This window comes from Sporocytophaga myxococcoides DSM 11118 (assembly GCF_000426725.1).
GTDB classification, from domain to species: domain Bacteria; phylum Bacteroidota; class Bacteroidia; order Cytophagales; family Cytophagaceae; genus Sporocytophaga; species Sporocytophaga myxococcoides.
In genome coordinates this window covers 57,672-115,342 of record NZ_AUFX01000012.1, presented here as the reverse complement: position 1 = coordinate 115,342, position 57,671 = coordinate 57,672, and the positions used below count along the sequence as shown (strand labels likewise).

Annotated in this window: 46 protein-coding genes and 1 tRNA gene (2 of these 47 cut by a window edge); 21 read left to right on the top strand and 26 right to left on the bottom strand. The window is 36.2% G+C overall.

Annotation, left to right across the window (positions count from 1 at the left end; genetic code table 11):
* Both K350_RS0115820 and K350_RS0115815 read left to right on the top strand, forming a co-directional pair.
* A protein-coding gene (locus K350_RS0115820; RefSeq protein WP_028980737.1) for an MBOAT family O-acyltransferase crosses the window boundary here: on the top strand, positions 1-590 show its 3' end. 820 nt of this gene lie to the left of the window's left edge; the window shows 590 of its 1,410 coding nt (coding positions 821-1,410); its start codon lies off the left edge, out of view; its stop codon occupies positions 588-590.
* 7 nt (positions 591-597) lie between these two features.
* Positions 598-1,650, top strand: a complete 1,053-nt coding sequence (locus K350_RS0115815; RefSeq protein WP_156027060.1) for an alginate O-acetyltransferase AlgX-related protein — start codon at positions 598-600, stop codon at positions 1,648-1,650.
* A 190-nt stretch (positions 1,651-1,840) separates the two neighbouring features.
* Here the strand turns inward: K350_RS0115815 and K350_RS29095 are convergent, their stop codons facing one another.
* The 12 genes from K350_RS29095 to K350_RS0115750 all read right to left on the bottom strand — a co-directional run bounded on the left by K350_RS29095 (position 1,841) and on the right by K350_RS0115750 (position 16,555).
* The gene (locus tag K350_RS29095; protein WP_081671033.1) at positions 1,841-3,946 is read right to left on the bottom strand and encodes an OmpA family protein; all 2,106 of its coding nucleotides are present in this window, start codon (positions 3,944-3,946) and stop codon (positions 1,841-1,843) included.
* Positions 3,947-3,991: 45 nt separating this feature from the next.
* Entirely contained in the window at positions 3,992-5,356 is a 1,365-nt protein-coding gene (locus tag K350_RS0115800) for a hypothetical protein (protein ID WP_028980735.1), read from the bottom strand.
* 81 nt (positions 5,357-5,437) lie between these two features.
* Complete coding sequence (locus tag K350_RS0115795) at positions 5,438-5,851, bottom strand: hypothetical protein (protein WP_028980734.1); 414 nt, start codon at positions 5,849-5,851, stop codon at positions 5,438-5,440.
* Positions 5,852-5,877: 26 nt separating this feature from the next.
* Positions 5,878-6,771: a hypothetical protein gene (locus K350_RS0115790; RefSeq protein WP_028980733.1), complete on the bottom strand. Its 894-nt coding sequence runs from the start codon at positions 6,769-6,771 to the stop codon at positions 5,878-5,880.
* A gap of 4 nt (positions 6,772-6,775) precedes the next feature.
* Positions 6,776-9,796 carry an ATP-binding cassette domain-containing protein gene (locus K350_RS0115785; protein WP_028980732.1) on the bottom strand — a complete coding sequence of 1,007 codons (3,021 nt, stop codon included), beginning with the start codon at positions 9,794-9,796 and terminating at the stop codon, positions 6,776-6,778.
* Between the two features lie 21 nt (positions 9,797-9,817).
* Complete coding sequence (locus tag K350_RS0115780) at positions 9,818-10,180, bottom strand: DUF1987 domain-containing protein (protein ID WP_028980731.1); 363 nt, start codon at positions 10,178-10,180, stop codon at positions 9,818-9,820.
* A 21-nt stretch (positions 10,181-10,201) separates the two neighbouring features.
* Entirely contained in the window at positions 10,202-10,744 is a 543-nt protein-coding gene (locus tag K350_RS0115775) for a SiaB family protein kinase (RefSeq protein ID WP_028980730.1), read from the bottom strand.
* 490 nt (positions 10,745-11,234) lie between these two features.
* Positions 11,235-12,065 carry a CheR family methyltransferase gene (locus K350_RS0115770; RefSeq protein WP_028980729.1) on the bottom strand — a complete coding sequence of 277 codons (831 nt, stop codon included), beginning with the start codon at positions 12,063-12,065 and terminating at the stop codon, positions 11,235-11,237.
* Between the two features lie 3 nt (positions 12,066-12,068).
* The gene (locus K350_RS0115765; RefSeq protein ID WP_028980728.1) at positions 12,069-12,254 is read right to left on the bottom strand and encodes a hypothetical protein; all 186 of its coding nucleotides are present in this window, start codon (positions 12,252-12,254) and stop codon (positions 12,069-12,071) included.
* Between the two features lie 524 nt (positions 12,255-12,778).
* On the bottom strand, positions 12,779-13,597 hold the full coding sequence (locus K350_RS0115760) for a DUF4249 domain-containing protein (protein ID WP_037575968.1): 819 nt from the start codon (positions 13,595-13,597) through the stop codon (positions 12,779-12,781).
* 7 nt (positions 13,598-13,604) lie between these two features.
* Positions 13,605-15,962, bottom strand: a complete 2,358-nt coding sequence (locus K350_RS0115755) for a TonB-dependent receptor (protein WP_051313194.1) — start codon at positions 15,960-15,962, stop codon at positions 13,605-13,607.
* A gap of 104 nt (positions 15,963-16,066) precedes the next feature.
* A complete protein-coding gene (locus tag K350_RS0115750; RefSeq protein ID WP_028980725.1) occupies positions 16,067-16,555 on the bottom strand; it encodes a GbsR/MarR family transcriptional regulator in 489 nt (162 codons plus the stop codon).
* Positions 16,556-16,754: 199 nt separating this feature from the next.
* Between K350_RS0115750 and K350_RS31365 the strand changes: the two genes are divergently transcribed.
* A complete protein-coding gene (locus K350_RS31365) occupies positions 16,755-18,440 on the top strand; it encodes a PAS domain-containing protein (protein WP_051313193.1) in 1,686 nt (561 codons plus the stop codon).
* Between the two features lie 49 nt (positions 18,441-18,489).
* Here the strand turns inward: K350_RS31365 and K350_RS0115740 are convergent, their stop codons facing one another.
* From K350_RS0115740 to K350_RS0115710, 5 genes are all read right to left on the bottom strand, one after another.
* Complete coding sequence (locus K350_RS0115740; protein WP_028980724.1) at positions 18,490-19,284, bottom strand: T9SS type A sorting domain-containing protein; 795 nt, start codon at positions 19,282-19,284, stop codon at positions 18,490-18,492.
* 112 nt (positions 19,285-19,396) lie between these two features.
* Positions 19,397-22,207 (bottom strand): LamG-like jellyroll fold domain-containing protein, encoded by a 2,811-nt coding sequence (locus K350_RS0115735; protein ID WP_162144184.1) that lies wholly within the window; start codon positions 22,205-22,207, stop codon positions 19,397-19,399.
* A 129-nt stretch (positions 22,208-22,336) separates the two neighbouring features.
* Positions 22,337-25,135, bottom strand: a complete 2,799-nt coding sequence (locus K350_RS0115725) for a LamG-like jellyroll fold domain-containing protein (protein ID WP_081671031.1) — start codon at positions 25,133-25,135, stop codon at positions 22,337-22,339.
* Between the two features lie 468 nt (positions 25,136-25,603).
* Positions 25,604-26,224 (bottom strand): response regulator, encoded by a 621-nt coding sequence (locus tag K350_RS0115715; protein ID WP_028980720.1) that lies wholly within the window; start codon positions 26,222-26,224, stop codon positions 25,604-25,606.
* 34 nt (positions 26,225-26,258) lie between these two features.
* Positions 26,259-27,512, bottom strand: a complete 1,254-nt coding sequence (locus K350_RS0115710; RefSeq protein ID WP_028980719.1) for a sensor histidine kinase — start codon at positions 27,510-27,512, stop codon at positions 26,259-26,261.
* A gap of 360 nt (positions 27,513-27,872) precedes the next feature.
* On the opposite strand from K350_RS0115710, the gene K350_RS29085 reads away from it, so the two are divergent.
* The 4 genes from K350_RS29085 to K350_RS0115690 all read left to right on the top strand — a co-directional run bounded on the left by K350_RS29085 (position 27,873) and on the right by K350_RS0115690 (position 34,063).
* On the top strand, positions 27,873-29,474 hold the full coding sequence (locus K350_RS29085) for a sulfatase-like hydrolase/transferase (RefSeq protein WP_051313192.1): 1,602 nt from the start codon (positions 27,873-27,875) through the stop codon (positions 29,472-29,474).
* Positions 29,475-29,608: 134 nt separating this feature from the next.
* Positions 29,609-30,640: an LLM class flavin-dependent oxidoreductase gene (locus K350_RS0115700; protein WP_028980718.1), complete on the top strand. Its 1,032-nt coding sequence runs from the start codon at positions 29,609-29,611 to the stop codon at positions 30,638-30,640.
* Positions 30,641-31,081: 441 nt separating this feature from the next.
* Positions 31,082-33,196: a PAS domain S-box protein gene (locus K350_RS31360; protein ID WP_051313191.1), complete on the top strand. Its 2,115-nt coding sequence runs from the start codon at positions 31,082-31,084 to the stop codon at positions 33,194-33,196.
* A 57-nt stretch (positions 33,197-33,253) separates the two neighbouring features.
* Positions 33,254-34,063 carry a bestrophin-like domain gene (locus tag K350_RS0115690; RefSeq protein WP_028980717.1) on the top strand — a complete coding sequence of 270 codons (810 nt, stop codon included), beginning with the start codon at positions 33,254-33,256 and terminating at the stop codon, positions 34,061-34,063.
* A gap of 75 nt (positions 34,064-34,138) precedes the next feature.
* On the opposite strand, the gene K350_RS32035 is transcribed toward K350_RS0115690, so the two are convergent.
* Entirely contained in the window at positions 34,139-35,707 is a 1,569-nt protein-coding gene (locus K350_RS32035; RefSeq protein ID WP_211236757.1) for an eCIS core domain-containing protein, read from the bottom strand.
* Between the two features lie 570 nt (positions 35,708-36,277).
* Entirely contained in the window at positions 36,278-36,955 is a 678-nt protein-coding gene (locus tag K350_RS0115675) for a carbonic anhydrase family protein (RefSeq protein ID WP_028980716.1), read from the bottom strand.
* A 525-nt stretch (positions 36,956-37,480) separates the two neighbouring features.
* Here K350_RS0115675 and K350_RS0115670 point away from each other — a divergent pair.
* On the top strand, positions 37,481-39,055 hold the full coding sequence (locus K350_RS0115670; RefSeq protein WP_211236756.1) for a PP2C family protein-serine/threonine phosphatase: 1,575 nt from the start codon (positions 37,481-37,483) through the stop codon (positions 39,053-39,055).
* Between the two features lie 106 nt (positions 39,056-39,161).
* On the opposite strand, the gene K350_RS0115665 is transcribed toward K350_RS0115670, so the two are convergent.
* Positions 39,162-39,554, bottom strand: coding sequence for a hypothetical protein (locus K350_RS0115665; RefSeq protein WP_028980714.1), 393 nt, complete (start codon positions 39,552-39,554; stop codon positions 39,162-39,164).
* 153 nt (positions 39,555-39,707) lie between these two features.
* Here K350_RS0115665 and K350_RS29070 point away from each other — a divergent pair, with 153 nt between their 5' ends.
* A complete protein-coding gene (locus tag K350_RS29070) occupies positions 39,708-40,166 on the top strand; it encodes a VOC family protein (RefSeq protein ID WP_051313207.1) in 459 nt (152 codons plus the stop codon).
* Positions 40,167-40,265: 99 nt separating this feature from the next.
* Here the strand turns inward: K350_RS29070 and K350_RS0115655 are convergent, their stop codons facing one another.
* From K350_RS0115655 to K350_RS0115645, 3 genes are all read right to left on the bottom strand, one after another.
* Positions 40,266-40,817, bottom strand: coding sequence for a dihydrofolate reductase family protein (locus K350_RS0115655; RefSeq protein WP_028980713.1), 552 nt, complete (start codon positions 40,815-40,817; stop codon positions 40,266-40,268).
* Positions 40,818-40,882: 65 nt separating this feature from the next.
* A complete protein-coding gene (locus K350_RS0115650; RefSeq protein WP_028980712.1) occupies positions 40,883-41,617 on the bottom strand; it encodes a helix-turn-helix domain-containing protein in 735 nt (244 codons plus the stop codon).
* A 142-nt stretch (positions 41,618-41,759) separates the two neighbouring features.
* On the bottom strand, positions 41,760-42,119 hold the full coding sequence (locus K350_RS0115645; RefSeq protein WP_028980711.1) for a winged helix-turn-helix transcriptional regulator: 360 nt from the start codon (positions 42,117-42,119) through the stop codon (positions 41,760-41,762).
* Between the two features lie 100 nt (positions 42,120-42,219).
* Between K350_RS0115645 and K350_RS31355 the strand changes: the two genes are divergently transcribed.
* Positions 42,220-43,128, top strand: a complete 909-nt coding sequence (locus K350_RS31355) for an alpha/beta hydrolase (RefSeq protein ID WP_081671030.1) — start codon at positions 42,220-42,222, stop codon at positions 43,126-43,128.
* A 98-nt stretch (positions 43,129-43,226) separates the two neighbouring features.
* Here K350_RS31355 and K350_RS0115635 read toward each other — a convergent pair.
* The 3 genes from K350_RS0115635 to K350_RS29060 all read right to left on the bottom strand — a co-directional run bounded on the left by K350_RS0115635 (position 43,227) and on the right by K350_RS29060 (position 45,266).
* Positions 43,227-43,298: transfer RNA gene (locus K350_RS0115635), tRNA-Arg, on the bottom strand.
* Positions 43,299-43,331: 33 nt separating this feature from the next.
* A complete protein-coding gene (hflX, locus tag K350_RS0115630; protein ID WP_211236755.1) occupies positions 43,332-44,543 on the bottom strand; it encodes a GTPase HflX in 1,212 nt (403 codons plus the stop codon).
* A 51-nt stretch (positions 44,544-44,594) separates the two neighbouring features.
* On the bottom strand, positions 44,595-45,266 hold the full coding sequence (locus K350_RS29060; protein ID WP_037575966.1) for a SirB2 family protein: 672 nt from the start codon (positions 45,264-45,266) through the stop codon (positions 44,595-44,597).
* A gap of 73 nt (positions 45,267-45,339) precedes the next feature.
* Between K350_RS29060 and K350_RS0115620 the strand changes: the two genes are divergently transcribed.
* The 11 genes from K350_RS0115620 to uvrB form a co-directional block, all read left to right on the top strand.
* The gene (locus K350_RS0115620) at positions 45,340-46,473 is read left to right on the top strand and encodes a glycosyltransferase family 4 protein (protein ID WP_028980709.1); all 1,134 of its coding nucleotides are present in this window, start codon (positions 45,340-45,342) and stop codon (positions 46,471-46,473) included.
* Positions 46,474-46,565: 92 nt separating this feature from the next.
* Positions 46,566-47,111 carry a dTDP-4-dehydrorhamnose 3,5-epimerase gene (gene rfbC, locus K350_RS0115615; protein WP_028980708.1) on the top strand — a complete coding sequence of 182 codons (546 nt, stop codon included), beginning with the start codon at positions 46,566-46,568 and terminating at the stop codon, positions 47,109-47,111.
* Positions 47,112-47,240: 129 nt separating this feature from the next.
* Positions 47,241-47,936: a polysaccharide biosynthesis/export family protein gene (locus K350_RS0115610; RefSeq protein WP_051313189.1), complete on the top strand. Its 696-nt coding sequence runs from the start codon at positions 47,241-47,243 to the stop codon at positions 47,934-47,936.
* A gap of 15 nt (positions 47,937-47,951) precedes the next feature.
* A complete protein-coding gene (locus tag K350_RS0115605) occupies positions 47,952-50,396 on the top strand; it encodes a polysaccharide biosynthesis tyrosine autokinase (protein ID WP_028980706.1) in 2,445 nt (814 codons plus the stop codon).
* Positions 50,393-51,127, top strand: a complete 735-nt coding sequence (locus K350_RS0115600; protein WP_342665051.1) for a tyrosine-protein phosphatase — start codon at positions 50,393-50,395, stop codon at positions 51,125-51,127. The genes K350_RS0115605 and K350_RS0115600 overlap by 4 nt, the downstream gene beginning before the upstream one ends.
* Positions 51,124-52,104: an SDR family NAD(P)-dependent oxidoreductase gene (locus K350_RS0115595; protein ID WP_028980704.1), complete on the top strand. Its 981-nt coding sequence runs from the start codon at positions 51,124-51,126 to the stop codon at positions 52,102-52,104. Before K350_RS0115600 ends, K350_RS0115595 begins: the two co-directional genes overlap by 4 nt.
* Before the next feature lie 139 nt (positions 52,105-52,243).
* Positions 52,244-53,650 carry a tetratricopeptide repeat protein gene (locus K350_RS0115590; protein ID WP_028980703.1) on the top strand — a complete coding sequence of 469 codons (1,407 nt, stop codon included), beginning with the start codon at positions 52,244-52,246 and terminating at the stop codon, positions 53,648-53,650.
* Positions 53,643-54,413, top strand: a complete 771-nt coding sequence (locus K350_RS0115585; RefSeq protein WP_028980702.1) for a phosphosulfolactate synthase — start codon at positions 53,643-53,645, stop codon at positions 54,411-54,413. Before K350_RS0115590 ends, K350_RS0115585 begins: the two co-directional genes overlap by 8 nt.
* 1 nt (position 54,414) lies before the next feature.
* A complete protein-coding gene (locus tag K350_RS0115580) occupies positions 54,415-55,065 on the top strand; it encodes a DedA family protein (protein ID WP_037575961.1) in 651 nt (216 codons plus the stop codon).
* Positions 55,065-55,808, top strand: coding sequence for a shikimate dehydrogenase family protein (locus K350_RS0115575; RefSeq protein WP_028980700.1), 744 nt, complete (start codon positions 55,065-55,067; stop codon positions 55,806-55,808). Before K350_RS0115580 ends, K350_RS0115575 begins: the two co-directional genes overlap by 1 nt.
* Positions 55,809-55,838: 30 nt before the next feature.
* On the top strand, positions 55,839-57,671 hold the 5' portion of the coding sequence (gene uvrB, locus K350_RS29055; RefSeq protein ID WP_081671028.1) for an excinuclease ABC subunit UvrB. 288 nt of this gene lie beyond the right edge of the window; the window shows 1,833 of its 2,121 coding nt (coding positions 1-1,833); its start codon is at positions 55,839-55,841; its stop codon lies off the right edge, out of view.

The following is a 57,671-nucleotide window of genomic DNA, read 5'->3' as shown; positions in this document are numbered from 1 at the left end:
TATCACTCTCTTCATGGTTCAGAGATTACTTGTATATCCCTATGGGAGGCAATAAAAAAGGAAACTTAAGAACATACTTTAACCTTATCACAGTATTTCTTCTATGTGGTTTGTGGCATGGGCCAAACTGGACATTTATTGTCTGGGGAGGATGGCACGGGGCTTTTCTGATATTGGAAAGAACGCCTTGGGGAAACTTTATAGAAAGATTGCCATCATTGGTAAAACACAGTTATTCTTTAATAGTAATATGTATAGGATGGGTATTTTTCAGATCAGACAGTCTGAGTATTGCATTCGGTTATCTGAAAAATATGCTTTCCCCAGAGCTCTCCCCTGTCAATGAAAACTACTTAATTCCCTTCAGAGATGTTGATTTTATAATTGCATTCATAGCAGGACTTATTTTCTCAACTCCACTGGTTAAAAACCTGCTACAACTAAGGAGAATCAAGGTCTTCAGAGAAAGCGAAAATTTGCGAACAACGGCTGATTTTGCAGGTGTTTCTGTATTGTTAATTTTATTCGTGTTGAGTATGCTCTCACTTATTGCAGGAACCTACAACCCATTTATTTACTTCAGATTCTAATATTGAAATGAAAAACAGACATAAAACAAGTGATATATTTCTTGCAACGATATTCGCCATTTTACTCTTCATTCCCTGTTTATTATTTCTGAATACACTAAATAATCAAAAAACTCCTAACCCGGAGGAAAAGCCACAAACCTTTAAAGCAAAGATTTCTGCTTATGAAAATCTTTTAACAGATTCTTTAACATTAAAGCGAGAGCTCATTAGTTCTTATTATTACATAAAAACAAAAATCTTAAAAGAAACTAATATTACTCCCACGGTAATCCAGGGTTCTGAAGATTGGTTATATTATTCTGGCAATGGAGACGGATATGCACTTGAAAGCTTTACAGGTCAGCAAATAATTGCAGATACATCACTTTTAAAAATCAAGCATAATCTGGAAGCTCAACAAAGATGGCTAAAGAAGAGGAATATTGATTTTTACATCATTATGTGCCCTAACAAACAGACTGTCTATCCTGAATATTTCCCATACAAAAAAGGTGTTACTGTTGCAGATCAGATTTTACCATATTTAAAAAAGAACACCGATTTAAATATAATTGATTTAAGAGAACCTTTGATCAAAGCAAAAGATGGCAAGCATTTTCTTTATTACAAAACAGACTCCCACTGGACATACTATGGAGGCTTTACCGGATATACAGAAATCATTAACCAGTTATCTGTAAAATATCCTGAATTAAAACCAGTACCTATTTCGGATTACAAAGTCGTTATGGAAGAGGTAGAAGGAAAAGATCTAGCTGAAATGGTAAACCTTGAAAAGGATTTTAAAGATTATAAATACAATTTTGAACTGATCAACAACAGAAACCTGGCAAAAAAAAATATTGTCCTCTTTCATGATTCTTATTACAAGTTTTTAAGGCCGTTCTTTACAAATCATTTTAACGTCACAGAAAGACATCATCAATGGAATAGCTTTGATTATAAAGTTATAGAAGAAGTAAAGCCTGAAATTGTAATTTACGAAGTTGTAGAAAGGTATTTAAATGCTTTCTCAAGGGAAAACCCAGCCGAAATAAAAGATACTCTTGCTAATTAACAATCTCCTTATTCGGATCAATAAGAAGGGCATAAACAAAGCTTTTAACTATTCTAGAGATTATCAGCAAACTTAAACCGAGAGTCAACAGCGAAGCAACAGATTCAATATTTTTTATCAAATCGTCCTTTGCATCCCAATAAGTTTTTGATTATTAAATTGGCTAAGATAATCCTTAGGAAAAAATCAACTAAAGTAAAAATACGGCAACATCTTTCAAATAATTGAAAGATGTTGCTGTGCTTGAATTTTCAAGGATAACAAACTCAGTTCTTCTGTTAAGTTCTCTTCCTTCATCTTCATCATCGTTACTTGCAAGCGGCTTGCTTTCACCAAATCCTTTTGCTGATACCCTGTCTCTGGATATTCCTTTTGACACAAGCCAATTAACAACCTCTTCAGATCTCTTCTGAGATAATGAATTGTTATACTGATGAGAGCCTTTGCTATCGGTATGTCCATCTATTCTAACTTTCACACCAGCATTAGCTGCAAGGAATTTATATAAGTTATTCAGTTCTGAATTAGATTCACTTTTTAAAGTAGCCTTATCAAAATCAAAGTATATGTTCCTCAAAATTCTGGAAACACCTTCCTTGATCTTTTCCATATAAAAATTCTTAGTGATAACAGAATCATTTAAGGCTACATTGGCAGTAGAAAATACATAACCTGTATAATCAACAGAAATAGCCAAATTTGAAGATGGTTTTACTTTATATTCTTTAGAAAACTTTCCGGCTACACATTTAGCCTCTATCAATCCGGTATTAGGGTCAGAAAAATTTAACTTAATTGAGGCATTTAAAGGCTCTTTAGAAACTGCATCATATACATTTATGATGATCTTGAATCCTTTAACTACTTCCTTTTTAGCGACAGGAGCAGATTTAAACAACTCATTTTTCGGAGAAAGGGACTGTGTTTTCTTTTCAGACTTTTTCTCTTCAGGTTTCTTCTCTTCAGTCTTTTGAGCTAGCTCTTCTTTTGGCTTTTCTTCAAAAAAAACTTTATAGATATCCATGTTCCCGAAACCTTCTTTTTTTACAGAAGCTATATAACCAATTTTACCTCCATCAGCCACAACTATAGAAAAATCATCATCGGCGGAGTTGATAGGATGTCCAAGGTTCTGTGGTTTACTCCATGTAGAAGAGGTTGAATCAAATTCAGATTTGAAAAGATCATACCCTCCCATGCCCTCATGCCCTTTAGAGCTAAAGTAAAGCGTCTTTCCTGTAATATATGGAGACTCATCATCATATTCAGAATTAATGGCCGCTATATTCTGAGGCTCACTCCAATTGGCATTTTTATTCTTTCTTGTAGAAATAAATAAATCTAAACCTCCTTTTCCACCTTTTCTGTTACTGCTAAAAACAACGGTATTTCCGTCTTCAGAAATTGTAATTGCGTTCTCAATAAATTCAGAATTTACAGGTTTTCCAAAAGGCTTTGGCGATGACCATTCATTGTTTGCATCAATAAAGCAATAGAAGATATCTCCTTTGTTTTTATCGTTATCTACATAAACGAAAAGCTGCTTACCATCATGACTAAGACCAATACTTGATTCATGAAGTTTAGAGTTAATTTTTGTTCCAACGTTTTCAGCTTCATTCCATTTACCATTGCTTCCATGAGAGAAGTAAACGTCTTCAAAGAACTCGTTGTCTTTATCTTTGTTACCACCGATACTACCCTTTCTTCTGGAAGTAAAGAACATGATCTTTTGATCTGCAGAAATAACCGGAGCATAATCAGGGAATTCAGAATTTATTTCTTTTCCAAGGTTCTCAACTTTGACATGAACAGGATTTTTAATCATAACAAGGGCAGTGTTACATTCATCTATCCTTCTATTGGCTTTCTTTAGCTCCTCCATGACCTTGTCATTGTTATAATCCTTGCTATAAACACCAGACTCAAGCTTTTCAATATATTGTTTATAAAATCCTATAGCCTGTTCAAATGAATAATTATAATGATAAGAAAGTCCGATAAGATAGAGAATATTGGCAGCATATTTGTGATCTAGATCATATGCCTTAAGCAAGTAAGGTAAAGACTTTTCTTTACTGATAGTTTCAATATAACACTTACCAGTCATGTAATTAGCCTTTACATGTTGGGAATCAAGCTCCAGAACTTGTTTATAAATCTCCTGGGCATCTTTAATGTCACCGAAGTTATAAACCTCGTCGGCAACCTGAATCAATTGCTCTGTTTGTGAGAATGCTGAGCCGGAAACGCACAACAACACCAATAAGAGATATATTTTATATAAGCGTTTCATACTTACGACAATTCAATAATTAACTTATAGCCATTCTAAGCGATATTAATAAGGTACACATAAAGTTCTTTCCGAAAATTTAACATCAGAAATCGATATATCTACATCATATAAATTCATTCTTACCTCTGTTTGAGTTCCCCCATACAATACTTTAGAAGTAAACTTTTCTGAAGTAGGAACTACAACATTTGCATTACACTGATATTTCGACCATTTTCTGGTAGTTTTTATTAGCATAACATCCTTTGCTTTCGCATTAAAGCTGCTTGTTTGGCCTGCAAGAATAATTCCCTCATTGGTTGTTTTACAGAGAGCCACTCCATGATCTTCTTGCGGACCACCATAGGTCTTCATCCACTTCATTTTTCCATTGTAATCAAGAATACACATAAATGCATCTTCCTGATTCAATCCAAAACTGCTTGTATAGCCTCCTATCGCAAAAGACAGTTCGTCTAATGTGATAAGATCCAGAAGATATTCTGCATTTTGTCCTCCCATTGTCTTCGACCAGAGAAGACCACCATTAGCATCCACGCGCACAAGACCAATTTCCATATCTACATCCTTCCCTGTAACACAAGTTCCGCCCAAGATAAAAGTACCATCAGGGGCCTGCTTGGCTACCCTTCCATAATCAGATGAATCCGTTCCGAATGCTCTGGTCCATTCTATATCTCCGCTTTCCTTAAGCTTTAGGAAATAGAAATCCCAGTCACCCTTTCCAAAACTGTTTGTCTCACCTCCGATAATATAACCATGGTCTATTGTTTCAGAGATACTATATCCATAATCAGTTCTCTCACCCCCTATAATCTTACTCCATAAAATGTTACCGTCCTTATCGGTTTTGGTAACAAGTATATCCGAATGTTTAATTTTACTTGTGTTGTTGATTGTCTCCCCAAGTATTACAAAGCCACCATCTCTGACTACAGTAAGTGTAGTGGCATACACACTTCGATCAAGCCCTATTGTTTTAGACCAAAGAACAGCTCCCTTTGGATCCACTTTGATAAGCAGTATCTGGTTATTATCCTTGTTAAAGCTTTCAGTATAACCTACCATGACGAAATTGTCATCATTTGTTTTTTCAACGAAACCGCCAAATTCATTGTCTTTCCCTCCATATGTTTTGGTCCACATCAACTTTCCGACGCTGTCAATTCTTGACAAATAGAAGTCTCTCTTTCCTGCGCCCACTCCCTGTGTATTACCAGAAAACAAATATCCTTTATCTTTATCTTTTACTTCAAGAATTTTAATACACTCATCTTCTCCATCTCCCCCTATAGAATGCTGAAATTCTTCGTGAGATTTCACAAGCATAGGGTAAACAGTCTGAGCATAAGCAGGTGCCAGAACCAGCAGATAGGATAATACGAGGCTGACAATTAATTTGTTCATTCTGATCCCGTTTGAAGAAATAATAATAAGGCAGATCTTTCAATCTGCCTGACTAATTCTGATTTTTAATCCCCTTTAAAGTTATTTTTTGAATGCTAATACACTTACACAGCAAGGTTGAGCACCTTGAAAAGAATAGCGCAGATAATACATACCTGTAGCTTTGCTGGTATACACAATCGCAGAATAATATTTGTTGTTCTTCTTGTCATAATTCGTTGCTATCTCCTTTCTGTTTGAGTCAAAAAGTGTTACAGTTACATTCTGGCTAGCACCATCTTTTCCGCAAAGCACAAGCATATAACTCGTTTCCTTACTGCTGAATACATAGGAATGTTCTGTTTCCTCGCCCACACTTTCCATCTTGTAGGTTTTAAGAAAGGTATATCCCTCGCCTAGCTTGGCAATACACTCATCCGAACTACATTGAGAAAATGCTTTGATAGAAGTAAAAGCAAAAAATATTAATACCAGGAAGATTGATTTCTTGTTCATAAAACTAATATTTAATACTTTAATAATTATACGGTAATTCTATTTCTAAGATCTGCAACAATAGATCTAATTTGATTTAATTGATCATCAGATATTGTGACTTTACTTGTCGTCTGATCTTCAACCACTAATACTCCATCAACTTCCTTCATTACAGATTCCTGATATGTATAGCTGATTTCTACTTTTTTATAAACTTCGTTCAGCTTCTCAAGATCTGCCAGCAAATCTTTCACTTCTGGCCTTGCCTTATAGTTTGAAAGGAGCAAAACAATTTTTTCAAGAACGATTTTCTGCTCTCCGATCTTTTCTTTCAGATCTTCGTTCTGATTTGCTTCATGCACTTTCAAGGCAATGTGTAGTGCTTCAATCCATCCGCCACTAAGCATAAGAACACTTTGTTCTGATCTCTTTTTTTCCTTAAGAAAACGGTTAATATCTTCGAATGTAGAAGTCGTAATCAGGAGCAGTGAATCATAATTGTTATTGTTCTCTGCAAGTCTCTTGAACGCCTTCAGATCAAAGAACTGACCAATTCCCAGATCATCCGATATTCCTTTTACGCAGGAAATATAACTTAGGGCATCAGAACTTTTACTATATATATTTATATAACCAAGATCCGTGCTAAAAACACCGAGATTGATAGATTTTTTAAAAGTGCTGTTATAATTTGATGCATTAGTCACTTTATTAAGTATTCCCCGATCATAGTCTCCCCCTGATTCTTTGATCATTGTAGAAATTTCAAGTGGAGAAGGTACGGATTGCATGATTCCCTGGATGGTCTTTTCAGATACCTGAACATCAGGTACAACTACTGCAGAGTCTATGGAATTTGTAAGCCTCTCATCTGTGGAAGAGTGAGTGCTGCATGCAGATAAAAGTATAGCTAGTAAAATATAACTTCTGTCTTTCATACAATTAATTTTTCTTTTGTAACATAGTTGAGGATTTATCAATAATAATTCTAAGGATATCAAAGTATAAGAATGCAAAGAACATTCCGGTTATGGTCCACAATACAATCAGGTTAAACCAGAAGGTATCCAACTTAATGCTTCCAAGATATTTAGACGGAGCATAGAAGTGAGCCCTGTATCCAAAATTGCCGTCAGGTTTTGATGCAAAAAACACCAGGTCAACTTTGGGCAATATTTCCTGTTTTGAAATTTTATATCTTTCTACAGAATTCTGATTTCTTACAAGATCGGATAAACTCTCATTGTAATGACTGTTTTTGAGTTCAGAAGAATTGGACAATCCTTTCTTCTCCATCGCTTCAACAGCATGATTAACTGTTTTATTGTAAAAAGAATCAAGTGTTGGGATCATTTCCAAAACTGCTTCAAGAGAAGCTTCTGTTGAACCTGCTTTTTCCAAAGTGCTTATTTGAGCAAGAGATGGAAATCCGGACAATCGTTCATTCTTTTTAATTTCATTAAGAACTATGTTCCACTTAATTTTTCTTTCCTCTTCTGAAATTCCTTTTTCCTGAAGCTTCTTCACTAACTCCTCAACTAAAGGAAGACCATGAGCAAGTTGAAAATCAGATACTGCTTTTATCTGCTCCTCTTTGAAAAACAGACTTTGATACCCATTATCTTTAAATTGACTTACTGCAAGCGCCTCATATCCCCATCTTGAAATCATTAGATCTGCAACAAACGGAACCTTATTTTTATCATTTGTCAGAAAATCGTTCAGCTTGTCAAAACTAAATAAGGCCCCGCTGAGGATCATCTGAGGAATAAGGATCAATGGTATAAGTATGTATACGATAACTGCCGAATTAAAGGCTGAAGAAATAATCAGACCTAAAACATTTGCTGCACAGGATGAAGAGAACAATATCAGCCAGTAAGACATGCCCATTCCCTTGATATCCAGCACAAGTGTACCTATTACGACAAATAGAAGCGTTTGGATTGCTGAAAATGAAAAAAGTATGACAATCTTTGATAACAGATATCCTAATCTACTGAGATTTAAAAGTTTTTCCCGCTTGAGTATCTTCCTGTCACGGATAATTTCTTCTGCACTAAGGCTAAGTCCCATGAAAAGCGCAACAATTACACTCATCAGAATAAACGCAGGAATATTTTCATTGAATCTGAAAAGATATTCGTTTGTTGTATTCTTATATCTTATTACAACACTAAGTATCAAAGCCAGTAGTGGGGCCTCAATAAGGTTGATAAGAAGATACTGCTTATTGGATAATTTTCCCTTTAAATCTCTCAGGAAAAATATCATTGATTGTTTGGTAATAGTAGGAAGATCCAGCCCTTTGGGCAAACTGAAAGTGCTGTCCTTTTGCTTTAGGATATCAAAATTTTTCTTAAAGCTGGTATACCATTCGCTGGTAGAGATTTTTCTTTTCCCTGTGAAATTACCATATTCATCAACAACCTGTTCTTCTACAATATTAAATATCTGTTCAGGGTTTACATTACCACATGAGAAGCATTGACCCTTTTCAGCGTCGGCATGATTTGCAATTTTTTTGAAATAGATAACACCTTCAACAGGGTTACCATAAAATATCGGAAATCCACCTGTATCCAGAATATACATTTTATCAAACATCTTATAGATGTCCGATGAAGGCTGGTGAATTACAACAAAGATCAGTTTTCCCTTTAGAGAAAGCTCTTTCAGAAGGTCAATAACGTTTTCAGAGTCTCTTGAAGAAAGTCCTGAAGTTGGTTCATCCACAAATAGAACCAATGGCTCCCTAATCAGTTCGAGGGCTATGTTCAGTCTTTTTCTCTGACCCCCGCTTATGGTCTTTTCCAGAGGGCTTCCGACTTTAAGATCTTTTACATAAGCCAGCCCGAGGCTTCCCAGAAGGCCTTCGACGTTCTCTCTGATTTCAGCATCAGGAAGCTTGTCAAAGCAAAGCTTTGCACAATAGAATAAATTTTCAAATACTGTGAGGTCTTCAAAGAGAAGATCATCCTGAGAGATATATCCGATTATTCCGGTAGACTTTTCTTTCTCTTTATGTATATCAATTCCATTCAGCATAACCTGACCTTTAGACGGAATTTCAATACCAGACAAAACATTCAACAAAGTGGTTTTGCCCGCACCACTGGCTCCCATGATACCAATAAGAGTGCCTTCTCTTTCGGCGATATTGATATCACGCAAGCCTATGCGGCCAGACTGAAATGTATACTCAAGATCCGTTACGTTAAATGTTACAGGCTTTTTATTTTCTTCCTTTATAAAATACCTGATGATATCACTGTAAAAGAACGTAGCACCTATAGAAGACTTAAGTATACTTCCATAAGGGAATAGCTTAATCTCTTCCGAGTTTACAGGAAGACCATTTAAAGTAAAACCATCCCCTTCTGTTTTTAAGAAGATAAGATCTACTGACTCCAGAAAGAGGAACCTTACAGGAGCAAGGATATGATGATTAAATATAATGTTAGGAGCAGGCTCCAATGCTTCTCCTTCGCTTTTGATAAAAAGGAAAGCACTATCCGTCTTCAGCTCTTCAGATCTTGAAAATACGAACCACTCTATGAGATCATGTTCGTTCTTTTCAATATTAAAGCTTTCTGAGACTGTTTCAATAATTTGTTTTCTCTGAGGTGTATAATTTCCATCTGAACGAACGAGCTCCAGAAGTTCGATAAGCACAATGATTTTCTGCTTCTGAACGAGCGTTTTATTAATCTTTCTGCAGATAGAAAGTGTTCTTACGGAATCTTTTACAGAAGTAAGTTTTTCAGGCTTGTCTTTTTTATCCTGATTATCTATACCGGCAAATTCATCATATAGTGCTACATATTCCTTAAGCCTTACCTGGTCAAGTTTTGAACGGAAGGAATCTATAACATAGTTTCTTTCTTTTTCACTTACACCTGTGTCCTGCTTGGTAATGATAGCATATAACTGTGCCAGTGCCTTAAGTATTTCCTCACTCATAACTTACTTCCGTAGCCTTTATTAAAAGTTTTTTAATTCAAATGGTACTTCTACCAATTCAGAGAATTCTTGTCCGGCTTCTTGCATATCTTCGTCATCCTCATAAGAGTACCAAAGAATTTTAGCATTAGAAATCTTTTCCAGTCTTGTTAAAAGATCAAGAAGAAGCTTAGAAGAAGCTGTATTGAAATACTCAAGCTTAATAGTAAATTCCGTTTTAGGATTTGGATCAGCAGCATATCCTTCAAGCCACTTGAGAATAGGAGCATAAAAACCGGCAGCATCTTCAGGAAGTGATCTGCCCGAAACTTCAAATACACCTATAGTTTTATCAAGACAAACTGCTGGAGTATCTTCTGTACCTTCAATTTTTATTGGATTCATATGAATTGTATATTATTATTTTTAAAGATCTTTACTTCTTGAAATACATGTTTTGAAAGAGAAAAAGGAATAAACGTCGTTGATCGGTTCAAAATCAAATTCAAGTTTCTCTCCTGACTTTCTTGCTATATCTACAAAACCCAGGCCAGCTCCTCCTTTATCTGAAATTTCACTTTTAGAAATCATATCCTTATATAGTACTTTAAGGCCATCCTTGTCCAGAGAATTTATTTTCTCCAACTTACTCTTCAGGTATGGAACGTCTGAATTTATAATATAGTTACCAGATGTAATGATATAATAATCAGCTTCTTTTCCAATCATGAAAATGGCTTCCTTTTCCTTCTCCTGAACGCTGTCTGCATGCTTGCAGATGTTCTGAAGACACTCTACCATAACGTTAAAAACTTTCCTTTTAATGTTACTCTCTTCACCGGTATAGTCCATATTTCTTTCTGCCATCACTAGCACAGACTTGGTTATCTCCTGTGTAAATTCTCCTTCATATACCAGAATCAAACTCTTGTCTGACATTATCCGGTGAATTTCATAGATGTATTTCATAAAAATTATTATTGATTAATTGTTACAATATTATAGGCATTTCCAAGCTCTGGAAGCACGAGTTTCATTTTTCACAAATTCCCCAATACACTACTTTTACTCGAAAAACATATGCCTACGGGAAACATGTATACTTTATCTTGTTGATAAGGGTTTCAATAAATGACCAGTAAATTTGTCTGATTTTCAAACCTTCAGAATCAACCACCACCCTGATAATTGAACAAAGCAGGTGAGATAATCCAACACTCCCGCTATTGAAAATGAAGAATCATATAACGATCTATAATTGACGATATGAATACTTAATCTCTGAATCTGATATCCGGATTGACCAACAGAGTTGAGTCCAAAACAGATAAGCAGCTTTTCCTGGTTGAAAGGGCTGGGATATCTGGGTTCCTTAGCTTGATTTAATTTTGCAGTTTAGAAGGAGCTAAACAGAGAAATTATTAATTTCTGGTATTATTAAATAACACTTATACAATTACTAATCTTTGATTTTCTTATATATCTTTTCTTCATTATTCACTGAGATAAACTTGGGAGCTACCTCCAACGCCGAAGAAATTGTTTCCTTTGTCCCTACTACTAGATAACTATGAATAAATAAACTTTGGTGAAGGAGATTCAATACCTTGGACTGCAAAGACTGATTAAAGTAGATCATAACATTTCTGCAAAATATTATATCATACTTAGATGTACATTCAGCTTTCACAAGATCAATATTTCTAAATGAGACCCTAGATAAAAGGGACTTGTCGAATTTGCAATATTCTCCATCCACTTTAAAATATTTCATCAAATCCTGATAATCGTCATGTACACGAGCGTAGTTCTTGCAATTCAGCTCCATGTTTCTCATTGCTATTGTTCCATCCTTCGCTCTTGCCAAGATCATATTGTCTATATCTGAAGCCACGATTTCGCATTTATCCAGCAAATTCATTTCTTTTAAAAGAATCAACATGGAATACACCTCTTCACCGGAAGAGCAGGCGGCATGCCAAATACGAATTTTAGGAAGTGACTCGAGCGAGAAGGTTAATACTTTCTTGATAGCTTTCCAGAAAGAAGGATCGCGGAACATCTCTGTAACATTTACAGTGATTTCGTGCAAAAACTCCTCTTTGCTAAAATTATTATTTTCAATTTTGAAAATAAGATTGTCTATAGTCTTGTAATTGCGAACTTCTATAAGTCTTTCCAGTCGCCTCTTGAAAGAGGATACCGCATAATTACTGAAGTCAAGGTCAAACTTCTCCCGAACAACAGAAACAACCCTGTTAATTTCCGAAACACCAATCTCCTGTACCATACACTACGCGCAGATTACTATTTGGAATTTTGAAAAAGCTGTTGAAAGTACAATTATATCATTCAATTCCTGAACCGGTTGTAAAGTGATCGGGAACGAATGAAATCCATCCGAAACAGCATTTTTAATTTCATAACTTTTCCTGTTATCTGTTAATTCTATTGGTGGTATTTGTAAATTTCCGGTCATATTGGCCTTCTGTAAATTTGAATGCTTCTGCTCAGGTCCTGTGATAATTCTTCCTTCAAATTATTATCGGGTGCTACCGATAATGATTCTTGCTACTTTTATTAAATAAGATTCTATAAGAAGAATTAGCTACTTGAAATTCTGTAGTTGAAGTATTTGATTGCATGAACGTTATTTCCAATAAAACGTTTCGCTTTATCAATTAATGCATTAAAGCTATAGGTAAAACCAAATTTTCAAGCCATTAAATGACTGTCAACAAGGGATAAGTAATTTTGATTATCAAATTTTTTCTTGAAAGAAAACGGAAAGATGATATTGTATGTATAAAGCAGGTCAAAAAATCAATTGGTATAGGAGCTGCTTTCAAGAAATAAATTCCTCTCTGACCTAAGCATAAAATCGCTACGTAAAGATTTAAAAAATAGTTGCCAAAAAATAATTCGTTTTAATTACCCTATTATACAATAAATGGAAACCAAGAGCATACCTGATTTCCCTTTATTGGAAAGCATAACTAATAATTACTTCACTATAATTGTCCTGGAAGTAAAAGAATGAGCACTGAAACAACCCAAAGCAGGTCTGGAGAGGTTTGAGGGAGGATTGGCAGGAGATGCAGACTGTCCTCCATCTGTAACTGCTTCTACGCCTCTTAAATACTTATAAGTATTTTCATCGATAGATAATAAAAGTATGGTAACAACATCGCCGGATTTGAATGTCTGAAAATTTCCATCTTCACCATCTTCGAATACTGGCTGTGTAATTTTTTGTCCATCTCTAAAATTATCATCTTCCAGGTGCATACCTTTGAGTGTATCTCCATTAAATACCTCCAAGATTCTGTAATAATTCTTCACCCCTTGCGGATCTTTAAAGGTTACTTTAACAAACTTTGCAGTATCCGGGCCACCGAAGAGAAAATAGTCTATACTAATGCTGTCAATGGCTACTGGTGAAGGCATAACAGATTGCCCTGTATATGTGTTTCCCTGATCACCAACGCTTAGTGTATATGTATTGCCAGCAACTCCAACTATGGAATTAGTTTCATAAACGCCTGGTCGGACTTCCTTTAACGTATCTCTGCTACCAATATTGTCTGAGATGATAACAGAAGCCCCGCTAACAGCAGGAAAAACATTTGGCTGATCAAAGTTGACCTTTCTGCTAATCTTTACCCTATAAGGGCCTGGCTGGTCTGTAACTGCACCTTCTATCACAATGCCTGCTTCTGAATTTTTGAGCTTCAGATCTATGACTTTTTCGCATGAAGAAATAAGAAAAGACAAGGCTGAAACAAAAGCAATATATGCAAATCGGCTAAATTTCATTTCCATATATTTATCAGAATTTAAAATTATAAGTGAACGATGGTACCATTTTAAAAAGTGTTACTTTGACAGCTTCTGTTTTAGAGGCATCTGTTTTATTCTCCCTGAAATAAATCATATAAGGGTTGGCTCTTCCATAAAGATTATAGATGGAAAATGTCCAGCTGGATTCAAACTTATCTGTTTTCTTTCTGATCCATGTGGCACCAATATCCAGTCGGTGATAATCTGGCATCCTGTCTTGATTTCTGTCTCCATAATAAAAGACAACTCTGTTATCTGCATAGTATTTACCGCTTGGAAACGTAATAGCATTTCCTGTATAATATACCCACGAACCTGATAAAGTCCACTTAGGGGATAATTCGTAAATTCCTACAATTGAAATATCATGACGTCTGTCTTGTTTGGCAGGATAATATGCCCCATCATTTATAAGATCAAACTTTCTTTCCGTTTTTGAAATAGTATATCCAATCCATCCATTAAATTTTCCATATTTCTTTTTCAGGAAAAACTCAATACCATAAGCTCTTCCTTTACCTATCAATATTTGGTTTTCGACATTATTATTCAGGCTAAGCTCAGCATTGTTTTTAAAGTCCACCTGATTTTTCATGTCTTTATAATAAGCCTCTGCAGAGAACTGAAACTTATTGTCATTAAAATTCCTGAAATAACCCACAGATACCTGATCACCTATCTCAGGCTTTACATATTTACTTGTAGGAATCCATTGGTCTGTAGGACTTCCCGATGTACTATTACTCAGTAAATGAACATTCTGTGTGGTTCTGCAATAAGAAGCCTTAATCGAAGTTTTTTCATTAAAAACATAACTCGCAGCAAATCTCGGCTCAAGATTCAAATATGTTTTCACAATTTTACCATTACCATAAATTGTTGTATCCAGTGTATTTCCATTTTTATCAATATCGAGGAACTCACCTGGACCGAGTACAGAGAAAGAAGTTAAACGAAGTCCGTAAACAAAATTCAGTTTCTCTGAATATTTAAATTCATGAGATACATAGGCTGCATTTTCCCATCCGACTTTATTGCTTAGCTTCTCTTCGTTTTCAGTGTTATCTGACTTAGTTGTAACTATACCCGGTACAACTTTAAGGTAAGAGGTAATTACTCCGAAATTAAATTTACTTCTAGGACTCTGTACATATTGAAAATCCTGCTTTAGCTGATCATTGTTGATTTTGGAAATAATAAATATTGAAGTGCCGCTAAAGTCAAGTTTTATTCTGTACCTATAATCAGAGTGAATTAGTGATGTGCTAGAGTACCATTTATCATTAAATGTATGCATCCACTTTACTGTAGCCGCTGCATTACCCCAGTCGAAGTTGAATAATTTCTTATATCCTAAAACATCTCTACCGAAATATCCGCTTATGAAAATTCTGTCTTTCTCACCAAGACGGAATGTTAGCTTGCCATTCAGGTCATAGAAGTAAAGCCTTGAGTTTTTAATACCTTCATCAGGAGAAAGCTTCAGGAATAAGTCTGCATAAGATCTTCTACCTGCAAGCATGATCGATGCCTTGTCTTTAACAATCGGAGCTTCTATATTTAATCTGGAAGATATAAGACCTATACCTCCGTTTGCACTTAGTTTCTTGTAATTTCCTTCATTGGATTTTATATCCAATACTGAAGACAAACGTCCACCAAATTGGGCAGGTATTCCTCCTTTATAAATAGTGAGATCGTTGATAGCATCAGAATTAAATACTGAGAAAAATCCAAGCAAATGGGATGCATTGTAGATCGGTGCATCATCTAACAATACAAGGTTTTGATCTACCCCGCCTCCACGTACATAAAATCCGGCAGTACCTTCTCCGGATTTAACACCTGGAATAAGCTGAATGGATTTAATGATATCCTTCTCTCCTAATAAAACAGGTATTTTATTAATCTCTTTTACTTCAAGCTTTTCAACACCTATTTCTGCTTTTGTGATGTTATCATTTTTCTTTTCAGTGGTGACAATAACTTCCTTAAGCTCATCAACATCTTCAGACATTGATATATTTAATGTCAGATCTTTTTTGAGGTCGACCTTTATCTCCTTTGGTTTGTACCCAAAAAAATTAATCATCAGGGTGTAGCTGCCTTCCGGAAGAGATAAGGAGTAGTATCCCTTTTCATTTGCTACTGTCCCTGTTGAGGATTCCTTAACGGAGACTGTAGCACCTATCAAAACATCTCCTGTCTCATTATCTTTAACTATCCCGCTGATAGTGTGATTAGTCTGTGAATAGCTTTTAAATGAAACTAAAAAAACTAACGCTAATAATAAAAGTCTGCTTTTGTATGTTGACAGACTAAGATTGTAAACTCTACTCAAAATCATGTAACTATTATTTCCTCTATTGGTATGATAGTCTCCGGAGAAACAAAAACATTAGTTAAGTTTAGTTCTGGAAATTCTGAACTAAGTTAACTAAAATAAAGAACTTATTTGCCTTCTTTATTTTTTTTATACTTCTGCTCCCATTTTTTAAAAATTGCCGGAACTTCATCATTGAAGAAATCGAAAAAATCAACGATTTCGTATAAAGCTTGATTAAAATCTTTTGTAGTTTTTGACCTTTGTTTCATAACTTCCTTGAACAGAGTACTCATCTCAGAAATTCCTTCCATCTGCTTTTTCATATCCTCTTTCCAGTTATAGATTTTCAAACGAAAATACCTTTTTCTAACTCCGGAATAAGTGACGTACTCAATTCTGTTAAGTGAAATCAAAAGATTCAGGGAAGCACTTGTCGAACTTTTGCTGATTTTTAAACTGTTCTGAATTTCTTCAAAGGTAAGTTCTGTTTTGTCTGAAACCAGCAATAACCCAAGGATTCTTGCTGGTGCAGGCTGCATTCCTGATTTTTCATGTGCCACTCCTAATTTCTCAATTAGTTCACGCTGCTTTGCTGTTAGAATAGATTCATTCATATAGATAGTTTGTGATCAAGCAATTACAAATATATAAATTGTCAATACTTAAACCGATGAGCTTTGTGGTTTAATTTACAAAACTTTGGAGCAATGGTACTTCTGTATAAACCAAGGGAAGACTATCTTGGCAACTTGTCTCTATTTAAATATGTTATATAAATGTTATGGGTTAAAAGACGTCTAGAATTGAAGGGATATGCAATCTTTAAGCAAATGGTTCAGAAACTTTTTAAATATCGGGAGAGAACAGCAGAATTCCACAATCGTTCTTGAAACCGTGCTTGAGAATATGCCAGCAATGGTATTTATAAAAGATGCTAAAGAATTGCGATTTAGAGCACTGAACAGAGCTGGAGAAATTCTTCTTGGCTATCACAAGAACCAACTGTTAGGAAAAAATGATTATGATTTCTTTTCTAAAAAACAGGCCGATTTTTTTACATCTCAGGACAGATCTGTCCTTGACAATGGAATTCCTCTAAACATCCCTGAAGAACCTATCAGCACCAAGGATGGTTTAAAATGGTTACATACTCAGAAAATACCCATCTCCTTCGTCAATGGTAAACCCCAATATTTACTGGGCATTTCTGTTGATATAACAGATCTGAAAATTGCCAATGATAAAATAAAAAAGTTCAATGAAGAACTAGAATCCAATGTAAAGGAAAGAACATCGGAACTGGAACACGCAAATAAAGAACTGAAAAAACAAATAAAAGAACGTTCGAAAGCAGAAGAGAGTGCTAAGCTAAGCGAAGAAAGGTACCGCTTTCTTGCAAACTCTATTCCCCAAATTGTCTGGACGGCCAATTCTAAAGGTGCAATTGATTATATCAATAAACATGGATTTGACTATGCAGGAATGGACTTTGAGCATAGTAAGGGGTGGGGTTGGCTCAAAATCTTACATCCGCAGGACTATATTAGAACATTAAACAGATGGAGACACTCCCTCCTTACAGGAGAACCTTATGAATTAGAATACAGGCTGCGGAGAGGAGATGGCGAATATAGGTGGCATCTTTCAAGGGCATTACCTATGAAAGATTCAAAAGGCAAGATTGTAAAATGGTTCGGCACTGCAACAGAGATACATGATCAAAAACTGACACTTGAATATCTTGCAAAAGTTAAGGAAGATATTGAAAAAATGAATGAACAACTTAGCCTGAATAATGTCGAACTTAATAAAATAAATCAGGACCTGGATAATTTCGTATACACCGCCTCACATGATTTAAAAGCTCCTGTAGCCAATATCGATGGACTTCTGGATATGCTAGATGTGTCTCTCCATGAAAAACTTATTAGGGATGAAGAGATAGAAAACATCTTTCATCTTATAAAAGGATCAATTGAACGCTTTCAAAGAACTATCAAAGAACTCACAGATATAGGAAAAATTCAGAAGAATATCCATGAAGATATAGAGGTCATAGACATAGCCTCAGTGCTAGAAGAATTAAAACTTGATGTTCAGAATCAGATAAAAGAGTCTGGTGCTATAATAAATTCAGACTTATCTGAAATATCAAAACTGAAGTTTTCAAAAGTAAACTTCCGAAGCGTATTTTACAATGTACTAATCAACGCCATTAAATACAGATCACCTGAAAGAACACCATTGATAGAAATAAGAACAGAAAGAAAAGCAGGATACACTGTTTTGGAAATTAAAGATAATGGTTTAGGTATAAAGGAAGGTCAACAGGAAAAAATATTCTCAATGTTTAAAAGGCTTCAAAGTCATATTGAGGGCTCTGGGATTGGTCTATATATCGTCAAACGTATAATTGAAAATGCAAATGGAAAAATTGAAGTTGACAGTGTAGAAGGTGAAGGATCAATTTTTCGGATTTACTTTCCTAAAACTCTTTAGCCCTATAAGAGACGAATTATATTATTCATCTCTTATATCAGGCATCACATTATTTTTTTAAAACTTTTATGGTTCCAAAGGATTCTCCCTTCTTTAATGAAACCATATAGAGTCCTTCAGACAAGACCGAAGTATCAATAACCGTTGACTTTGTTGCTTTAAGAACAAGCATTCCTGAAGAATTAAATATTTGTACTTCATCCACTACAGATTTCAATTCTAACCTATCTGATATCATATTGCTTCCTACAACTTCAGTCATTAAAGGATTACTTATTGATGTCAATCCGTAAGAAAGTTCTACATCATCAATAATTACAAAATCTGTAGAAGTCAACCCTCCTCTAGCCAAAGCAAAAACGAGAAGAAGATGTTCAGGTGCTTTATCCTCGGAATATAAGATAGGAACTTCAGCTTTAACAAAAGTTCCGCTGGGAGGAGCTGTTATTAAGCCTTCTCCAACAGCTATTTCTTCCTCAGAAAAGATCGGCCCTGCAGACATGGCAATGGCACATCTTATTTCGGTCGAAGACTTATACCAGAAGGTAACCTTTAAAGGTTTTGCAAGAAAATCCTCTTCGATCAGCATCAGAGGCTGGACATCATCAGGGTCAGATTCAACGGCCTTTAATTTTATAGCAAGACCAGTATGACCATCCTGTACCTTCTCATAATAATATTCGCAACCTTCTTCACAATCCGAAGGAGCAAGCCAGGACAAGGGTTCCTCCACTTCAGCCCCAGTATTCTGCCACTCTTCAAAGCTGGGGTTTGGAAGTTGTTTTTGTGCAGATAGAGTAAGTGATAAGAATAAAGATGAAATAAAAAGTAATTGTTTTTTCATGAAGTAAATAAGTTTATGATAAGATCAATACCTTTAGATTAAAAGGTTATTTATCAAAATAACTAGTTTAGGAAGGGAAGCTGGAATTACCAGCTTCCCACAAAATATACTCTTATTGAATTATTACTTTCTGAATTTTACCATCAATATTTATGACGTAAACACCCGATGGGAGTTGATCAACAAAAAGATGGTCTGAATTTGCACCTTCAGCTATAACTGACCCGGTAAGATCAGTTAGAACGAAAGTCTCCGCAGTTAATCCGAAATACAATACATCTGAAGCAACCGGGTTTGGATAAACTTTTGTATCTGAAAGATTGTCAAATACATTGTTTTCGACATCGGAATCCATCCCAATAGACCCAGAAGCCGTCCTTAGATCAGGAAAACTTGGATATGATGAAGAAGCTGTAGATGTAATTGTTGTTGTAATGTTTCCCGTCAGAGTTCCCGAACCTTCTGAAACTACATAATAAGTTCCAGGATTCAAAACATACTCCACGCCTGCATTTGCAGGAATAGAACACCATGGGAAGTAGGTCACTGTGTTAGCCAAAACAGCTTTATCCGAATATAACAGCCGGAGATTGACATCTGAAATGGCTGAGCTGCACTGATGGATTACAACATTTGATTTCTGATTTAATGTAAATGAATAATAAACATCATCACTTGCATCTCCTATATCATTATCATACCCATTAGATGTCGTATTCAAAGTATTGTTGTAAGTGGTACAAGGATTCAAAACTCCGATACTTACCGGGTTTTCAAAAGATGATCCATACTTTTTAGGAATACCGACACAACTGCTTACCCAAACAGGATCGCTGGATTCACCAGCAGAAGATCCACCTAAAGTACCATAGTTAAAATCTGTTCCAGCAACACTGTGGAATAAAGTTTGACCAGTTCCTTCATTAAGCCTGAAATAAAACTCCAAACCAGTAGTATATCCATAATAAGTCCTTTCTGCATATTGTGATTTATTCATATTCGCTGAAATTTCGGATGCAGTTCGTGGTATACCCCAGAATCTTATCTCGCCGATTTCACCTTTAAAATAAGTAGCGTTAGGATTTCCTGCATCATGACCTATCCGTACATCACCACCTCCAACAATACTATAGGATGTTGTAGTCTGATTTGTCAAAACTCCGTCTATATAAAATCTCAAAGCAGATCCTTGTCTTACTACTGCAATATGATGGCAATTATTATCCTTGAGATTCGGGCCATTAGCAGTATAGTTAATGCCCTGAAGATTCAAATTCAATTTTCCGTCAGTAGAATTTAAGTATAATTTGAATCCATTGTTTCCTGTTGTTCTGGTAGATATTATAGCAGGATATTGCATACTACTTGAACTACTTGCTTTTATTCTTGCTTCTACCGTGAAATCGTAAGTACCCCAATTCCATAAATGATTAGTAGTAATTTTAGCATAGTCATCAACGCCATCAAATTTCAATGCATTAGTTGAAATACCATCAGCAGAAAGGTTCAATGGATTGGCAGGGTACTCGTATGCACCCATGTCCATTGGTCCATAAGCCGTTCTTGAAATATAAGGTCTATCAACTGTAATGGTAGATATTCTTTCAGCACTATTGATTGCAGGACTCGTTGATTTCATACGGAAATTTGATGAGCCCAATATACCTGGTGCTTCAAACTGAGGATCAGCAATAATACATGACTTACAAGTAATTCCGGAAATTGAGTTGGCATTGGAGAAAAGGTTATTGCTAAATACCGCATTTGTAAGTCCTCCGGCATTCAGTTCCTTGAATATACCTGAAACAACATTATTTTTGACAATCACATTAGTGATAACGTTTAAATCAAGGTCAGCATTCGCTGCATAATGGTTTGCTTGATTGTTATAGAATGAATTGTTATAAATATCCAAATTATCAGAAGTATATACTTTTACTCCAGCCCCTCCATTGTTAAATGCAACGTTATTGGATACCTCAGTTTTGCCAGCATACGAAGGATACACGTAGGGACCTCTGCCATCTTGCAAGTCCTGATTGTGATTAAAATTGTCAATAATGATTCCATTGCCATCCCATCTTTGACCAAACTCCTGATTAGCTACACGCAAATCATTACCATATACTTTATTTCTTGTAACTCTAATTCTTGCTTCATTTGCATTCACCGGTGTATTCGCAGCAAATAAAGTTGCCTGATAGAAGTTGATTCCCGAAGTACCATAATATGTATACCAGCAGTTATTATATACTTCACAGGCCTCAACTGTAACATAATCTGCTCTCATAACAGATATTCCGGATGAAGGAAAATCCGATACTATGCAATCAACGACTGTAATGTGGTGTGGGATATTATATTGGTCAAGCCCGTCTATCTCGCCATCCCACGCAAAAGGACCGGTGATCAGAATTCCCACTCCGTTAAACTTTGCAGGTGCAGTTGCTTTTGTTTGTGCCTCTAGAGCCGGATCAGTAGGATTCACGCTACCATTATTCCCCTGTAGCGTAAGTCCTTTAATAGTAATATAAGACGGATTTACTGTTTTATTACTTTCACTCGTATAAATTTTGATTAGACTCCATGAACCCGTAGCAGCTGATTTTAAAACAGGTGAATGCCCAGGATAATTAATAATAACAATAGGATCTGCAGCTGTACCAGCCTTGTTAATTTTCATTAATGGCGAAGTATCAGAAGCGCCCGTATAAGTACCTCCCATAATAAATAAGGTATCGCCCGCAACTACGTTATTCACTCCTTGCTGCAGACTGCTATAAGGATTATTAGGATGCTTGCCTAATGGCTTACTTGAATCCCTTGTGTTATTTAAAGGTGTACCTGCATAGTACATGGTTGCCTGGCTGCTTGTAAATGCTGCCATACACAGCATTAATAGCGGTAAAAATCTCTTTTTCATTTTAATGTTTATTAGTTGGGTAAAAAATTTATCCCATAGCATTGAAAAATCTATAGAATATGAATTGGAGTTCATAAGCATTGATAAAACAGGAGCTATATGAAACAGTACAGCTCCTGTAATAATTACTTATTGAACTATAACTTTTTGGATTTTGCCATCCATGTTTATAAAATATACTCCTTTAGGAAGAGTATCTACATTTATATGATCAACATTCTCACCGCTGGAAACTTCAGTGCCAGTAATATCTGTCATTGAATATTTTTCAACATTACGACCAAAATTTAAATCTCCTGACGAAATAGGATTTGGAAATGCAAGCACTTCTATAGGTAAAGCAGTCTCTGTTGAAATGTTTTCTTTTGAATCAGCAGACTCATTAAATGCAGCCTTTCTTGTAAAATCTGCCGGCAAGTTAGACGCCGCAGCTTCTATCGTTGTTGTAATACTGCCTGTTGTCGAGCCATATCCTTCTGTAGCAACATAATATGTTCCTGCATTCAGCACATAATTCAATTCTGCTTTATTACCTCCGCAAGGAGCACCATCGTCATCAGTGGTAATAATTTCCTTTTGAGTGTTTATCAGGAATAAGTAAGAATCTGATATTCCTGAACCACAATTGGTGATCTTTACTTGCGATTTCTGAGCTATGGTAAATGTATAAAAAATATCGTCATTGTTATATCCGAAATCATTATCATATCCGCTTCCTGATACATTGCTACGTGTGTCTTTATAAACAGAACCTGAGCTCAGGGTACCTATTCTAATAGGGTTTTCAAATGATGAACCATATTTTTTCGGAATAGAAGTGCAGCTTGATACCCATTGAGGATCTGTAGATTCAATCGCTGATGTTGCACCCAAAACACAATGCCCGCTTCCTCTTACAAGAGCGCTGAAAGCAGTTTGCCCATTTCCCTCATTAAGCCTCCAATATTCGCTCAGATCTCCTGATGGCTGAAATGTTCCAGCATCATAAAGGGATTTATTAGCATTCGAAGCTATCTCAGAATCTAAACAAGCTCTATACCACAAACGAACCTCACTTATTTCTCCATTAAAATAACCAGAAGCCAGAAGTGGTGCATCATGGCCGATTCTTGTCAATCCCCCACCTATAATACTTGCACTTATGCTTCTTGTAGCTGTTAAAGCTCCATCAACAAAAAACTTCAAAGTGGAACCATTTCTCACAACTGCAACGTGATGGCAATTATTATCCAATAAGTTCTGATTGCCACCAACAAAATTGATTCCCTGGATATTTAGATACAATTTTCCATTATCAAGTTTATTAATATATAGTATAGCACCGTTGCTTCCTGTTGTTCTGTTTGACACTATCGTAGGTAAATTCCCTGTTGTCGGACTTGCTTTAATTCTAGCCTCTATAGTAAAATTAGCTGTACCAAGACCATTAAATCCAGTATTGTACAAAGAGGTCACATAGTCATCAACACCGTCAAATTTAAGAGCAGTTGCCAGACTTCCATCCGCTGTAAGATTTCTCAGATTGACAGGATATTCATAAGCTCCAATATCCATAGGCCCATATGCAGTTCTTGAATTGTAAGGTCTGTCTACAGTTATAGATGCAATTCTTTCAGCATTATCTATTGCCGGACTTGTTGGTTGAACTCTGAAGTTTGAAGTCCCCAGAATTCCCGGATCCACGTATTGAGGATCTGCAATAATGCAAGAGCTACAAGTAATTCCTGATATAGAACTAGCTTTAGTAAATATGTTATTGCTAAAAACCGCATTCGACAGGTTATAATGTACTAACTCCATATTAGCCCCTGAAAATACGTTGTTTTTAACATTTAAATTAACAATAGCATTTACATAAAGATCTGCATTGTCCGCATACGGATTTACCTGATTATTGTAAAATGAATTATTATAAATATCTACATTATCAGATGTATATACCTTTACTCCTGCTCCACCATTGTTATATATGGCATTATTGGAGACTTCAGTTTTTCCTGCATAGCTAGGATAGCTATAAGGTCCTCTGCCATCAGAAAGGTCCTGGTTGTGATTAAAATTGTCAATAATTATTCCATTGCCATCCCATCTTTGACCAAACTCCTGATTAGCCACTCTCAGATCATTTCCATAAACTTTATTTCTCGTAACTCTGATCCTCGCTTCATTGGCGTTAACAGGAGCATTCTCAATGTAAAGGGTAGCCTGATAGAAGTTTATCCCTGATGTACCATAATATGTGTACCAGCAATTATTATACACCGCACAAGCTTCTACTGTAATGTAGTCGGCTCTCATAACGGAAATTCCTGCTGAAGGGAAATCTGATACATTGCAATCAACAACAGTAATGTGATGTGGGATATTGTATTTATCGAGTCCATCAATCTCCTGATCCCATGCAAAAGGGCCTGTAATTAAAATTCCAACACCATTAAACTTAGCAGGTGCAGTAGTCTTGGTTTGAGTTTCAAGCGCTGGATCTGTAGGACTGACACTACCATTGTTCCCTTGAAGTGTAAGTCCTTTGATTGTAATATAAGCAGGATTTACAGCTTTATTACTTTCACTTGTATAAATCTTAATCAAACTCCATGATCCTGTACTAGCGGATTTTAAAATCGGTGTATGTCCCGGATAATTAATAATAACAATAGGATCAGCTGCGGTGCCGGCTTTATTAATTTTCATTAAGGGAGAAGTATCAGAAGCTCCTGTATAAGTTCCTCCCATGATGAACAAGGTGTCACCAGCATTTGTTGCATTAACCCCAGCCTGAAGTCCATAAGGATTACTTGGATGTTTGCCTAATGGCTTACTTGAATCTCTTGTGTTATTCAAAGGGGTACCTGCATAATACATCGTCGCCTGGCTGCTTGTAAATGCTGCCATACAAAGCATTAATAGTGGTAAAAATCTTTTTTTCATTTTAGTGTTTTAAAAAATTAAGTTTAAAATTTTAGCTTGGGATTTCAGACATTATAGATAAAAAGCAAGGATCTATAAATGTCATTTTGCAAATCAAATCTCAAAAAAAGAAATGTCAGAGTCAGTGACAATCGCATATAAAAAAAGCTGCATAGTGCCGCAATGGTAGAAGGCATAAACGTTTACTTTTCAAGTAAAGCGGCCCCAGGAAAAATATTTGCCTTAATCTACCAAGTAAACGCATTGCTTGTATTGCAGATCACTGATCAAAAATTCGGAACTAAACAAAAAGAAAATCTCTCAAAAAAAATATTAAATATGCATGTAAAAAAAACCACATAACGCACTATCATAGAACTGCTATAACTTTTATATTAATCTGATTTAGATCAAAGGTAGGTACAGAAAAGTCCGATTGTACTACCCGAGAATGGTAGTCAGGTATAAATAAAAAATGAATTCGGAAGATTAAACCCAGTTATTTTTTCTTGCTTCTGCAATCGCATCCTCCTTATTCGAAACTTGCAGCTTTATGTAGATATTTTTGATGTGGAACTTCACTGTATCTAGACTTATGTTAAGTTCCGCAGCAATTGTTTTATAACTTTTACCAATGGACAGAAACTGGAGAATCTCAGATTCTCTTTCTGTAAGCAACTCCGGCTTTAGCTTTCTTTTAAATGAATGAACTACCATTCTTGCTATATTTGCACTCATAGGAGCTCCTCCCATCAGCAACTCTTCCAGTGCATCCAGAATTTGTCTCGTTCCGCTGTTTTTTGTAATGTATCCGCTTGCCCCGGCTTCAAGAGAAGCAAAAACTTTTTCACTGTTTTCAAAAACAGTGACAACGAGTATTTCAACAGAAGGTATAAGCTGTTTGATTTTCCTTGTGCCTTCAATTCCACTCATTCCGGGTAAATCAACATCCATCAGCACAATATCAGGGTTCAAAGCCTTGATTTCAACTAAGGCATCTTCACATGAGTTAAATACACTTATCACTTTAAACTTATCAGTGAAATTTATGAGGAATTCAAAGCCCTTTACAAAATTTACATTATCTTCTATTATTACTACTGATTTCATTCTTGAAAATTATAATATGATTTAAAATTGCAAACTACCCTATATGGGTAGTCTCACTTGAAATAATATCCAGGAATAAAGAATATCTTGTTCCTGATGGTGACGATTCCATCGAAAAATTTTTACAGAATGAAATAGATCTTTCTTCAATATTCCTCAATCCGTTTCTGCGCTTAATATAATTTTGGTCAAATCCTGTTCCATTATCACTGAAGATAATTCTAAGTGTATCGGAGGCCACATCTATCTTTAAAGTAAATTCCTGACACTTTGAATGCTTTGCAGCATTAGTCATTATTTCTTTACATACAAGAATCAACTGCCTTCCACATAATGGCGGCAATCTATATGGAATAGATGTATCAGCATTGTACTCGGACTTAAAGTTGATCTCCAGATTATTAAAAAAGCGTTCACCAAATTCTCTCACATAAATAAAAAGCTCAAGAAGATAATCGCTTCTGTGATCTACAGACCAGATAAAATCTTTTGTTCCGTCATATACCTCCAATACTGTCTGATGAATTATTTCAAGTATTTTAAACTCTTCAACCGAAGTCCTAGACAGCTCTTGCCTAAGTTTAAGATCAAGACTTTGTGTAAGAATTGAAATACTTGCAAGTTTATTACCCATTTCATCATGAAAATCCTGAGCCATATTCGTCCTCATTTTCTCTACTTCTGTTTCCTTTTGACTAAGCTTGGATTGCAGATCACCCACTTTCATTTCACTTTCACGCTTCCAGATCAGGTCCAGATTTTCTTTAGTGAAAAAGAAATAATGTATCAGGCATAGCATTACCAATACACTCATGAAATTTATATAATCCAATAATGGCGGAACTTGCTTTAACTCTTCCTGAAAGTCTGCTTTACCGGAAAGCTGCAGGTAAAGAAATAAGGTATAAGTTATCGTACTGAAAACAATACAAAGGATCGCGTAAAATTTATTGAGGAAAATACTCATGCCCAAACTCATAAGCGGAAGCCAAAACATATATGAACTGTAAAAACCTCCTTTTAAATAAGCATGGACAAATATGCTCAACAGGCCATAAATTGTCATAGCGACATATGGATGATCAACATTCTTTGAAAAATGATTGTAGACAAGATTTGCGATCCAAAATAAAGCATTGCAGATACAAAGAAGTCTGAAGTTATCATCCACTTCAACAAAAATGATCAATGCAATATTTAATGCCATAAGATTCAATGAACCTGCATACATTAATTTCTTCTTAAGGTGAAGTCCTGCAAAAGTTGTAAGTATGTTATAAGAAGACATAAAAATCCATTTAAAAACTGAACTAAATAACAAAATATTTCTCTTTGGAACAAGGCCTATGGCATTGTTTTTCTGTACTTTAATTACCGTATAAAATATTGCAACTTCCTTTTGACAGATATAAAGATTACAATGCCTCTGCCCATACTGGTATCCATTCCGGCATTTCTTTAAATAACTTTATTCAAAGTCATTTTTTTTGTTCTTTTGGTTTTGATAATCCTAATAGAAGGGCTGTAAACATTCATGCTTTGCTTATCGCAACTCAATCTTCATATATACGAGAAGTTTACCTCAATAGCATGCAATAAAACCTTGAATTAATCTTCCAATTTCAAAGAACAAAAAATTTTATCTCAAATGAAAAGCACAATTAGAACTATTCTGTTCAAAATACTTTTTCTAAATATAATACATGTTTCATTCTCACAAACTTCAACGAATGTCATATGGCTGGACTTTGAAGATTTAAGTCCTATATTCTCTGCTTACGGAGACAAGACAATCTCCACGCCCAATATCGATCGCATAGCAAAAGAAGGCATAGTTTTTAAGAAAGCCTTTACAACTGTTCCTGTATGTGCACCGACCAGATCAAGTATCATCACAGGAATGTATCCGACTTCTATCGGATCGCACAACATGCGCATACAGGCACAAAACAAATATCCCAATATTCCGAACTATGAAGTGGTACCCCCTGACTATGTTAGATGTTTCCCGGATATACTTAGAGAAAATGGAGTTTATACCGTTTCAAGCAAAAAGTCAGATTATCAGTTTGCAGCATCGCCTTTAACCTGGGATGTATATCCTGCAAATGATTCAACAGACAGGTTTAGTTTCCCTAAAGACAAGCCTTTCTTTAAGCAAATCAATTTCTGGGAAACGCATGAATCTCAAATCTGGGGATGGGGAAGACAAAATATTCCATTGTCTGTAGATACTTCCAAAGTAATTGTCCCGCCCTATCTGCCACAGACAGTGACAAATAAACTGGATTGGGCAACTCAATATAATAACTTAAAATACTGTGATGTCATTATCGGAAAAATCCTTGATACACTTGAAAAAAATGGATTACTGAAGAATACTATTATCATACTTTCAGGAGATCATGGCAATGGTCTTCCCCGCAGTAAAAGGAGTTTGCATAATTCAGGAGTGAGTGTTCCTCTTTTAATACGTTTCCCTGATAAGCGCCAGGCAGGCACCATAAACAATGATCTGGTTTATCTAATGGATCTGGGACCAACCATTTTATCTTTTTATAATATTCCCACTCCTCCTAATATCCATGGAAGAAACATATTTGCAAACAATGAAGCAAATAAAAGAAAGTATGTGTACTTCTCTGCGGATAGATTTGATGAGTCGATAGACCTGCTAAGGGCCACAAGTGACGGGAGGTATAAATACATACGAAATTACCAGCCTCAGAAACCACAGTTCCTTAATCTTACTTATAGAAAATCACAAGAAGGTGTTAAAGAGTTGTACAGATTAGATAGTTTGGGAAAACTGAACCCGGTTCAAGCGGCGCTTATGAGAAAGACCAAGCCACCAGAAGAATTATATGATACAAAGAATGATCCTTACGAAATAAATAATATAGCTGGCAGTGCTGAACATCAAGCCAAACTTATTGAATTAAGAGGTGCTCTTGATCTATGGATCAGGGAAACAGGAGATCTTGGTTTTACTTCCGAATCTGATATTGCTAAAACTTTTTGGCCTAACTTGCAACAACCGCAGGCAGAAAAGCCACAGATAAATTTGGTGAAAAATAAAGTTACTCTGACAACCAGTACAAAAGGAGCTTCTATAGGTTATAAAACAAAACCATCGGATCAATGGAAAATCTATACTAAGCCATTTCAATTAAAAAAAGGAGAAACACTGTATGTGATTTCACATAGGTTGGGCTGGAAAACAAGTGAATTGATTGAATTTAAACCTTAAACCTACTCCTAAGTTAAACATTGGAAATCAAGGAAAACTGCTCCTCTAACTAATAAAATATACAAGTAAGTTCCAAACATGTACTACCACTAAGTCGTTCTTTTCCTATCTTTACAAAAAGAGAATTACTACATATGGAACTTGGTATAGGAATGTTTGGAGACAATCATTATGATCAGAATGAGCAACCGCTACCCTCAGGTGAGCGCTTGCGTGAACTGATCGAGGAGATAAAATTGATGGATGAGGTTGGCCTGGACTTCTTTGGCATTGGGGAACATCACCGTCCTGATTATGCGGTATCTGTACCTGAAATTGTATTAGCTGCAGCAGCCACCGTTACCAAGCATATTAAATTAGGCAGTGCAGTGACAGTACTCAGCTCTTCCGATCCGGTGAGGATCTATCAAAGCTTTGCTACCATCGATCAGATAAGCAATGGGCGTGCAGAAATCACTGCAGGAAGAGGAAGCTTTATCGAATCCTTTCCCATTTATGGATATGATCTCAAAGACTATAATGGCTTGTTTGAAGAAAAGCTTGATCTACTGGTGAATATAAACAAACAGAATCCTATCACCTGGAAAGGAAAATACAGAGCTGCATTAAATAACCAGGAAGTTTTACCACGTGCGGTAGATAATGAGCTTAAGATATGGGTAGCAGTGGGTGGAACACCAGAATCAGTTCTAAGAGCAGGTAAGGCCGGCTTGCCTGTAATCTTTGCAATCATCGGAGGCAACCCTGCACAGTTTCAACCATTATTCCAGTATTATCAAGATGTATATCAGCACTATAATCATGATATGGCCAAATTTAAAGTTGGCGTGCATATGCATTGTTTCTTTGGAGATGATAGTAAAAAAATAGCCGATGAATACTACCCTGTCTATTCGGACCAGATGAACCGAATTGGTCGCACGCGAGGCTGGCAGCCATTTACACGCAGTCAATTCGATTATGGCCGGGGGCAGAATGGTCACCTCATCATTGGTGATGCCACCGAAGCAATCGATAAAATCCTGGAGGCTCACGAACTCTTTGGTCTCACTCGGTTCTCTGCACACATGGATGTTGGTGGGCCTTCGCACACATCACTTATGAAATCGATAGAAATTTTCGGTACAAAAATAGCACCTAAAGTGCGGGAAGCGCTAAAGAAATAGATTGGACTTACACGAAAACACATACTAAATCTGGGGTAAAATGGCCCCAGATAAAATCCCCAAAGGAATCAAAAAGGTATAAAATTATCTTTTTGTAATTACAATTTTATATTGAGACCTGCCAACCTTAATCTTTATACTATTTCAACCCTTAAACAAAGATAAAGGATTAACTTAAATCATTAATTTGCTTGCAGTCTAACACCTACCTATAACATAATCATCATTTATAAAATCAGATCACATTCAATCCATTTTGTTTGTATTGCTACCACAATATGTTACAACGCCTTAGCAACGCTCAAAACAATTGATTTAACTTTTCTATTTTAATAGAATAAACATATACCTAGCCATACATTTTCGGAATGATTAAAAAAAAGAAAAATTGTTTTATATAATATCGAAAATAATTTATCAGTGGCATTTCTATAGAACCGCATGAAAAACAAGGAGCCTCGGATTAAATTGTCTGAAAATAGTTTTAGAGCAATCGCTGAATCTGCGACAGATTCCATCTTTGTAGCAGATGAGAACTCGACTATACTATACTGTAACAAGAAGGCTATTGAATTATTCGGATACCAGGAAGAGGAAATCATCGGGGAGAGTCTAACTATTCTTATGCCCGAAAAACATCGTAAAGCTCATTTAACGGGAATAAAAAGATTTATCTCAAGCGGGCAACCAAAACTAATTGGAAAGACTTTTGAAATAACAGCTATAAATAAAAAACAAATAGAGTTTCCTATCGAGCTTTCTCTATCAGCCTGGAAGGAAGGAGAAAAATATTTTTTTGCAGGAATAATCAGGGACATTTCTAAAAAACATAAAGTATTAAAGGAAATGGAAATCCTCCAGACTATATCCGCTGCAATAAGCAAGGCTGATAATTTCAATAATGCATTAAGTTTAACTATAAAGTTTATTTGTCAGGAAGCAGGATGGAATTGCGGAGAAGCATGGGTTTTGAACAGAGTAAAACACGTGATTGAATATGCTCCTGTATGGTATATGAGTGAAGAAAAATTTATGCCATTTTTTGAAGTCAGCAGGCAGTCTACATTTAGGGTTGGAGAAGGAATGACAGGGAGTGTCTTTCTTAATAAAACGGTATGGAGTCCTGATATAACATCCTTGAAAAGTGAATTTAAAAGAAAAGAAATTGCCCGACAGGTAGGACTTAAGAGTGTATTAGGAGTCCCTATAATTACACATGAAGGAGAAGTTTTTGCATCCCTTATGTTTTACTTTAATGAATCCAAAGAAGAGGATATTATTTTTACACGAGTAGTAACATCACTTGCTATTCAGTTAGGAACTTTTCTTGAAAAAAAACAAACAGAAGAAAGATTAAAACAATCCAGAGATTTTTACCTAACCATCTTAGAAGATTTCCCCGCTTTGATCTGGAGAACCGATAGCGAAGGAATTCCTGAATATTATAACAAGACATGGCTTAAATTCTCCGGAACTTGCCTGGAAGATGAGCTCAAAAAAGATTGGTCAACCTCCATTCCCAAAGAAGATTTCGAACGGTTAACGAATGCTTATGAATATGCATCAAAGCATAAACTTAACTTCGAAATTGAAATCAGGATGAAAAGATATGATGGACAATGGAGATGGATTTTAAGTTCCGGACGTCCGTTTTATGATGTCGATAAAAACTTTAAAGGATACTTAGGTGTATCATATGATATAACAGATCAAAAAACAAATCTTGCCAAATTAAACAAGTCAAATATTGAGCTTCAACAGACTACAGAAGAATTAATGGCGACAGAAGATCTGCTGCATAAACTAAATCTGGAACTTGAAAAAAAAGTGGAAGATCGCACAAAAGATCTGAATGAAAAAAATGATACCCTTTTAAAAATAAACACAGACCTTGATAATTTTATCTATACGGCATCACATGATTTAAAAGCACCTATAGCAAATATTGAAGGATTGACAACCATACTTGACGATGTCACTTCAGCGTCCTCCTTCGGTAACAAGGAAATTATTGCGCTGATTGAGATGATCAAAACATCCATTGCCAAATTAAAAAATACTATCTTGGATCTAACTGAAATTTCTAAGGTGCAAAGAATGGAAAAAGATGATATTGCTCCTCAGAACTTAAGTGAGATAATTGAAGATGTCCAAATACAGCTCTTTGATCAAATTAAAAAAAGTAATGCGGAAATAAGGTTAAACTTAGACGACTGTCCCTCCATAGAGTTTTCTAAGAAAGATATCAGAAGCATTGTAATGAATTTGTTAAGCAACGCTATAAAATACCGATCACAGAGAAGACCTTTGATTTGGATTAAGTGCTATAAAAAAGATAATTATGCTATTCTATCTGTATCTGATAATGGCATTGGAATAAATCTAAAGCAGGCTAAGCTATTTAAAATGTTTAAAAGATTTAATACAGAAACAGAGGGAACCGGAATAGGATTATATATAATTAAAAGAATTATAGATGATGCGGGAGGTAAAATAGAAGTTGAAAGCGAAGTAGGCAAAGGCTCTACTTTCAATGTATACTTTAAATGCCCATGAAAATTTTACTTTAACTCTTATTAAGCTATAACCAACAACTTCCGCACAAATTAAATTATGACATTTTATCTGGCAGGCTTAAATCCCTTCATATTATTTGCACTGATCTTTTTCTCAATCTCAATACTTTCAATCAGTGGTTTACTTATTGTACATAAGTTCTTTCATTCGATAGAAAAGCAATTAAATACTTCAAGATTTATTGTTCCTTTCTTTACCATTAACGGGGCCGTTCTTGGATTTCTATTAGCAATGGTTTTAGTTGAAACGTGGAAAAACTATCAGGATGAAAAGGAAAACATTACGATAGAAATGTCTAATTATTTAAATATTTATAGAAACACCAGAGGTCTGGAATATCAGGATTGTGTTAAAACCAAAAACTATGTAAAGCAAATTATAAAGACTACTATTGATGTATCATGGCCGGAAATGGAGAATGGCGGTGATGGTACTACTGTAAGCAAAATTTTAAATGAATTTCAGTTATATGTATTGAAGTTAAAAACGAAGAACCAGGAGGAAGCAGAAATCAGAAAAATATTACTTGAAACTCTGATCAAAGCTTCTGAACTAAGACGGCACAGATTGCTTAAATCCAGTCAGGACGTCGTTCCCGAACCTATGTGGATTGTAATATTCTGCTGTATCTTCATTTCAATCTTTAGTGGCTTTTTCTTTATCATTAAACCCATGCGCATACATGTTGTATTAACCCTTTTGCAATGTGCGATGATAAGTTTTGTTCTGTTTCTTATTATTGCTTTCATGTATCCATACAGAGGACCAATGAAAATAGGACCTCAGGCATTCGAAAGGCTTTTATATAAATCAATTCCTAATGTTGATAATATTGAGAAGTATTAAATAGGAATACAAATACCTGATGTCCATTAACAACGAAATAAAGTCAGTCGGCATTCCCCTATATGAGGATATTTTTTAATCATTCTGCACATTATCCCTCATATAATTGATTTTAATATGATCGCTCTCAAACTCTACAGATTCAATATCAACTTCTCCTGATTTCTCATGTTGTATAAGCATCCACAATGATGAGTTGCCGTTAGGCGTACCAAGTATTGCAATGGCTTCGTCCGTAGGTTCATTAAGTGTTACGGTATTACCCACAAATGCAACTCTGTTTTCGTCAGCCATGAATATGGTATCCAGTGTTTGTGTGTTTCCGATTTCTTCCCTGCTTATGGATGTAACTGCACAGAGCTCACCAGCTTCCGGATATTTCAATCGATATACCTCTTTAGCGTGAGATTGCATAAACCAGATGATTTCCGAATTACTTAATGCCGCAGGCAAATTTTCTTTATTTGCAAGCTTTGTATCCAGATCTCTGAAATTTATGCTGGCATGGAATTCTCCGGTTTTAACATTGTAAGTATTGGCATACAAATAATCCTGATCTTCTTCAAACACATCTGAATGAGCATAACCACTGACTTCCCGGCTCTCAAGAATTACGATTTCTCCTTTATTGTTTTCACTCTCATTTTCACTATCATTGCCATTTTCATTGTCTCCCTCACTATCATATTCAATATCACTACCACTGTCATCATTATTTCCTTTACGTATGGTGCCACGTGTCATGCAAATAGTAACAGATTCTTCATCCGGGAAAAACCAGAATACCTTGTATCCCGCATCAAGAACACTTTGATAAGTCCCTCCATATGTTTCAATCCGTGCTTTCTTATCAGAAGCATTTGTAAACCATTTTACAGCTTCATTCATTTTATCCCTTCCGGATGTAAGACTTTTTTGATAATTGGCTTCTGCAACATCAACGGTATCTCCATCCTTTTTCTCATTTCCCCGGTAGTTTTTCTTAAAGTCCTCCTTTGTAGTGTCATCATCTTTTGATCTTTTTCTTTGAATGGATTTCTGACTGGTTTTTATATCTCCTCTTTTGATCGATGTTTCATCTCCTCGGCCTGCAGATAAAGCATTGGCACCCATAACATCCGCTTCCTTCTCCAACCCCTCATCATCATTGATATCAACGTTGCCTTTCATCTGCATGGTCGGCTGAACTCTTCCTTGTTTCTGTTGCACGACATGCCAGGCCTCATGGGGTAAATGCTTCTCCTGGCCCGCTCCCAGGTGAATGTCATTTCCTTGCGCATAAGCCAGAGCATTTAATTGAGCCGGTTGATCTGAATTACGATGTACCTTGACATCATCCATTGAATAGCCGGAAAGGTTTTCAATGCCTGATTTAAGATTATCAGGCAAACCGGTTTTATTTTCTTTCTTCTGGATTGGCTTGTATTGTTGAGCAGAATAATTATCAGCCATAACTTGTAATTGCATAGCTTGCCTTGCTTGTGGACTATTATCCGCCACCTCTTGCCTTTTCCTTTGTGCAATAGCCACAGATCGGTTATCTACAAAGGGAGTTGTAGATATAATTCCGGTTTCCTTTTGAGAAACTTTATTGTTTGATGAATGACTTTTATTATGATTTGTTTTTTCAGAATAAGTATTCACAGTAGGATAGTTTAAAGAGTGTCCGCCAGCATATTATAAATAAATATAGATAAAAAATAAGGGACTTTAGTACCTTATTATAAATTTCTATTCAAACAACGATCCTCTACTATCAGATCATTTTGCTTATCAACATTGGTCTTTGTTGCGGTTTACTTTCCATAAAAATTTTACCATTAAGAAAAGTCAAAAAGCAGCCCTTTTTAACAATTTTGAAAGGGAACTGTATTAAGAACCATAGTGAATGGATTAAATGGATATATGGTTTATGCACATGAAGCTTTTAAACTTGGTCTTGATGCCGGTTATTTCTTGCATTCATTTCAGGATATTCCACATGTCTAGCTAAGAAAAGAATCTAATCCTTCTCTGGTATATAGCGTTGTAGAAATAGACAAAATAATGAAAGATAAATTTGGAAATTTGAATGTATGAATAGCTTCAATTTAGGGGGGCAGATACTAGAGTAAAATTAATGATCCTATTAAAAAATATTGCCAGAGCAGCATCAACTGAGAAAAGAAATCCTGGCTTGTAAAGGCTACAAGCCAGGTAATAGGGAGGTATGGATTATTTTGTAAGGCTTTCTTCAGCCAGAATTTTGGAATCTACTTCAAATGTTTCCTCATCATAAAAGGACACTAACCCCGATCCTACATCATACATCCCACCCACTAAACTCACTGAACCATTTTGAATCATTTCTCTAAGTATAGGACTTCTTTCTGTAATAGCTTTTACAGTAAGCTTTACGTTAAGATCTGCCACCTTCTCTACAAATTCTGCATTAGATGAACTACGATTTTCTTTAATTGTATTTTCAGAATCAATAGCAGGTTTTATTTTGTCCAACAATGTTGTAAGGTTTCCCAATTTAGCATGATCACAGGCACCTTTAATAGCTCCACACTTAGAATGTCCCAATACAACTATAATCTTCGCTCCTGCCAATTTACAGGCGAATTCCATACTGCCAAGTATATCTTCATTTAAGATATTTCCGGCTATACGGATACTGAAGATATCTCCAAGCCCCTGGTCAAATATTAATTCAGCAGATGTACGAGAATCTATACAACTAAGAATTACTGCAAATGGATGTTGGCCATCAGAAGTCTCATTTACCTGTTGTAGTAAGTTACGATTAGCCTTCAGATTATTAATAAATCGCTCGTTGCCCTTTTTTAACAGCTGAAAGGCCTGTTGAGGCGTTATAGCGGATTGCATTTCTTTGGTTAATGTCTTCATATCTTTACTTTTTACAGCTTAAATTTCAATACCACAATACTTTGTGGATAAGCAAAAATATTATCCAGACATTAAGATGCCCTAAAGCTCAGATTAGAAAATGATTAGAATTATCTGAAAAAAAACTATTTTATAACTAATTGAAGATTTTTTAGGAGCATTACCCTTATTGAACATCAATAAATTCTCTTTCTATCAATACAAACACACATAGCCCTTACACATGGAACTAAAAAAAGGCTTTGTGTAATATTCAGAATTTGAAGTAATGTGCTAAAAAGTAATTAGCCCTCATAAACTTCAAGGGAATATTGCTTTTTGCATTTAACCGCAGAATTACTCAAGTTGATAGTTAAAATACCAATTTTAATTGAGCACCGGGAATTAAAAGCCCATTCTGTTAAATACAATTTTTTACAACTATATTAATAAATCTTACAATTATCCTCCCTGCAAATTACAATTTCGTTTAAATACTCTTATAAGTGTTGCATTATAGGTAGAACATTAACGATGAAATTGGATATGAGGAACATTGGTTTATTCATTTTTCTTATTACTCTTTTCCTCTTTCAATCTGCTGAAGGAGCTGATAAAAAAAGTAGCTCAGGAAAGGAAGTACAGGATAAACGATCAATTGTAATAAAAGCGATAGAATCTGCTGAGTTGCATGCAAAGTCTGGCAAAACAAAAAAGGCAATTACCGAACTTGAAAAAATAATCGAGACGGCAAAGACCTGCGGAGATGAGAGCCTTCTGGCCAAGACTTATGAATTACTGGTAGAGTTCAATCATAAAACAGGAGCTCGTAAAAAAGAAGAAGAGTATACGTATTGGCTGAATTTAATTAAAACGGCAGCAGAAAAGAAACAGCTGGAAAAGCAATCGAGGAAGGATGAATTGGAAATGTCTAAGCTTAGAGAACAAACTCTTAATGCTGAATGGGTTAAAGAACAGACAGAAGAAGAGCTTAACAGACAAACTGATTCATTACGCAAAACCAAAGACTCTCTGGATCTTCTTGATTTAAAAAATAAAGAACATCTTGCTCAAATAGATTTATTAAAAAAAGAAAGAGAAATCGAGGACTTGAAAATTAAAGAGCAAGAGTCAAGATTAAAAAATCAGGAATTGGTAATTAAGGAGAAAGATGCTCGGCATAGGTTCATTACAGCAATAATCGCTTCCTTGATTTTAGGTATAATAACACTTTCTATATTAGCATATGTAATATATAAAAACCTACGCCAGAAGAGGCAGTATAGCGATCAGATTGAAAAACAACTAGGTGTGATAAAACACCAGCATGACAATATTACCAATTCAATCAACTACGCTCAGAAAATTCAAAATGCAATGTTGCCAAATGAGAGCAGCTATGAACATTTATTCGAAGATTCTTTCATTCTGTTCAAACCTAAAGATATAGTGAGTGGAGATTTTTACTGGTTCTTTAATGTGAATGATGGTGATGATAGAAATGAAGGTGGTGCAGAAAATAATAAGGTTATAGTTGTTGCTGCAGATTGCACTGGTCATGGTGTTCCTGGTGCATTGATGTCAATGGTGGGATACAATTTGTTAAACATGATTGTATACAATAAAATTTATGAGCCTCATTTAATACTCACTGAGCTTAATAAAAATGTAAGGTCTGCTCTTCAACAAGACAAGAATGATAATAAAGACGGTATGGATATGGCCTTATGTGTGATTAATCGCAAAGATAAAACCATTGAATTCGCAGGCGCAAAGAACCCATTGATTGTAATTAAAAACGGAGAGCTTGAGCATTTAAAAGGAGATAAACATCCAATAGGTGGCTCTCAGGGACAGGCTCACAGAGATTTCACCAAGCATACAGTATCTTACGATGGCGATACGCATATCTATCTATTCTCCGATGGATATGAAGATCAGTTTGGAGGACCAGAGAGCAAAAAATTTATGGTAAAAAATTTAAAAGATCTCCTGTTGAAAATTCATAGAGAGCCTTTCAGTAAACAAAAGGATATTCTGAATAAAACTATTGAAGCATGGAAGGGAACTAAAGAAAAGCAGATTGATGATATATTGATAATGGGAATGAAAGTGAATTAACACTTCAATTCTATATAGTCATAATCCCAATATTTCTCAGTTTAACAAATGAGAACTATTGGGATTGATTTGCATCACTTAATATAAATACGAACTTCCGGAAAATCTATTTCCTTGAAAGGGAAAACCTTATTGTAGCAAAAATTCCAATTACTTCAAATGCCGCAATTCCTGCCAAAGCCCACCAGTATTTTTTTAGGTAATGTTTCGCTAATGGCATTATTACTTTTTTTCCTTCACTAGTTTTAAGGAAAGCAACAATTGCACTTGCTGCAGCTTCTGTTCCCATTTCCGCTACGGGAGCCAATGCCCCTGACAAAGCACCTGTAGCTTGTTCGGTCAGTTTTCCTTCTTTTGGCAACACATCTTTATTGTCAAGGTTAACATCAACAGACGTTTCCACTTCTGAACCCTTGGAGGAAACTGATTCCCCCAAATTTTTAACTGTATCCAATATAGCCATTTTATACCTCCTCCTTTCTCCTGTTATTTCTTTCATGTATAACAAAATTTGGGAGTGTATTAGTTGTAATTGATTCAGGAATCTTATCAAGGTCAACAAGAGTATTTTCTGCGCACGAAAGCACTTGAAAGAATAGTCAACTATAACAAAGACCTTTATGTATGGTTACATAAAAAATATTATTTCATTATGATACCAGCAAATGTTCCAATTCCCGAAAAAGGATTTTATGTTACCCATTTTTTAACTGTAAGAGACCAGGCAATATCTGCTAATTTTTACTCTGAAGTACTTGGAGGAACAGTAATTGTAAAAGAAAATCCCTGTGTAATCAGATTGTCAAATTCGTGGTTAATTTTAAATTCCGGAGGAGGACCTACCCCCGATAAGCCTGATACTATTTTAGAGGCCCCTCAAAACTCAAATAAAGTAGACAGCTTTTTGAATTTAAGAGTTGCAGATATCCAGGCATGCTACAGAGAATGGAAAGAAAAAGGTGCCACTTTCCTTACTGAACCTATAAATAATCACGGGTGGGAAATGCGATGTTACATGAAAGATCCTGATGGCTATATCATCGAAGTTGGCCAGTCACTTCAAAAATCATTTGATTCCATGTACCATATCAGTAATCAGCCATCAAAATAGCAAAGGGAGATTCTTTAACAGTTAAAAGCAAGAGCTCGAGCAATTGCAACAGTTGACCAAATCCTCTAGTCTATACTCGTACTCTTGCTCTGATCAGACTTACTTTATGTGCTCTGGTTCGAAGGTCAACTGTACAACTCCAGATTTGAAAACATCGGTCTTAATTAATTTCAAATTTATGCGCTCTTTTAAATCTTCAAATAAAGGCTTTCCACTACCTAAAGCTACGGGATGAATAGAAATTTTATAGATATCAATAAGTCGTGAATTTATAAATGTTTTTATGAGGCTTGCTCCTCCGTATAACCAGATATCTTTTCCCTCTGCCTTTTTTATTTCTGCAACTTTATTTGCTATGTCAGAAGTAATGAAAGTTGCTTTTTCACTTTGTCTGTTTTGGCTTGAAAAAACAAATTTTTTCTTGGAATGAATTCCTTTCCACATCATTTCTTCTGCCGGACTTGTATTCGCATCAGGCTGAAAGTTTCCCCAGGCATCATAACTCACTCTGCCATAAAAAATATTGTCAATGCCAGATACGAAAGTATCAAAGTTCATATCATCGTCCATTATACACCAATCGATTTCTCCATTAGGTCCTTCGATAAAACCATCCAAGGTCATTGCTAAATTTAAAATTACCTTTCTCATATAAATATGTTTTGGGCAAAATTAAATATTAGCCAATACTTGAACTTTGGAGAAATGCGACAAAATTAAAGTTGAGAAGGAGCAAGTCCTGTGTTTCTTTTTATCTCATTGGTAAGATGAGAATGGTCATAATAACCACATTCAAAAGCAATGTCTAATAAGCTTCGATCTTGAGAAGAATTTTTAATTACTGACATAGCATTTTGAAAGCGTACAATATTTGAATATTCTTTTGGAGTGAGACCTATATGAATTTTAAAGTTCCGTTCCAATTGTCTCACAGTGGTATGGTTTCTTTTTGAAATTTCATAAATGCTAAGTTGACCATTCGATTTATGAATTGCTTCAATAACTGTTTGAAGAGGCTGGTGCTTGGTTTTAGTCCTATCAATAAAAAACCTGTTCAAATAGTTTAAGGGATTTTTATTGATTTTTTCGAGGTTAAACGAATATCTAGGATCAAACTCTATTGTAGAGTTTATCAATTCATTTTGCGGAGCATGATTATAAAAAACTGAAAATGCTGCTGGTTTCAGGCATACACCCAATAGATGTGTGTTAGTATCAATAAAGCTGTCCTTAAAGGAAGTCATTGCCCCTACAGCATAAGTTTTCCCGTAGTCCATAGAAACCAAGCCATTGTCAGTTCTGCAAATGTCTCCTAAATTAATAATCAATCCCGCGCATCCGTCAGGGAAGGTACGTTCCCATTGACTGTCTTTTACCTCTCCCTTCAATTGCCAAAAGGAATGAATATAAGGCTCTAGTTCTATAGAAGGTTTAATGTCTTGATATTTCATTGTTCTTGACTGTAATCTTATATAATGACTGCTAAAGATTATATAAACGTAATTTTATTTAGAAAGAAGAGGGAATTGCAAAAAAGTATCTGTTACTATTTTTAATTCATCCTACTTAATATTTCAATAATATATATTCGTATTAAACGGTTTTTTCTTTCTTCGTGGACTTCATTTGGCTTTGAAGATAGTGTTGATGGAATAATCCCCATTTTTGAAGCTCTACCATCATCGGCTTTATTGATTTACCTAATTCTGTTAAACTATACTCAACGGTAGGCGGAACGGTAGCAAAAATCTTCCTGCTTACTAACCCATCTGTTTCAAGACTTCTTAATTGGTTAGTTAACATAGTAGGAGTAATACCTTTTATTTCTCTTTCAAGTTCTTTAAACCGTTTTGGGCTAGCATTAACCAAAGCATGCAAGATTGGCAGCTTCCATTTTCCTCCTAAAAGCTCTACCGAGTGTTCTACCGGGCATTTTATTTCAATTTTTTTCATAGTTTAATTATTTGATATTCAGCAGTACTACATTTACCTATACTAGTACAGTTTTTATATACTACTTGTAAAAGTATAGTATTGCCTCTATGTTTACAACATGAAACTAGGAAATATTTTAAGCGTGATGCTATTGATACTATTAGCAATAGCACATGCCAATGGACAAATAAACTCAATAAAAATGGACACACTAACAGCAGTTGAGATAAAAAACTTCAGAAGTTTTTTTGATAATCTCGGTAATATTTATCCTATGGCAAAGGATGTTAAAATTGAAAATGAAAAGATAGAAGGTGTAAATTGCTATTGGGTTACACCAACAACTACTATTTCAGATAAAGTTCTTATCTATTTACATGGTGGCTCTCTGGCAGCCGGATCAATTAATTCACATAAAGCATTGGTGAGTCACATCGCAACAAAATTAAAAGCTAAAATTCTATTTGTTGAATATGCCTTAGCTCCGGAGCATCCGTTCCCAGCGGGAATGAATGATGTGGTAAATGTATATAAATCATTATTAACGAATAAAAGAGCAGCCAAAATAGTGTTAATGGGAGATAGCGCTGGAGGAGGAATTCTGCTCTCATCTCTGGGAGAAATTCAAACAATAAAAACTATTCAGCCATTGGGTTTCATTATGATTTCACCTTGGCTAGATCTTAGTTGCTCAAATGATTCCTATGAGACGAATAAAAAATCAGATCCAATCCTGACAAAAGAAGATTTGAAAAAATTTGCCGATTACTATTCTTCAGGTAACGCATCTTCCAACCCATGGAACGTGAAGTTAAAGAATCCACCACCTTCATTACTTATGGTTGGGTCAAACGAAATATTAGCTGATGATAGTAAAAAATTATTTGAACGATTCAAAGACAAACAAAGGAGCACAACTCTTAAAATATATGAAAATCAAACTCATGTTTGGGTATTAAGTAATATAACCTCATCTGCTTCACAAGAAACACTTGAAGATGTGAAAGCTTTTTTTGACAAGTTATAAAAGATGAGAGAACAGGAATAAAAAAAGCAAGAGTCCGAGCAACGGCAACAGAAACTAAAATCCCTCTTGCTCAATACTCACACTCTTGCTGTATTTTGTAGCCTCGACAGGAATCGAACCTGTATCAAAAGTTTAGGAAACTTCTATTCTATCCATTGAACTACGAGGCCTCGAAAATGAGGCTGCTAAAATATATATTTTCCTCAATATATCAAATAATTCGGGTAGATCATCAAATGCTTTTCTTTGACTTTCTTCCCTATTATCTCTCTTAATTCATCGATATTCTCCCTCTGTGTAGCACTAATAAATACTGTCGCAAACTGGTTTTTGTTAAGGTAACTTGCTTTCAAATGCTCCAATGAAGCCTTTATAACCTCTGCCTCACTGATTTTTTCTCCCTCAAACTCACTTTGCTCAACTTCAGGATGATATTGGTCAATTTTATTGAATACCAGAATTACAGGCTTATCAGCAGCTTTTATATCCGCAAGCGTAGCATTTACTACTTCGATATGCTCTTCAAACGAAGGATGACTTATATCCACTACATGAATCAATATATCCGCTTCCCTTACTTCATCCAAGGTTGATTTGAAACTCTCAATCAGCGTTGTCGGCAATTTTCTTATAAAACCTACCGTGTCTGAAAGCAGGTAAGGAATGTTCAGGTAGTTGATCTTTCTGACAGTAGCATCGACTGTTGCAAAAAGCTTATTTTCAGCAAATACATCAGATTTGGAAAGCAGGTTCATAAGGGTTGATTTACCAACGTTGGTATATCCTACCAATGCTACTCTCACAATATCCGTCCTTGATTTTCTCTGAGTAGCATTTTGCATGTCGATCTTTTTCAGCTTCTCTTTCAGAAGTGTGATCTGATCGCGGATAACACGCTTATCTGTTTCAATCTCCTTCTCTCCTGATCCACCCCTTGTACCTGTACCCCCTCTTTGTCTTTCAAGGTGAGTCCACATTCTTGTAAGACGAGGCAGCAGATATTGATAGCGGGCCAGCTCTACCTGCGTTCTGGCTTGCGCAGTCTGTGCTCTGTTCATGAAGATTTCAAGAATCAGAAGACTGCGATCATATATTCTTACCTTAAGCTCATTCTCCAGATTTTTTAACTGAGAAGGCGAGAGATCATCATCAAAAATAACACGGGTCACAGAATGCGCCGTTACATACGCTTGTATTTCCTCCAACTTACCTTTTCCGATAAAGGTACGGCGATCTGGGTGGTCTACTTTTTGGGTAAACCATGCAAGTGTTTCTACGCCCGCCGTGCTGGCAAGAAAGGCCAGTTCTTCAAGGTACTCCTTGGCCCTGTCCTGCGGTTGTCTTTTATGAATAAGCGCTACAAGTATCGCTGTTTCTACTGCCTTTTTTGTCTCGTTTCCTGTATTTGTTTTCATCACGTAAAAGCAACAATATTTCTTTGCGTCTTATTCTATGTAGAGAAAAAACTATTTTTTTAATGTATTAACATAAAGAACCAGATTGTCTATTTCCTGTTCAGATAGTCTTCCTTCATAACCCGCCATCACACCTTTTCCTTTAAGTATCATCTCTTTTTTCTGTGCGTCAGTTAGCTGAGAAACGGTAAGATCTTTTGCCCCTGCAAGACCTTGCTTCCCATCCAAACCATGGCATCTCGAGCACTCCTGTTCAAATATAGCTTTTGCATTGCTTAAGCCATTATCAGCATTTTCCTGAATTATCTCTTCAGATGCTGCAGATGATTCTTCAGAAACAGAGGCTGGGACTTCGATTTTTTGTTTTGTCAGTGTTAAGCTCTTGGTAAGGGCAATGCCCAATACATAAAGGAATCCCAATAATGCAATTACAGCTAATGCCTTGTTTTTCTTTTTAAGACCTATAATTCCTAAAGGAATACAAGCCAGCACAATAACAATTTTCGCAATAATATAGGACTGAGTATTTTTAGTTGCGTATAGTAAATATCCTCCGGTAATCAGGATAAGTGTTCCCATAATCATCTCCAAAACCTTGGTCTTTTCTCTTATTTTATCTAGTTGCTCGTATTTATTTAGCAGTAAAAGAACTGTTTTAATAATAAATGTAATCAAGAAGATTACCACCACGAGATTGTGTGTGTGCAAAAAGCCTTTGGTCATAAAATTATATTTGTTTCAACCCAAAATTAATTTTTAGTTTGTAAAAAATCTAATTTATATAGGTTACAGGATAATGAAAATTGCGATTTCTGTTAATTCCAGCTGGAACATCTTCAATTTCCGAATGGGACTTGCCAGACATTTAATGAATTGTGGTTTTGAGGTATATGCAATTTCTCCCGAAGACGAATTTTCTTCTGAGCTTATCCATGCCGGCCTTCAACATATTCCTGTAAGTGTGCAGAGTAAAGGTAGCAGCGCGCTCAATGACATCCGTTACATGCTGACACTCAGATCTGTTTATAAAAAAATCAAACCAGATCTCATCTTGCACTATACCATAAAGCCCAATATTTATGGGTCCTTAGCTGCAGCAAGCTTGGGAATTCCTGTAATTAATAATGTCTCCGGGCTTGGTACTGTTTTTTTGCACGATAATATTTCCACAAAAATTGCGAAAGCGCTTTACAAGATGGCATTCAGATTTCCCCAAAAAGTATTTTTTCAAAATGAAGATGACAGAAGTCTATTTGTCAAAAAAAATCTGATAGCTATCAATAAAACTGCTCTGATCCCCGGATCAGGGGTTAATACAGAAAAATTTCTCCCCAATGAAAAAAAGAATTTTAGGAAAGGAACGCCCTTCAGATTTTTGCTTATGGCAAGGCTGCTTTACGATAAAGGAATTATTGAATACATAAAAGCAATAGAATTAATCCAAGCAAGGCTGGATGCTATATTTATGCTTGCAGGTGGCCTTGACGAAGAGTCGAAACTCGGCATCCCAGCCTCGCAGCTGCAAGACTGGATTAACAGAGGGTTAATTGAATACAAAGGGTTTGAAAAGAATTCTTTGAAACTTTATCAGGAAGCCGATTGTGTGGTATTACCAAGTTATAGGGAAGGGACTTCCAAAAGTTTGCTGGAAGCTGCTTCATGCGGAATACCAATAGTGACCACAGATGTGCCGGGTTGCAGAGAAGTAGTTGAAGATGGGATTAATGGCTTTCTCTGCAAAGTTAAAGACCCGGAGGATCTCGCAATGAAGATGGAAGCATTGTATAATCTGCCAGAAGAGATCTATACAAAAATGGCTATCAAATCCAGGGAAAAAGCTCAAAAGCAATTTGATGAAAAAATAGTTATTAAGACTTATGAAGCTGCAATTGTGCAAATTTTAGCAGCGAAAAGGGGTCAAAAACATTAATCTGTGAGAAAATAATACATTTTCCCTTTCATTTACCCTTATTTCAAATTTGCAGTTAAAAATAGTTGAAAATCTTTACTAAATTTGATCATATGCACTTTAGAGAATCTTACATTAAAGATCTTTTTGAAATAACTCCAAGATTATTCAAAGACGACAGGGGTTTCTTTTTTGAATCCTATAATACAAAAGTTTTTAAAGACAATGGACTGGACCTAACTTTCGTTCAGGATAATCAGTCTTATTCTATTCCAGGAGTAGTAAGAGGCCTTCATTTTCAGAATGCTCCGCATGCTCAGGGTAAACTGGTAAGGGTTATAAAAGGGAAAATTCTGGATGTTGCTGTAGATATTAGAAAAGACTCTCCCACATTCGGCAAGTACGATACATTTTTACTGGATTCTGAAAAATGTAATATGGTCTATATTCCCGAAGGCTTTGCCCACGGATTTTCAGCATTGGAAGAAAGTATTGTTTTCTACAAATGCACAGACCTATATCACAAAGAATCTGAGTCTGGTATCATCTGGAATGATCCGTCTTTAAATATAGACTGGATGGTAAAAAATCCTTTGGTTTCTGATAAGGACCAACTTTTAAAACCGTTAAAAGAATTATTCTCTCTTTCGTCATTATAAAAATTCAGGGGAATACCACTTTCCCCTGAATGCTTTCACAGTATGAGTATTCAAAGGCTACTTCTTTATTTCATTTGTATTCAGTTGACATTCGGACTCTTTTCCTGCAGAATGTTTAACCACAGCAGGATGTTCAAAACAGAAACCGAGTATGTTGTTGACTCAGTAAGGCAAATTCTCAAAGAAGGTACTCCTACTTATCTCATACAAAAAAATGACTTTCTTGAAGTTTCTATATATACAAACGGAGGAGAGCGCCTGGTTGATCCCAACAATGAAATGATGATCAATCAGAATAACTACCAAAACAGAGTAGAGAGGCCAAAGTATCTTGTCCGTCAGGACGGTAAAGTAAGACTGCCGATGATTGGTGAAATTTCTCTGCTAGGGAAAACACTTAGAGAAGCAGATAGTCTTTTAAGTCTTCAATATTCAAAATTTTATGAAGAACCTTTCGTTATTACCAAGTTTGGAAATAAAAGGGTAATAGTGCTAGGCCCACAGGGAGGCAAAGTAATTCCGCTTGAAAATCAAAAATTAAATCTGGTAGAAGTAATCGCCCTTTACGGTGGAATTCTGGAAAACGGAAAAGCTTTTAATATCAGGCATATCAGAGGAGATTTAAAAAATCCTGATGTGACAATTGTAGATTTATCAACCATAGAAGGCATGAAAAAGGCAAACCTTCAGGTTGAACCCAACGATATAGTCTATATCGAACCTGTAAGAAGAGTGCTGAGCGAATCTGCCAGAGAAATTGCTCCGATTATTTCCGTTCTGGGTACTTTAATCACTTTGGTCGTATTAATTACTACCGTCAAATAATTTTAATTCATTATTATGTCTTTATTGGAAGACGAAGATAAAAGGTCTTTAAACGGATCGGGCAATAGAGTTAGCTTTGCAGATGATAGCGAAGAACAGGATGATGTATTCGGGGATTTCGATTTCGCGAAGCTTCTTGTAATAGCTAATAAAAGCCTGGCCTGGGTAATTCTGCTGGTTATGCTCAGTGTTTCTGGAGCAATCTTATATGTGCGATACACCAAACCTGTTTATGAATCTTCTTCCATTCTGAAATTGGACCTTAAAAGTGAGGCCGGCGTGCTCGGTCTCAACAAGTTCAATGATGAAAACATGCCTGGAAATAAACTTTCCACTATTTCCGGAGAAATCGAGTTCCTTAAATCACGCTTTCTTTATGAAAAAATAGTTGATAGAATGAAGATGGATGTCAGCTATTTCGCTTACGGAAATATCCTCTATGAAGAGCGATACAACAGCGCTCCATTTAAGGTCATAGGTGAAATAAAAAATCAGGGCTTTCTGGATTTCAAATTTGACGTTACATTTCTGGATAAAGATAAATTTCTCCTTTCCTATAAAAACAATGACGAAGAGATTAAGTCGGAGCACTACTTCGGGGAAAAGATCTCTAATGAAAATTATACCTTCACACTATATCCAACTAGTTTTTGGTCTGCCAAAGAGACCGGCACAAAGTATTTCTTTACAATGAACAGTAAAGAAGCTCTGGTCAAAAACCTGATGGAAAATGTTTCAGTAAGCATTCTTAATCTGGAAGCCAATACCATTCTGCTTTCTTATAAAAATCATAACTACTTTAAGGCTACAGACATAGTCAACACTATTGATTCCGTTTATCTGGAACAGACACTGGAAAACAAATCAAAGTCGCACGAACAGACCATCAAGTTCCTCGAAGCATCTTTACTTAAAACAGAGGAGAATCTTGCAAAAGCAGAAAGAGAACTGGAGGCATTTGTTAGAAACAACAGGACTGTCGACGTAAAACAGGATTTTGGTAAAACCGGAATTAAGATAGAAGAACTGGAAAAAGAAAAGCAAGTGCTGAAGTCAAGAATTTCAATGCTTGGCGAATTAAAAGAACTTATTCTTGGCGATAAAGAAATCAATAATTTTATTCCAGCTCTAACTCAGGTAGAAGACCCTCAGCTATCCGCAGCAATTAACAGCCTCAATACCTTGCAGGAAGAAAGAAACAGACTGCTTAATTCACAAAGGGAAAATACACTTGTTGTAAAAACCAAGAATAAATCAATTGAACGCATCAAGGAAAATGTCCTTGAACTGATAGATATCAACAAAAAAATCCTTTATCAGCAATCAGGTGAAATCAATGCTAAAATGGTTCAGCTGGAGCAGGAAGTTTTAAGTCTACCTTCTAAAGAAACTGAGTTTACGAGGCTTAAGCGTTTTTATTCCATCTATGAGAAATTCTACCTTCTGCTGATGGAAAAAGAAGCGGAATTCGGAATCGCCAAAGCAGGTACCATTCCTAACTTTGTTATACTTTCCCCTGCTTTGAACAATCCTAATCCGATATATCCTAAGAAAATATTCATATACATAAGCGGACTTGGAATCGGTATCTTCCTTGGAATATCTCTCATTGCGATCCGTTATCTGCTCAACGATACAATCTCTACACAGAAAGAGCTGGAACGATCGCTACATGCCAGCATGCTTGGTGGTATTCCGGAATACAGCAAGGAAAAAATGGAAGTATCCAAACTCGTTGTTGATAAAAACCCAAAATCAGCAATAAGCGAGGCCTTGCGATCCATAAGAACGAACCTAGAATTCATTTGTCCGAACAAAAAGAAAAAACTGATAGCGGTAACATCCACTGTCAGCGGGGAAGGGAAAACATTCGTAGCATCAAACCTCAGCGGCGTCATAGCATTGTCAAACCAAAAGGTAATCCTCCTGGATCTTGATATGCGTAAGCCCAAGGTGCACCTTGCCTTTGAGAAGGAAAACTTTAAAGGTATGAGCACTGTCCTTATCGGCAAACATACCCTTGAAGAATGTATTCAGCCGACAAGCATCTCCAACCTGTCATTTATTTCTGCAGGACCAACACCTCCTAACCCATCAGAGTTGATACTGAGAGAAGAGTTTGATCTGTTAATCAAACGTCTTTTTGAAATATATGATGTAGTCGTAATTGACACACCTCCTGTCGGTCTTGTTACTGATGGCATACTTATTCTTCGCAAAGCCGATATTCCTTTATATGTGGTGCGTACCGACTATTCCAAGAAAAGCGCCAAACGCAACATCAACAAACTTGTGAAGACCATTCCAAAACTTTGCGTATTGATGAATGCATTAAAAGCAATCAACACATATGGATATGGAGGCTATGGGTATGGGTATGGATATGGCTACTATGAAGGGGAGACGGAGAAAGAAACAATTATTTCAAAAATAAAAAGTCTTGCAGGAGTTAAAGCATGATGTTTGGCCTTTTTAAGAAGAAAGATAAAGAGACAGTAGAAGAGTCACTATTCGTGGATATGCATTCTCATGTGCTTCCAGGCATAGACGACGGAGCTGACTCCCCTGAAGACGCCCTTGAACTGCTCAAAGCTTTTGAAGAGTTCGGTTACAAAAAGCTAATTGCCACACCCCACATCATGGGGGATTTTTTCCGGAATACTCCTGAAATTATCTCTGAAAAACTTCAAGTACTTCAATGCCTTATTAAGGACAACAACCTGTCCATAAAACTGGAGGCGGCAGCAGAATACTATCTGGACGAATGGTTTATGGCCAAATTAAGATCAGGAGAAAAACTGCTGACATTCGGCAGCAATTATCTTCTTTTCGAAACCTCTTATATCAATGAGTCTGCTTTCCTAGACGAAGCACTTTTCTTAATGAAAAGTCAGGGTTACAAGCCCGTAATGGCGCATCCGGAAAGATATACCTATCTCTATTCTGATTTTTCTTTGTTTAAGAAAATTTACGAAAAAGGAGTTTTATTTCAGCTAAATATCAACTCATTGAGTGGTTATTATTCAAAAGCTGCACAAGTATTTGCCGGCAAACTAATTGACAATTGTATGGTAGACATGCTTGGCTCGGATTGCCACGGCATACGACATATCGATGCTATGAAAAAAGCGCGTATTTCAAAGCATTATAAAAAGGCACTTCAACTCAACCTCCTGAACAACTACTTATGATTTTTATAACCGGAGCTACAGGTCTGTTGGGCAGCTTTCTGGCAAAAGAGTTTATCAGAACAGGTCACAAAGTAAAAGCAATGAAAAGAGAATCTAGCTCTTTTCAGCTTCTTGGAGAAGATGCCCAGAAAATAATCTGGGAGGATGGAGACCTGTCAGATATAACAGTCCTTGAAAAAATCATTGAAGGCGTCGATACTATTGTACATTCAGCCGCTCTTGTCTCATATCAGCCCCAAGACAAAGAACTTCTTTTTGAAGTAAATGCACAGGGAACTGCCAATCTTGTAAATGCTGCATTAAACAAAGGTATTTCCAAGTTTATCCATATCAGCTCTATCGCTGCGATCGGAAGATCAAAAAATGAAAGTCGGGTTACAGAAGCAAGTGTGTGGGAAGACTCACCGGTGAACAGCAATTATGGAAAAAGTAAATACTTGGCAGAACTTGAAGTATGGCGCGCATTTGAGGAAGGGTTAAACGGGTTCATTGTAAATCCGAGCATTATATTAGGACCCGGAGACTGGAACACAGGGAGTAGCCAACTATTTAAGTATGTCTGGAAAAATAATTTGTTTTACTCTGAGAAGGAAATGAATTATATAGATGTACGTGATGTTACTCAAATTGTAATTTGTCTGCATAGCAGAAATATTACGGGAGAAAGATTTATTCTGAATGCCGGGACCACAACGTACAAACATTTCTTCGATATGGTAGCGGAGAAATTCGGAAAAAGAAAACCCCCGTATAAGGTAACTAAATTCATAGGAAACATAGCCTGGAGATTTGAGTATCTTCGCTATAAACTAACCGGATCAAAACCTTTGATTACTAAGGAAACAGCCGGTATATCAAAAAGCGATGTAATTTACAGCAATGAAAAAATTAAAAACCTGCTCAATTACAGCTTTATTCCCTTTGAAGAGACGGTTTCCTGGACCTGCGAGCAACTATTACAAAAGGTCGAAAAATAATCAAATCTTATTTCTTCCTTTAAATTTCAATTGTTAAATTGTAGAAATGGCAATTCTTACAGATTTGGCCAATTTCTTTAAAAATCAGCTATTTGCACATTTTACAAAATTTAGTAATTAATTCAGCTCTATCTCTTAAATGAAAAGGAAATTCAGAAAGAACCAACAGGGAAAAGACCTGATTCGGAAGTTTGAAGAGATGCTGAAAAACGGCGAAAGTATCTTTTTTGATATCAGCGCTTATGAATACATTATTCAACACTATACGGAATTCGGGAAATACAAAAAAGCGCTGTCCGTATGTCAGATAGCGATTACCCAATTTCCTTTTTCCGTTGAACTTCTTGTTGCCAAGGCCGAGCTTCTCGCCAAAAAGCAAGATTTTAATGAAGCTTTAGAGCATATCGAAAAAGCCGAATTGTTTCAACCTAATGATGCAGATATCATATTTCTGAAAGCCAACATACTGATTCAGCAGGAAAGGTTTGAAGACGCAATTGAACTGCTTCAAAACGCGCTGGATATAGTTGAGGAAAAAGACGATATGTATTATGGCCTTGGACTAGCCTATCAGGAATGGGGTAAAATGGACATTGCCATTGAATTTTTCAGGAAAACTATTGAGGAAAACCAGCAACATGAGGAAGCTCTGTACGATCTTGCATTTTGCCTGGACCATACTGGCAAACTTGAAGACAGCCTGTCCTTTTATGAAAAATTCATAAACCAGGATCCATATTCTTATTTTGCCTGGTACAATATGGGAATTGTCTATTTCAAACTGGCCAATTATGAAAAAGCCGTTCATGCTTACGAATTTTCTCTGGCGATAAATGACAATTTTGCCTCTGCATGGTTTAATATGGGCAATTGTTATGTCCAAATGGAGCAACCTGAAAGAGGACTTGAATGCTATAATAAAACACTTGAACTAGAAGATCCGGATCCGGAAACCTATTTAAGTATTGCCACTTGTTATGAAAAACTTAACAGACCGGGTCAGGCAATAGAATATTACAGAAAAGCAGCAAAACTTGACTGTTTTTGTGGTGAGGCGTGGTACGGTTTAGGAAAATGTCTGGACAGCCAGGATAAATCTTATGAAGCCATCCATTTTTTTAAGAAAGCAATAAAGCTTGAAAAAGAAAACCCAGACTACTGGGCAGGTCTTGCAAAAGCCGAGTACAAAACAGGCAATATTGTATCCTGCCTAGAAGCCTATGAAGAGGCCTGCTTCTTGCGTCCAGACGATCCGGAGCTTTGGCTGAACTGGTCATTTATACATTACGAGCAAGGAGATAATCCGAAAGCTATCGAGCTGATTAAAAACGGCATCGAAGAAATTCCTGAGGAGGCCTTGTTGTATTATAGAGCCGCCGCTTATTTAATTAATGCAGGTAATTACAAAGAAGCCTTTAATTATTTAGAAAATGGTTTAATTTTGAACTTTGAAAAACATATCGTCCTTTATGAGTTTTTTCCAAAGTTGGAAACTCAGAAGGCGCTGTATAAAATCATTGATCAGTATAGAAAAGAAGATGTATAACAATTTTGTGCTTTCCAAGATCCCTGAGAGGACTAAAAAACCGAGAGAATACGGCTTTACAATGGTAATGGATAAAGGTTTAAGTATCAGGGAAACGGAAGATTTGATTGAAGTCGCAGGGAATTATATCGACATCATTAAACTAGGCTGGGCAACTTCCTATGTTACCCCAAACCTTAAAGATAAACTGGACATCTACAAATCTGCAGGCATACCGGTATACTTCGGAGGCACTCTTTTTGAAGCTTTTGTAGTTAGAAATCAATTTGAAGATTATATCAGAATTCTGGATAAATACCAGATGACCTTTGCTGAAGTTTCTGACGGAAGCATTGAACTAAATCACGATCTTAAATGTCAGTATATCAATCGTCTTTCCCAGCAAGTGACAGTATTGTCTGAAGTGGGATCTAAAGACGTTGAGAAAATTATACCACCCTACAAGTGGATTCAGTTGATGCAGGCTGAATTAGATGCCGGAGCATGGAAAGTAATCGGAGAAGCAAGAGAAGGTGGAAATGTGGGACTTTTCCGTTCTACGGGTGAAGTAAGATCTGGCCTTGTAGAAGAAATTTTAACTAAAATTCCTTTTGAAAAAATAATCTGGGAAGCTCCTCAGAGGGAACAGCAGGTCTGGTTTATCAAACTGCTGAGCTCAAATGTAAATCTGGGAAATATTTCTCCAAATGAAGTTATTCCTTTAGAAACACTTCGCCTGGGACTCAGAAGCGATACATTTGATTATTTTCTAAATAAACTTTAACATGATAGACTTAATAAAAGGCTTTATTGACCTATTCCTCCACCTGGATCAGCACCTTAGCCAAATCATTACTGATTATGGTTTCTGGACTTATTTAATTTTATTCATGATCATTTTTGTGGAAACCGGACTAGTTATAATGCCTATTTTGCCGGGTGATTCTTTGTTATTCGCAGCCGGAACCTTTGCTGCATTGGGTAGTCTGAATCTTGGTTTGTTAATTCTTCTTTTATTTATTGCTGCATTTCTTGGGGATACACTTAATTATTTCATTGGAAATTTTATAGGTCCGAAAGTCTTTAGCAAGGATTATCGTTTCCTGAAAAAGGAATATCTTGTTAAGACACAGCAGTTTTATGAAAAACATGGCGGAAAAACCATTATTTTTGCCCGTTTTATGCCCATTATCAGAACCTTTGCTCCATTTATAGCAGGTGTGGGTACCATGAACTATAAAAAATTTATTTCCTATAATATTATTGGAGGTATTTTATGGGTAGCAGGATTTACCCTGCTTGGTTATTTATTTGGAAATATTCCAGCTGTTAAAAAGAATTTTACTCTTGTAATCCTTGGAATAATTCTTTTATCCATCACTCCTCCGCTTATTGAATATCTAAAAAGCAAGTTTAGCAAAAAAACTGTAGCTTAATGAATGTATACGGATTAATTGGGTTTCCGCTTACCCACTCTTTTTCCAAGCGCTATTTCAGTGAAAAGTTTGAGAAAGAGGGAATACAAAATTGCAGATACGAACTATTTGAAATAAGGGAAGCCACCGAGCTTCCCTCTGTTATTTCAGCCCAGTCTCAGCTAAAAGGTTTGAACGTGACAATTCCTCATAAAGAGGCTGTGATTCCTATGCTGGATGAATTGGATCCTGCTGCCAGAAAAATCGGCGCTGTCAATGTCATTAAAGTAATAAATGGAAATAAGCTAAAAGGATATAATTCCGATTATTACGGATTTAGAAACTCTCTTATAAAATTTCTTGGAAACGAAGACCCAAAATCTCTGAAAGCATTGATACTTGGAACTGGTGGAGCAGCCAAAGCTGTAATTGCGGCATTGGATGATCTCGGCATTCCTTTTAAAATGGTTTCCAGATCCGGAAGTGAATACCTGCTTAGCTATGAAGATGTGAACGCCACTTTGCTTGCAGAATTCAGACTTATCATCAATACATCTCCACTCGGAATGTACCCTAAAGTTGACGCTTGTCCGGCAATTCCTTACGAATTTCTTACAGAAAAACATTACCTGTTTGACCTTGTTTACAACCCCGAAGAGACCCTTTTCATGAAAAAAGGTGCTACTCAGGGAGCCAAGACAAAAAACGGACTTGAAATGCTGCATCTCCAGGCTGAAAAAGCCTGGGAAATATGGAACAGTTAGCAACTCGCTTGTGTTACCGAGGTTGTGACAATGTTTTTTTATAACCTAAACAAAGGAGCTCAATTGTTTAACATAACATCACACTATAAGCCAACAGGCGATCAGCCCAAGGCCATATCCAAACTTGTAGACGGAGTCAATAAAGGTGAACCTGCTCAGACATTACTTGGGGTTACCGGTTCAGGAAAAACTTTTACCATAGCCAATGTTATTCAGGAAGTGCAGAAGCCAACGCTGATTCTAAGCCACAATAAAACACTGGCTGCTCAGCTTTATGGCGAATTCAAGCATTTCTTTCCTGATAATCTGGTTGAATATTTCATCAGCTACTACGATTACTACCAGCCCGAAGCCTATATCGCTTCTTCCAATTTATATATAGAGAAAGACCTCTCCATTAACGAAGAGATTGAAAAGCTCAGACTTGCTGCCACTTCAGCACTTATGAGCGGACGAAGAGATATTATTGTAGTCGCATCCGTCTCTTGTATATATGGTATTGGAAATCCTGAAGAGTTTGGAAAGAATATAGTAACAGTAGTACAAGGAGAAAAAGTCTCCAGAAATAAGCTCCTCTACTCTTTTGTAGAAATTCTTTATAACAGAACTACTGCAGAATTCAAACGTGGTACTTTCCGTGTTACAGGAGACACCGTTGATGTCTTTCCGGCTTATGCTGACTTTGCTTACAGAATTATTTTCTGGGGAGACGAGATTGAAGCCATTCAGAGAATTGATCCATATTCAGGAAAAAAGCTGAATGATGAAAAGTTTTTTAACCTGTACCCTGCAAATCTTTTTGTAACTGGTAAAGATGCCCTGAAACAAGCTATAACTGAAATTCAGGATGATCTGGTGAAACAAGTGAAGTTATTCGAATTCGAGCAACGTCACCTTGAAGCCAAAAGGATACAGGAACGTACCGAGTTTGATATGGAGATGATGAGGGAAATTGGCTACTGTTCCGGTATAGAAAACTACTCCAGATATTTTGACAGGAGAAATCCGGGCGACAGACCATTCTGTCTGCTGGATTATTTCCCTTCTGACTTTCTGATGGTTATAGACGAAAGCCATGTAACAGTTCCTCAGATAAGAGCTATGTGGGGAGGAGACCGTTCCAGAAAGGTAAACCTTGTCGATTATGGATTCCGTCTGCCTTCTGCGCTTGATAACAGGCCACTTACCTTCAATGAATTTGAAACCATGGCAGCGCAAACCATCTATGTCAGCGCAACACCTGCTGACTATGAATTGAGAAAGTGTGATGGTGTAGTAATAGAACAGATCATCAGACCGACAGGGTTGCTTGACCCACTGATAGATGTAAGACCTAGCGGAAATCAGATAGATGATCTTTTGGATGAAATACACGAACGCGTAAAGGCGAATGACAGAGTGCTTGTAACCACCCTAACCAAAAGGATGGCGGAAGAGCTGACTAAATTCCTTTCAAAGGTTAACGTCAAATGCCGCTATATACATTCTGAAGTAAAAACACTTGACAGGGTTGAGATATTGAGAGAATTGCGTCTTGGTGTTTTCGATGTGCTTGTTGGTGTCAACCTTCTTAGGGAAGGTCTGGATTTACCAGAGGTTTCCCTGGTCGCCATAATGGATGCAGACAAAGAAGGTTTCCTCAGAAATCAAAGATCACTGATTCAAACTATTGGTAGGGCTGCGCGAAATGAAAATGGTAAAGTGATTATGTATGCAGATAAAATCACTGATTCAATGCGCCTTTCTATTGAAGAAACAAACCGACGTCGGGCAATTCAAATGGAGTATAATAAACAACATAATATTACTCCTAAAACAGTATTGAAAAGCCGCGAGGAAATTCTTGGCCAAACCAAAGTTGCA

Excerpts from the sequence above, each read along its gene's own strand:
- K350_RS0115645 (WP_028980711.1), bottom strand. The coding sequence starts at position 42,119 with ATGAAAAAAATTGAAATAAAATGCCCGGTAGAACACTCGGTAGAGCTT.
- K350_RS0115590 (WP_028980703.1), top strand. The coding sequence starts at position 52,244 with ATGAAAAGGAAATTCAGAAAGAACCAACAGGGAAAAGACCTGATTCGG.
- K350_RS0115780 (WP_028980731.1), bottom strand. The coding sequence starts at position 10,180 with ATGAATCCAATAAAAATTGAAGGTACAGAAGATACTCCAGCAGTTTGT.
- K350_RS0115750 (WP_028980725.1), bottom strand. The coding sequence starts at position 16,555 with ATGAATGAATCTATTCTAACAGCAAAGCAGCGTGAACTAATTGAGAAA.
- K350_RS0115650 (WP_028980712.1), bottom strand. The coding sequence starts at position 41,617 with ATGAAATATCAAGACATTAAACCTTCTATAGAACTAGAGCCTTATATT.
- K350_RS0115765 (WP_028980728.1), bottom strand. The coding sequence starts at position 12,254 with ATGACCGGAAATTTACAAATACCACCAATAGAATTAACAGATAACAGG.
- K350_RS0115580 (WP_037575961.1), top strand. The coding sequence starts at position 54,415 with ATGATAGACTTAATAAAAGGCTTTATTGACCTATTCCTCCACCTGGAT.
- K350_RS0115595 (WP_028980704.1), top strand. The coding sequence starts at position 51,124 with ATGATTTTTATAACCGGAGCTACAGGTCTGTTGGGCAGCTTTCTGGCA.
- K350_RS0115770 (WP_028980729.1), bottom strand. The coding sequence starts at position 12,065 with ATGGTACAGGAGATTGGTGTTTCGGAAATTAACAGGGTTGTTTCTGTT.
- K350_RS0115790 (WP_028980733.1), bottom strand. The coding sequence starts at position 6,771 with ATGAAAGACAGAAGTTATATTTTACTAGCTATACTTTTATCTGCATGC.
- hflX (WP_211236755.1), bottom strand. The coding sequence starts at position 44,543 with ATGAAAACAAATACAGGAAACGAGACAAAAAAGGCAGTAGAAACAGCG.
- K350_RS29060 (WP_037575966.1), bottom strand. The coding sequence starts at position 45,266 with ATGACCAAAGGCTTTTTGCACACACACAATCTCGTGGTGGTAATCTTC.
- K350_RS0115755 (WP_051313194.1), bottom strand. The coding sequence starts at position 15,962 with ATGATTTTGAGTAGAGTTTACAATCTTAGTCTGTCAACATACAAAAGC.
- K350_RS0115575 (WP_028980700.1), top strand. The coding sequence starts at position 55,065 with ATGAATGTATACGGATTAATTGGGTTTCCGCTTACCCACTCTTTTTCC.
- K350_RS0115725 (WP_081671031.1), bottom strand. The coding sequence starts at position 25,135 with ATGAAAAAAAGATTTTTACCACTATTAATGCTTTGTATGGCAGCATTT.
- K350_RS31365 (WP_051313193.1), top strand. The coding sequence starts at position 16,755 with ATGCAATCTTTAAGCAAATGGTTCAGAAACTTTTTAAATATCGGGAGA.
- K350_RS0115775 (WP_028980730.1), bottom strand. The coding sequence starts at position 10,744 with ATGAAATACATCTATGAAATTCACCGGATAATGTCAGACAAGAGTTTG.
- K350_RS0115675 (WP_028980716.1), bottom strand. The coding sequence starts at position 36,955 with ATGAAGACATTAACCAAAGAAATGCAATCCGCTATAACGCCTCAACAG.
- K350_RS0115795 (WP_028980734.1), bottom strand. The coding sequence starts at position 5,851 with ATGAACAAGAAATCAATCTTCCTGGTATTAATATTTTTTGCTTTTACT.
- K350_RS0115700 (WP_028980718.1), top strand. The coding sequence starts at position 29,609 with ATGGAACTTGGTATAGGAATGTTTGGAGACAATCATTATGATCAGAAT.
- K350_RS29095 (WP_081671033.1), bottom strand. The coding sequence starts at position 3,946 with ATGAAACGCTTATATAAAATATATCTCTTATTGGTGTTGTTGTGCGTT.
- K350_RS31355 (WP_081671030.1), top strand. The coding sequence starts at position 42,220 with ATGAAACTAGGAAATATTTTAAGCGTGATGCTATTGATACTATTAGCA.
- K350_RS0115740 (WP_028980724.1), bottom strand. The coding sequence starts at position 19,284 with ATGAAAAAACAATTACTTTTTATTTCATCTTTATTCTTATCACTTACT.
- K350_RS0115620 (WP_028980709.1), top strand. The coding sequence starts at position 45,340 with ATGAAAATTGCGATTTCTGTTAATTCCAGCTGGAACATCTTCAATTTC.
- K350_RS0115665 (WP_028980714.1), bottom strand. The coding sequence starts at position 39,554 with ATGAAAGAAATAACAGGAGAAAGGAGGAGGTATAAAATGGCTATATTG.
- K350_RS0115800 (WP_028980735.1), bottom strand. The coding sequence starts at position 5,356 with ATGAACAAATTAATTGTCAGCCTCGTATTATCCTATCTGCTGGTTCTG.
- K350_RS0115815 (WP_156027060.1), top strand. The coding sequence starts at position 598 with ATGAAAAACAGACATAAAACAAGTGATATATTTCTTGCAACGATATTC.
- K350_RS0115670 (WP_211236756.1), top strand. The coding sequence starts at position 37,481 with ATGAGGAACATTGGTTTATTCATTTTTCTTATTACTCTTTTCCTCTTT.
- K350_RS31360 (WP_051313191.1), top strand. The coding sequence starts at position 31,082 with ATGAAAAACAAGGAGCCTCGGATTAAATTGTCTGAAAATAGTTTTAGA.
- K350_RS0115605 (WP_028980706.1), top strand. The coding sequence starts at position 47,952 with ATGTCTTTATTGGAAGACGAAGATAAAAGGTCTTTAAACGGATCGGGC.
- K350_RS0115585 (WP_028980702.1), top strand. The coding sequence starts at position 53,643 with ATGTATAACAATTTTGTGCTTTCCAAGATCCCTGAGAGGACTAAAAAA.
- K350_RS0115715 (WP_028980720.1), bottom strand. The coding sequence starts at position 26,224 with ATGAAATCAGTAGTAATAATAGAAGATAATGTAAATTTTGTAAAGGGC.
- K350_RS29070 (WP_051313207.1), top strand. The coding sequence starts at position 39,708 with ATGATACCAGCAAATGTTCCAATTCCCGAAAAAGGATTTTATGTTACC.
- K350_RS0115760 (WP_037575968.1), bottom strand. The coding sequence starts at position 13,597 with ATGGAAATGAAATTTAGCCGATTTGCATATATTGCTTTTGTTTCAGCC.
- K350_RS0115690 (WP_028980717.1), top strand. The coding sequence starts at position 33,254 with ATGACATTTTATCTGGCAGGCTTAAATCCCTTCATATTATTTGCACTG.
- K350_RS0115610 (WP_051313189.1), top strand. The coding sequence starts at position 47,241 with ATGTTCAAAACAGAAACCGAGTATGTTGTTGACTCAGTAAGGCAAATT.
- K350_RS0115710 (WP_028980719.1), bottom strand. The coding sequence starts at position 27,512 with ATGTCTTCTTATAACATACTTACAACTTTTGCAGGACTTCACCTTAAG.
- K350_RS0115600 (WP_342665051.1), top strand. The coding sequence starts at position 50,393 with ATGATGTTTGGCCTTTTTAAGAAGAAAGATAAAGAGACAGTAGAAGAG.
- K350_RS29085 (WP_051313192.1), top strand. The coding sequence starts at position 27,873 with ATGAAAAGCACAATTAGAACTATTCTGTTCAAAATACTTTTTCTAAAT.
- rfbC (WP_028980708.1), top strand. The coding sequence starts at position 46,566 with ATGCACTTTAGAGAATCTTACATTAAAGATCTTTTTGAAATAACTCCA.
- K350_RS0115785 (WP_028980732.1), bottom strand. The coding sequence starts at position 9,796 with ATGAGTGAGGAAATACTTAAGGCACTGGCACAGTTATATGCTATCATT.
- K350_RS0115735 (WP_162144184.1), bottom strand. The coding sequence starts at position 22,207 with ATGAAAAAGAGATTTTTACCGCTATTAATGCTGTGTATGGCAGCATTT.
- K350_RS0115655 (WP_028980713.1), bottom strand. The coding sequence starts at position 40,817 with ATGAGAAAGGTAATTTTAAATTTAGCAATGACCTTGGATGGTTTTATC.